Source organism: Bacillus xiamenensis (genome assembly GCF_001857925.1).
GTDB lineage: Bacteria > Bacillota > Bacilli > Bacillales > Bacillaceae > Bacillus > Bacillus xiamenensis.
The window spans coordinates 2,825,903-2,883,573 of sequence record NZ_CP017786.1 but is presented as its reverse complement, the minus strand read 5'-3'; the positions used below and the strand labels follow the sequence as shown (position 1 = coordinate 2,883,573).

Here is a 57,671-nt window from a genome sequence, read left to right as displayed (position 1 = left end):
AAAGCAGTTTTGATGAAAAATATCTGCGAATGATGGCGCAATGACAATTTTGAAGCCATAATCATCTAGTGCCCAAGGTGCATGTTCCCTTGATGAGCCGCAGCCGAAGTTTTCTCCTGCGATCAAAATGGATGCTCCTTCATAAATCGGCTGATTCAGCTCAAAATCTGGATTCAGGCTGCCATCATCTAAATAACGCCAGTCAAAAAAGGCAAATCGGCCATAGCCTGTTCGTTCGATTCTTTTCAAAAATTGCTTCGGAATAATTTGATCTGTATCTACATTAATACGGTTAAGCACAGCGGCTTTTCCTTTATGAGTGACTAAAGGCTCCATCTATGACAACTCCTTACACGACTGTTTTCTCTTGATTAAACTTCCTGACATCGACAAATCGGCCATGTATTGCAGCCATTGCAGCCATTGCCGGGCTGACAAGGTGTGTTCTTGCGCCTTTCCCTTGACGCCCTTCAAAGTTACGGTTTGACGTGGACGCACAGCGTTCGCCTTCTGGCACCACATCGTTATTCATGCTCAGGCACATACTGCAGCCAGATTCTCTCCATTCAAAACCTGCTTCAAGGAAAATTTCATGAAGACCTTCTTTTTCTGCTTGCAGTTTGACACTTTGAGAGCCAGGCACCACAATCGCTCTAACATGATCAGCTACTTTTTGTCCTTCAATCATAGAAGCTGCTTGGCGTAAATCAGTCATTCTTGAGTTCGTACATGAGCCAATAAATACATGCTCAATCTTAATATCTTCAATACGCTGATGCGGGTGAACTCCCATGTATTCATAAGCACGCATGGCTTCTTTTTGATCATCTTCTTGTGCAAAATCCTCTGGTCCTGGAATCGCTGCATCCACAGGGAGCACCATTCCTGGGTTAATCCCCCACGTCACCATTGGTGAAATCTCATTTCCATCTAAAACAATGGTTTTATCGTAGGTTGCACCCGGATCTGTTCTTAGTTCTTTCCATTCTTTAATGGCTGCTTCGAAATCTTCACCCTGCGGTGCATATTTGCGTCCGCGGCAATATTCAAAGGTCACTTCGTCAGGTGCGATCAATCCTGCTCTTGCACCTGCTTCAATCGACATATTACAAACGGTCATCCGCTCATCCATTGACATGTTTCTGAATACTTCCCCAGTGTATTCAATGACATAGCCTGAACCGAACTTCACGCCATGTGCGCCAATGACTGCTAAAATGACATCTTTGGCTGTTACCCCTTTTTGAAGCTTTCCGTCTACTCTAATTTCTAGTGTTTTCGGACGCTGCTGCCAAAGTGTTTGTGTGGAAAGTACATGTTCAACCTCACTTGTACCGATCCCGAAGGCAAGTGCGCCAAATGCGCCGTGTGTGGATGTATGACTATCTCCACAAACGATTGTTTTCCCCGGAAGTGTCAAACCAAGCTCTGGTCCAACGACATGAACAATTCCTTGGTCTACACTGTGAAGGTCAGCTAGACGGACTCCAAATTCAGCACAGTTGCGCTCCAAAGCACTAACTTGCTTCTTTGCAATCTCATCTTTGATCACAAATCGATTCACAGTCGGAATGTTGTGATCCATCGTTGCAAATGTGTTTTGAGGCCTTCTCACCTTGCGTCCTTTTTGTCTTAATCCTTCAAATGCTTGAGGTGACGTCACCTCATGCACCAAGTGCAGATCAATATATAAAAGGTCTGGTTTTCCCTCGCCGTTTTTCACAACATGCTGATCCCATATTTTTTCGATGATTGTTCGAGGCATAACCCTTTTTCCTCCCTCTACCTAATTCAACAAGATTTCTATTTATACAGTTGCTTTCGTGCGCTGTTTAAGTGCGTCTACAACGGCTGTCGTAATTTCGTCAGTCGTTTGGTACGTTCCCTCTTTTGCTGCTAAGTCCTTTGTTCGTTTGCCAGAGGCAAGAACGGCTTCGACGGCTTCTTCGATTGCAGCCGCTTCCTTTTCTAATGCAAAAGATGTTCTTAGCAAGCTGGCTGCTGATAAAATGGTAGCCAGAGGGTTTGCAACGTTTTGCCCCGCAATATCGGGTGCTGAACCATGAATCGGCTCATATAAATGGAGTCCGGTGCTTGATAAACTAGCAGATGGCAACATACCGAGTGAGCCAGTAATCATAGAAGCTTCGTCACTTAAAATGTCCCCAAACATATTCTCTGTCACGATGACATCAAATTGAGCGGGCTTATAAATAAGCTGCATGGCAGCATTATCGACGAGCATGTGCTCATATGCGACTTCTGGATATTGGGAAGCAACTTCTTCAACCGCATCCCGCCATAGTTTACTAGAAGCAAGAACATTCGCTTTATCCACAGACGTTACTTTTTTCCGTCTCGTTAACGCCATGTCGAACGCTTCTTTTAATACACGGACAATCTCTTCCTTTGTATAAAGAAGCGTATCAACAGCAGCTTCTTTGCCTTCATCATCCGTATAGCGCTCGCTAGGTTCACCAAAATAAAGGCCTCCTGTTAATTCACGAACGATGACAAAATCTACTCCGCTAATATGATCCTGTTTTAACGGTGAAGCCTCGCTCAAGCTATCAAATACTTTGACAGGACGGATGTTTGCAAATAAGTCCAGCTGTTTACGAATAGCGAGCAAGCCTTTTTCCGGGCGAAGTTCTGACGGATTTTGATCCCACTTAGGTCCGCCAACTGCTCCTAATAAAATCGCATCTGCGCTTTTACACACATCTACTGTTTCTTTAGGAAGCGGATGGTTTTTTTCATCTATCGCTATACCGCCAATGAGGGCTGTTTCGAATTCAAATTCGTGTTGAAATTGAGCCGCTGTTTCTTGCAAAACAGCGACTGCTGATGTCACGACTTCCGGTCCGATTCCATCGCCGGGCAAAAGTGCAATTTTCTTTTTCATGAGTCCCTTCCTCCTTTCCTATGAGATTGCGTGATGTTTCTCAATTTCAATGAGATTTGATTTAAAGATTAAATGCCTGTTCACCGCATTGACGTAAGCTTTAGCCGATGCTTCCAGCACATCTTGCGCTACACCGCGTCCTGCTGTTTCTTTTCCTTCTATTGAAACAGTGACATATACCTCCGCTAGCGCGTCTCTACCTTTTCCATTTGATTGAATACGGTAGTCTAGCAAATGAATTCTTTCCTCCATACAGCGCTCGAGTGTGTTGTATACAGCTTCTACACTGCCAGCACCTGTAGCTGCTTCTTGAATGAGTTCCTGCGTTTCTTGGTTTTTAAGAGAAACCGTCGCAGTTGGCATTTGTTCTGTCCCATAGTGGACTTGAAGGCTTTCAAATTCATAGCCGATTTTACGGTCTGCTACTTTTTCTTCTAATATAATAGAGATCAAATCATCATCTGTGATTTCTTTCTTCTTCTCTGTTAAGTTCTTAAATGTTTGGAAGAACTTATTGATTTCTTCTTCAGTTAGTTTAAAGCCTAGTGTTTTCAAGCGGTCTTTAAACGCATGTCTTCCGGAGTGTTTACCAAGGACAAGCACATCTGTTGTAACGCCTACAAGCTCTGGAGAAATAATTTCATAGGTTGTTTTTTCTTTGAGGAAACCATCTTGGTGAATGCCTGATTCATGTGCAAACGCGTTGTTTCCAACGACTGCTTTATTACGCGGCACAATCATACCTGAGTATTTGCTCACTACATCACTTGTGCGCTTAATTTCATTCAATTGAATCGTTGATTCGACCTGATAAAAATCTTTTCGAATGTGAAGAGCCACTGCAATTTCTTCTAAAGCGGCATTCCCTGCTCGCTCTCCAATCCCGTTGACAGCCGTTTCAATTTGATCCGCTCCATTTTCAATCGCGGCAAGTGAGTTTGCCACCGCCATCCCTAAATCATCATGACAATGTGCTGACAAATTCACGCGGTCAATATTTGGAACGTGTTCCTTCATATATTTAAAGATATTTCCGTACTCTTTTGGCGCCAAGTATCCAACTGTATCAGGTAAGTTAATGACACTGGCTCCTGCATCAATGACCTTTTCTACAATTTCTGCTAAGAAAGCTAGATCGGTACGGCATGCATCTTCTGCTGACCACTGAACAACTGGAAAACGTTCTTTTGCGTATTTCACCATTGAAACAGCCTGTTCCACAACTTCTTCACGTGTTTTCTTTAGTTTATGCTTAAGGTGAATATCAGAAGTTGCAATAAAAACGTGGATTCTTGGTTGCGCCCCATCTTTTAGCGCCTCCCATGCAGCATCAATATCACCCTTCACACATCGTGCAAGCCCTGCTACAGAACAGTTTTTGATGGTTCTTGCAATTTCTTGTACACCTAAGAAATCCCCTCGGGATGAAGCGGGAAAACCCGCTTCAATGATATTTACCCCAAGGCGCTCAAGCTGCTTTGCAATGATTAGCTTTTCTTGTGCATTTAAGTTCACTCCTGGTGATTGCTCACCATCTCGAAGTGTTGTGTCAAAAAAATTAATTTTTCGCACCGACGCTCACCGCTTCCTTTTTCTTTCCTTGTTTAACGAAAGGCATCATTTCACGAAGCTTTCTTCCTACGATTTCAATTTGGTGCTCACTTTCACTTGCATTGATCGCATTGAAACGTGGACGATTCACTTGGTTTTCAACGATCCATTCTTTTGCAAATGTTCCGTTTTGGATGTCAGTCAAGACTGCTTTCATTGATTCTTTTACTTTTGCATCAACAACGCGTGGTCCTGATACGAAGTCACCCCATTGTGCCGTATCAGAGATTGAATATCTCATGCCTTCTAATCCTTCTTCATACATTAGGTCAACGATCAGCTTCAGCTCATGTAAACACTCGAAGTATGCAAGCTCTGGCTGATATCCAGCTTCTGTTAACGTTTCGAATCCTGCTTTTACTAATGAAGTAAGACCTCCACAAAGTACTGCTTGCTCACCGAATAGATCTGTTTCCGTTTCTTCTTTAAATGTTGTTTCAAGTACACCCGCTCTTGCTCCGCCGATTGCCTTTGCATAAGCAAGTGCTTTGTCTTTCGCTTGACCTGATACATCTTGGTAGATGGCAAATAGTGCAGGTACACCAGCGCCTTGCTCATAAGTTCTTCTTACAAGATGTCCTGGACCTTTTGGAGCCACAAGATACACATCTACGTCACTAGGAGGAACAATTTGATGGAAATGAACGTTGAATCCGTGTGCGAATACAAGTGAGTTACCTGCTTCTAATTGATCTTTGATTTCTTCGTCATATACTTTCTTTTGCTGTTCGTCTGGAAGTAAAACCATCACAACATCTGCTTGTGCTGCTGCTTCTTTTACTGTGAACACTTGATGGCCGTCTTCTTGAGCTTTATTATAAGAACCACCTTTTCTCACGCCGACGATCACATCTACGCCGCTTTCTTTTAAGTTTAGTGCATGTGCATGACCTTGTGATCCGTAACCAATGATGGCAACCTTTTGACCGTTTAATACGTTTTCTTGAATATCACCGTTATAATATACTTTTACCATTTGACTCTCTCCTTTTGTTTAGACAATTGAAATTGTTTTATTGGTTTGCGTCTTTTGCTGATTATCTCTCGCAAAGGCCGTTGTGCCAGTTCTGGCGACTTCTTTAATGCCATATGGCTTAAGTAATTCAATGAGTGCTTCAATTTTTGAAGACTCACCTGTCACCTGAATGACGACACTCTCTCTGCTCACATCGACAATAGAAGCTCTAAAAGGCTCAATGACCCCTGTGATTTCCATTCTAGATGCTGGTGCAGATACGACTTTTATCAAAGCCAGCTCTCGCTGAACGATTGATTGGTTTGTAATATCAATTACTTTGAGGACATCGATTTGTTTGTTGAGCTGTTTTGTCAGCTGTTCGATGTCTTTCTCTTGGTCTACATGGACGACGAACGTGATGCGTGATACATCTTGAATCTCAGAATGGCCGACCGTAATGCTTTCAATGTTATAATGTCTTTTTGTAAAAAGGCCTGTGATTCTGTTCAGTACGCCTGATCGATTTAATACAGTCAACACAATAATTCTTTTCAAGGTTTCACCCCCACCATCTCATGAAGTCCTTTCCCCGGCGCGACCATCGGGAATACTTTCTCATCTCTCGCTACATTGACATCGATGAAAACAGGCTCTCTAGACGTTAACGCTTCTTCAAGCTTTTCTTTCGCTTCTTCGTCTGATGAAATTCTGATTCCTTTAATGCCATAAGCTTCAGATAATTTTACGAAGTCTGGCTGCTCTGAAAATTTAGAATGTGAGTAGCGTTCTTCGTAGAAAATTTCTTGCCATTGTCTTACCATTCCAAGACTGTGATTATTGAGAACAATCACTTTCACTGGAAGGTTCAGCTCACGGATAACGGCAAGTTCTTGCAGGGTCATTTGGAAACCTCCGTCTCCTAAAATCGCCACAACGGTTGCCTCTTGATCAGCTAGCTGTGCGCCAATGGCTGCCGGCAAACCAAATCCCATTGTGCCAAGCCCTCCAGATGTTACCCACTTATCTGCATTTTCAAATGGGTAGAATTGTGCAGCCCACATTTGGTGCTGTCCAACATCTGTTGCGACAATGGCTTCACCTTTTGTAAATTGATGAATGTATTCGATCAGCTTTTGAGGCTTAAAGCCCTCAGCATCGTTTTCAACGTACCAAAGTGGATATTCTTCCTTCCACTGATCTAGCTGGCTTCTCCACTCATCTGATTCACCTTGTTTCCCGTCCTGCTTGATCAGCTCTTGAAGCACTAGCTTACTGTCGCCAACAACCGGGATATGCGTGTGAATGTTTTTGCCAATTTCCGCTGGATCGATGTCAATATGAGCAACCTTCGCATGCTTTGCAAAATGATTGAGGTTGCCTGTTACCCTATCATCAAATCTAGCTCCGATTGAAATGAGCAGGTCACATTGATGAAGCGCCATGTTTGATGCGTATGTGCCGTGCATCCCTGCCATCCCAAGGAAAAGGGGATGCTTAGCCGGAAATCCGCCAAGTCCAAGGAGCGTATGAGCAACCGGAATTTGCTGCTGCTCCGCATACTTTCTTAATTCTTCTGACGCTTTACCATGAAGAACGCCAGCTCCTGCTAAAATGACTGGTTTCTTTGCTCTGCTTACAGCTTCTACTAATTTGCGAATTTGCAAATAGTTCGGCTCGATTTTGGGCTGATACCCAGGTAAATCAATCGGCTGATCGTATTCAAATGTTCCTTCAATGCTTGCGACATCTTTTGGAATATCAATTAAGACTGGACCAGGTCTGCCTGTTGTTGCGATGTGGAACGCCTCTTTAATGACACCTGGTAAATCTTCTGGACGTCTGACCTGATAGCTGTGCTTTGTAATCGGCATTGTGATACCGAGTACATCTGCTTCTTGGAAAGCATCTGATCCAATGACTGAGGTCGCCACCTGTCCTGTGAATACAACAAGAGGCAGTGAATCAATCATTGCATCTGCAATACCTGTAACAAGGTTTGTCGCCCCCGGTCCTGATGTTGCAATCACAACGCCTGGTTTACCAGATACTCTTGCGTACCCTTCTGCTGCGTGAATCGCTCCTTGCTCATGCCTTGGCAGAACATGAAATAAACCAGAATCGTAAATTTTATCGTAGATTGGTAAAACGGCTCCGCCTGGATATCCGAAAATGACTTCTACTTTTTCTCTTTTGAGTGCTTCAATTAACATGAGTGCACCGTTCATCGTTTGTGGTGCAGTTGATTTTTCCGTCTCCACTTGTACATTTGTCCCCATTTGATTTCCTCCTCTTTGTCTTGCTTCAGTCAAGTTTTTTCACCCTTTTCCATTCAAGATCGAGATATGAGACCATATAAAAAAGCCTTCTCACCCCACAATGACACTACTTTTCACTAGGTCAAAGGGGCGAAAAAGCTTTGTTTTTCGCGGTACCACCCTTGTTCACGGCAAATCATGCTGCCGTCTCATGGACATCTTTCGTCCATTTTGGTAACGAGTGAAGCAATGTCACTCGGCCTGCCCTACTATCATTTCAAGCAGACACTCAGAGGTGAGTTCACTTTAGAAAGTAACACCGGTTTTCAGCTAGCACCGGCTCTCTGTAGATACTGACTCTAAAGCTACTATTCCTCTTCAACGTTTATCGATATCTATTTAGCTTGCGTGAATGTTTTCATCTGCAAAGACTACTTTTTCTCCTTCTTCAACGACTCGCTTACGGAATTGTTCAAGAAGTTTGTTTGTGTGGAATCCTGGCTTTCCTTCACCAATTGTACGACCGTCAACTTTGACAACGGCTATGACTTCAGCTGCGGTTCCTGTCAGGAAGACTTCTTCAGCTGTATACACATCATGTCTTGTGAATGGTTCTTCTTTCACTTCGTAGCCTAGGTCTTCTGCAATCTCCATGATGGCATTTCTTGTAATGCCTTCAAGTGCGCCGATATAACCTGGCGGTGTATAAAGCTTGCCTTTTTTATAAATAAACACGTTGTCCGCAGAACCTTCTGCCACGTACCCTTGATCGTTCAGCATCAGCGCTTCACTTACACCAGCCATTTGGGCTTCGATTCGGACAAGAATGTTATTCAAATAATTTAATGATTTCACTTTTGGACTGAGTACATCCGGACGATTTCGTCTCGTTGGTACTGTCACAATATCAATACCTGTTTCATATAGGTGCTTTGGAAAGATGGCCAGCGGCTCTACAATGATCACTGTGTTGGCTCTCCCGCAGTTGTTAGGATCTAAACCAAGATCACCCGCTCCTCTTGAGACGACAAGACGGATGTAGGCATCCTTTAGGCCGTTCCTTTCAACTGTATGAATCATTTTTTCAGTGAGTTCCTCAAGTGAATATGGAATGTTCAGCATAATGGATCTGGCGGAATCATACAGGCGGTCTAAATGCTCTTTCATTCGAAAGATATTTCCGTTATACACGCGTATTCCTTCGAACACACCGTCACCATATAAGAAGCCATGATCATAAACTGAAATTTTCGCATCCTCTTTTTTCACGAGTTCATCGTTTAAAAAGATCCACTGTTCCTTTTGGTCTTCCATTTTCAGTGAGCACCCTCTCTTTCAATCAAGAAGTAGTTGAATTTTCTGACACTTAATTTTGAAGTTTCTCTCGCATGCTCTGCGTGTTTGTTTGCTTTTGTTGAACCCATCTTACGTCGCTTTCCATGCAGTGTCAACAGCATTTTTAAAATTATTAGACAATTTAGACTAATCAAAATAAAATGTATACGCTTACACCTTTGCTAGACAAGGAATGAAAAAACTTTAATTTTTTTGTATTTTCTCTTCAATTTATTTACTTTACATGAACGGTTTTCTTTTGAACAAACTTTTGTGATATTTTTTCACATGGTTTTTGATGAATGTTGTCAGATTTCATCTTTTTTGTTTTTTCATTCGGAATGCCTTTATAAAGCGTTTTCCTATCAAATTATGATAGAATGAGAGCATCTTATAGAAGGAGGGCAACACATGGCTAACATCAGAGGTTATATCGGAACGTATACTAAGGGAGATAGCAAAGGAATCTATTCTTTTACATTAAATACGGACAAGCAGCAGATTGAACAAGTAGAAGTGGCTGCTGAACTTGAAAATCCTACATATTTAACAGTCTCAGATTCTCAAAAATTTGTGTATGCTGTTGTCAAAAAAGGATCGCAGGGCGGTCTTGCTGCATATCAAATTGATCCAGAAACCGGCGCACTGATTTTCATCAACCAAGAGCTTGCCGATGGCGCTTCTCCTTGTCACGTCAGTGTGGACAGTCAAACGAAAACAGCTTTTACAGCGAACTATCATAAAGGAACAGCAGAGATGTATGAAATCGATGCTGAAACCGGCTCAGTCATCCGCACGCTGTCACAGGCGCAGCATGAAGGAACTGGCCCTAACGAAGACCGTCAAGAAAAACCGCACACGCACTTTATGGGTCTGACACCAGATGAACAATTTGCAGTGGCTGTTGACCTTGGAACAGACGGGATTTATACGTACAAGAAAGAAGACGGCAAGCTCGAGCTCGTTCATACATTTGAAACAAAACCAGGTAGCGGTCCGCGCCATATCACATTCCATCCAACGAAACAGGTGGCATATGTCATGACAGAGCTCAGCTCAGAGGTTATTGTGCTTCGTTACTTTGAAGACGGTCATTTTGAAGAGATTCAAACGATTGCAACCATTCCAAGTGACTTTACAGAGAACAATCAAGGCAGCGCAATTCATGTCTCTTCAGACGGCAAATTTGTATATGCAGGAAATCGCGGACATGACAGCATCGCAATTTTCAAAGCAGATGCGAACGGCAAACTAAGCCTTGTCGAGATCGCTTCATCTGAAGGAAATTGGCCTAGAGACTTTGTTCTTGACCCAACAGAAGAATTCCTTGTCGGTTCAAACCAAGAATCTAGCAATCTTGTATTATACAAACGCGACAAAGAAACAGGACGACTCACTGTCTTACAATCAGACATCACCGTTCCTCATCCAGTTTGCGTGAAATTTTTAGGGTAATGAAAAAAAGCCTCCGTTTTGGAGGCTTCAGATTGTTGACAAAGGGCTAAAATGATCTTTATTTTAGCCCTTTATCTTCTTTTCAGCGTCAACTGAAAACCTTTGCAGTCTAGGAAGGACGAGTACCGGTGCGGAGCGAGTTTAACATTCGTGAGCACCGGCACGCAGGACTGACAAAGAATGCAAGGGTTTGTCTACACGCTGGAGCCTCCGTTTTGGAGGCTTTTCTTTATGCAGACGGCATACCGCCATCCTCAAGCTTTTGATCAATAATAGACGTATCGGTTTTCTCACCAAACCACTTTGCCAGCCTGTCTTTCGCTTTTCCTTTGACATCATCATCAATATACATCGCCACTTGAAGCAGGGCAAATGTGATCGCTCCTAAATCATCTGTGTAGCCGACACCAATCAACGTATCGGGGATGAGATCAATCGGAAGGATAAAGTAGCCTAACGCGCCAATGATGAGGGTCTTCGCTTTAACAGGCACTTCTGGTTTTTGCAATGTATAGTAAAGTAATAGCACAGCATAGACAAGAGAGACCCCAGCTTTTTGTGCCGTCTTTTTTAACTTTTCCCAAAAGGCATGATCATTAAAATGCTTCTTCGAACGCTTTAATAGTTCTTTTTTCTCAGAACGATTCATTGTATCGCCTCCATATTCAGCATAGCCCTTTCACCCTATTTATACAGGAAATTCACTCATTCGACAAACAAAAAGCAGCAGAAATCTGCTGCATTCTACTGCTCTTTGTAAAACTTTTCGATCGCCTTATCGATGTACACCCACCCTTTATAAGACACATGAATCGTATCCTTAAAGAAATATGGATCATACTCATGTGAAGTCAAATCTGCGACTTCATACCCGTTTTCTCGAATTTGACGATTGACCTTTTCATAATACTCTGTACGTCCCTCTTTCGGAAACCCAGTGTAGTCATACCATTTTCCGTTGACAGGAATCGTCACAAACAAAGGCTTCGCCCCTGCCTGTTTTAAAATATCCAGCATGATCTGAAAATCTTTGTATTCTGGTGATTCGGCATAAGAATGACCTTGGCGGGAATCCTTCATCTTACTCATAATCGGCTTTAGTTTACGGTCATACAGTCTCTGATCCATATAGAACGGGTTATCCCCTGCTTTTTCCGCAGCTAATACACTCGCTTCTTTTTCAAGTTCAGTCCAAGATTTCCCTTTGACTGAAGGAGACGGACGAAGCTCGCGCTCATGCCCCGATCCAATCGTATAGTACATGTCTTTCTTTTGAAGCATCCCATAATACATTTTCGCAATAGGAGAAATCGCGCGAAATGCGAATTTGTTCCCAGAAAGCTCTGCTTTAAAAAGCTCTGTAATCACCATGTCGTCCTTCACTGCTTTAAACGTCATGATTCTTTTCATCAGCTCTTTTTTTACAGACGGATTAATTTCTTTATTATAGGCAAGATTCAACGCTTGAAGCGCTGAATAGTTAGGTGCAAAGTGATTCTCGTCAGATCCCCATTTCACAAACCACTGTGGGGACACGATAAACACAAGCTTTTTCCCTTTTAATTCATCCATATGCGCTGCGAAGTTCATGGCATGGATTAATGATTGTGATCCACCTTTTCCAATAAGATAAGGTGTAAACCCTTGATTGTTCTCATGAAAGAAATTCGAAGGGTGATATGGATCAAAACGTGATAGTTCAGAAGATCCATAGATCGGCAAATAAGTTGGATCTTTTAGCATTTCATCTTGTAAATAAAGCCCTTGGAACATCTCTGGATCTAACTCTGTGGCTGACTTTTGTAATTTGTCTTTTGGGATCAGATGTAAGAGCCATGCATTTGGTACAAGAAGAACACCAATGAATAGAACAGCCGCCAAAATAAGCGGCCCAAAAAAACGCTTTTTCATTACTTCATCTCTGCCAGCTGCTCAGCAATGTGATTCGGCGTATCCCACACATCACGATCGAACTCTGTAATCGGAACAGTAATTCCTAGATGACTTTCAATCGCCATGAGCAATTCAACTGTACCAAATGAATCAAGAAGACCTTCCTCAAAAATCGCAATCTCTGGATTTTCTTTCACAACATCGTCCTGACAGACCTCTGCAATAATACCATATACTTGATTTTTAAATTCCATAATTTTCTACTCCCTTAATCATTAATGATGAAATGGTTTTCCTGAAAAAATATAAAAGCCGAAACAAATCACATGGAATGTAATTATGATCGAAACAACAGCTGTGACCTTATTATCCGGCCACCATTTGTGCTTTTTATTCCATTTCTCAAATAAATTGTAACCGGACATGACAACCGCATGGTACAGTCCGTAAATAATATATTGAAGGGCGAGTCCATGCCAAGCACCCATCAATAGAAAGAGAACAAAGTACCCGATATTCGATACGGCCATCCGGTTCTTCAACCACTTCTTTTTTGTCATAAAGAACACAAATCTCATAAACACATAGTCTCTGAACCAGAAGGATAGCGACATATGCCAGCGATTCCAGAAGTCTTTAATATTTCGGCTGAGAAACGGCTTATTAAAGTTTTCTGGTGATTTGATGCCCATGATATAACTCACACCCACAGCAAACGCTGTATATCCAGCAAAGTCAAAGAACAAATACATACTGTAGGCATACATATACGTTAACTGCTGAACAAAGTGGCTGCTGCCAATATAATGAATATTCATCAAAATATATGTGTGAATCAGATAGCCAATAATGAATTTATATAGGAAACCAATAAAGATTTTATGAATCCCAGCATATAGAAGGTCACTGTACACTTCCTTTTCAGGCGGTGTATCCATATCCTTTTCAAACCGGCGGTATCGATCGATTGGACCTGATGAAATCGTCGGGAAAAAGACGATGAAATAGACCAAACGGTGAATCGAGATTTTCTTTTTAATCAAGCCGTCTCTCGTCTCAATAATTAACTGGACACCTTTAAATGTTAAGTACGAGATTCCTAAAAAGCTGAGCCAGTTCATTGGCGGCGGATGATGCGGATGATGAGTTAAAAAGAACGGCAAGATTTTTGATAACACAAGCGGCAAAATAGATGCCACAACCGCCATATAGAAAACAGAAGCTTGATTTGCCTTTAACCGGTACGCAATGTACAGGCGGATGATCAACACTTGCCACACCGTAAACAAGAAGAGCAGCAGAGCCCCATGTGCATCTTTTGAGAAAATAAGCGCCAGCGCTACAACTGTTGCAAACATGTTGTAGCCTTGCATTCTTTTGCCACGAAGACCGAGAATCATTGTCGGCAAAAGGAGAATACCAATCAGAATGAAGAAAAAGAATGAACTAAACGGAATCATAGAAGAACCTCTTTCGCGATTCTTTTACGGTCAACCTTCCCGTTAGGTGTCATGTACAGCTGCTCAAGATAGACAAATTTTCTCGGAATCATGTACGCAGGGAGTGAATCCGCCATTTCTTTTTTTATCGCACTTGTCAGCTGATATTCTTTTTCAAATGAATGCTCTGATGGGACAATCGCTGCAATTAAGTACTCCACATGTCCGTTTGGTTGGAACGGAACAATCACACAAGCATTGACATAGGTTGTCTCGCTCACATGGTATTCAATTTCTTCAAGCTCCATCCGGTATCCATGCAACTTGATTTGATAATCAAGACGGCCGTGGCATGTAATTAAACCATCCTGCTTCACACCTGCATCACCTGTGCGGTAAGCAGGGCGGCCTTCGTATTCAAAGAACACTTGATCCGTTAAAGCTTGTTCACCTAAGTAGCCTTTACTGACGCTTGGCCCCACGATGACAATTTCCCCTTTTTCTCCATCTAGGAGCGTCTGACCTTCTTCATCTAAAATGACGATATCTGTATCAGGTTTGGCATAGCCCACTGGTAAAGAATCGTGCTGATCGACAACCTCCTTCGTCACTTCAATCGATGTGATGGCAACAGTTGCTTCAGTTGGACCGTACGTATTAAAGACCTGCGCCTTCGGAAAACGCTCAAGGAGTGCACTTGCTACAGATACAGGAAGCGCCTCACCGCAGAAAAGGAAAACGTTCAGCTCTGGTAAAAGCTCCCCTGTAAAGGAAGGGTCCATTAAGCACATTTGGACAAAGGACGGTGTGGATGTCCACACTTCAACGTCAGATTGACCAAGTGCTGCAAACATATCCTTCGGCTTATTGACAAGATCTTTCACTAAACAATAAAGCGTGCCGCCTGATTGAAGCGCTGGGTAGAGATCCATCACTGATAGGTCAAAAGAAAACGGTGCTTGATTTAAGAACGTGCGTCCCTCTCCGATTGGAAAATCGCTGCACATCCACTCTGTAAAGCTTTCTAAATTGTTGGCTGTTACCTGAACGCCTTTCGGTTTACCGGTACTGCCTGACGTATAAATGATATAGAAGACATCATCACCTTGCACCCACTGCGAGGATGGTGGTGCTTCTTTTTCAAGCGCTAAAAGCGATGATGCACTCTTCACATGAATGTGTTCTTCTACATCCAGTACAGCCTGCTCATTTGCACAAATCAATAGACTCGCTTTTGAGCTTTCAATAATTGAGACAATACGCTCAGCAGGTATTGAGATATCAACTGGAATGTAAGGTCTGCCTGATTTCACACTTCCTAAGAAAGAAATCAGCATCTCTGGCTCCATATGACCGTATACAATGACAGGTGCACTGTCAACTGCAACCGCATCAATCGCCCCCGCCATTTGGTCTGATAGACGCCAAAGCTCATCATATGTGATCGAAGCGTGTTGAGAAACAAATGCTGGCTGTGTCGGTTTCGTTTGTTGGTATTCAAGAATCGTGTGTAATAGTTTCATCGTTTACTCTCCAATTAAAAATCGTTGTAAATGAATGATCCCGTATTCGCTGTATGGAATCCGTAAATAAAGAACAATAATAGCAAAATAAGTAAGTAAAAACTTGTATATCCTATCCATTTTACAGACTTATTTTCTGATAGCTTTTTGAATAGCATATTGATAACCTCTTTTCTTTTGACACTTATAAAGACGCATGGATCATCCAAAGGTTTCATATCAAACCATAAAAATCTTAAGAAATAACGAAGAAAAGATGTCCAAAGTATGAAGGTGTGATTAGGCAAAGCTGTATTATTGTAACAAAAAATTAATGTATTTGAAATGAAATGGAAGCTTAAATTTGCCTTAAAATTGGTGAAAACTGTCGAACAAACGCAAAAACCACCTAGTTTGACTAGATGGCTTTGATTTCAATTACTTCTTATATTTATTGACTTCGAACATGAGAATGTTGTTGAATACCACATAATCCTTTTTGCTTTCAAAAGGACCTTTGTTGTTGTCATGCTCGTCAATTTCATAAAACCCGGGACCTTCGCCGGCATCACGCTTTTTGTACCAGGATGGAAAGGTCAGATTACTTCAGCAGTGCGTTGACCAATCTAGTATTTAGAGCTTTAGCACTCAATACTTTTTTCCTATTCATTACATTTTTTTATATTGTTAAAATAAACATACTTATTTGAGAAGGGAGTGAACCTTTCTGGGCAAAATACTTGATGCAAAAGCACTAACCAGTGCCATGGATATAAGATCAAAACACTATCAGGCACTCCGCGAACACATGGTAGATTTAAAAAAGGCGCTACAAGGCGTGGCAAACCTCGGTGATGATTTCACTGGGAAAGGTGCCGATAACATTAAAAGTTTCTATAAAGAGCTGGCTGGAAATGTGGACATGTTTATCAGCTTCATTGATAAGCAAAAAGCCTTTCATGAAGGGGTTTCAGGTACACTGGATGATACAAACTTTGGCGGCGACACTTTTGTAGAAGAACACTTTTTAGACAATGCTGTACATATGGGTATCAAAAACGCTAAAAGCATTGTAAAAGATCAAAAAAAGGCACTGAAAACCATTTTTCAAGACATTGATGACCTCATTTCTTTGGAGGTATTTGATAGCCAAACCTTTGATGAAAAAATCGCAGATGCGGAAGATGAAAGAAAAAAGACATTAAAAGATCTACGAGAGCTTGATCAACATTTAAAAGATGAATATGCTTTGTCAGAGACCGAACAGCAGGCTACAATGGCATTGTACGCAGAAATGATGAATGCGACAAATGACGGAAAATCCATTTCACCTATGAATTTTGACAAGAAAGCGTATCAAAATAGCGAAATCTACAAGGCAAAAAGCGATATTCAAAAGCAAACGTCTGAATATCTGAAAATCAAAAAAGATCAAGAAGAAGCTCGCAAGATCGCAAAGGAACAAGAAGCCCTTGCCAACCGTCCTTGGTATGAAAAAGCACTAGATTATGGCGGAAATATCGTCAACGAGCTGACCGGCGTAAACGATGCAAAACGTGCCGCAACAGGCGTTGACCCGATCACAGGTGAAGAACTCACCGCAGGCCAGCGAGTCGCTGCAGGAGGCATGGCAGCAGCGGGCTATATCCCAATCGTCGGCTGGGCAGGCCGTATTTTCAAAGGCGGCAAAGCTGTCTATAAAACGACTCAAGCCACGTCCGCCGCAGTGAGAGCGGTTGACGTTTACAAAACATCACAAAAATCCTTTGACGCCTTAAAAACATCCCAAAAAGGTTTATACGGCCTCACCGCGACCAACGGCTTCAGCGAAGCGATTACAGGCCGAGACATGTTTGGAAATAAGATCTCGAAAGAACAACAGGAAGCGAGTATGAATGCGGCGTTGGGGATGCTTTTGCCGTTTGGGGCAAAAGGGTTTCATGGGAAGATAGGAATTAAAAATACTGGTAAATCTACAAAGAATACCACAACATTATGGGATATTAAAACTACAGCAGATAAAACAATAAAATACAAATTTAACGGCGATACAGTTACTGCTTACCGAGATCCAAAAACAGGTTTGTGGTGGGCTAAAGATACAACTGGTCATGGAAATTCCGCTTTTAAAGTATTCAAGGAAGCAAAAGGTGGAAAAGAACTTCATTGGGTTGCTGATAGTGATAAATATGGAAATTACATGATCAATAAACATAAAAGTTCAACCGGAACTGTCATCAAAATAAAATAACAAAAGGTGATTATACATGTCTTTAACAAAAACTGAGGCTGAAAAACTATTTAAGTTAGGATTTAAAAGGCCTGAGTATGCTGATGAAGTGTACCCACAAGATATTTACGAATACAAAGATGCCACTTGGGCGATTGGCGGAAGAATTGTTCCATCAACAACTCTATTATGTAAGGAAGATGTATTTAAAGAAGGAATATGGATTCCGTCAATGACGGATTTATTTACTTGGTTAGAAGAGATGGATTGTGAATTTCACCTATCATATGATGGGTTAAGCTATAAGGTTGAGGTTTCTACTAGCGATGAGCAGAGATTCAAAGGAAAAGGCACCTCCGTTGAAATGAGTTTATTTAAAGTTATTTGCAAAATACTTCAAACATTTGGAGGTGCACCGGTACAAAAAAATTATGAAATTATTGAAGTAGATGTTATAGAGAAAGATGAACTTTAGCCTCTCATTAAGAAATATAAAAAACTTTTACAAAATCAGTGTGAGGAAATGTAGACCCATATAGATAATATAGAAATAAAAGGATAAGATGAGCTTTCAGTAAATATTAGCTCATCTTTTTCTATACAAATTTATTTTAAATATAAGATTTTACGAATTGTGAAAGTAAAAATAACGTATACATTTAAAATTTGACTAAAAACAATACCCGTATTGGTAAAGTTGAAGGTGTAGAAGACCATTATTATTTTGAAAGAAGAAACAATAAATAACCCAAACGAGGAGTATCCAAATGATTAGAGAAGAAAAATTTATGAACCCACAAGCGATGTCTCAAATTTTTGGGGAGATTCCACAATTTAAAAATGCAGAGATCATGAATGTTGATTTAAACAGAGATGGTCCTACCCTATTTATAAGACTAATGACAAAAGACTCCGTGAAAAATAAACCTAAACGTTGGAGAGATTTTGATGTTGTCTACGTTGAATTATCATTCATTGGTGTAACGGATTTAAAAATTAATCACTTAGGAAATAATAATATAATTGATCATTTTGAGATTAGCACAACAGGGGATGAAGGGTTACTAAAAATAAATTGTAAGAATCAAATGCAAATCGAAACCATATTTGATTGGGCAAGAGTTGAACAAATTTCACCAGGGCTAATTGGTTCTTAAAATCGTTTCGCAGTACGAAAGTGGCTGAAGCCACTTTCGTATAAAACCTCATTATACGTTTCATGATATCTATGAATACACTGAATTTATCATCAAAGAACACAAAGAACCCATGATTTCATGGGTTTCTCATCAGTCCATGATTAGAAAATCCGTCACAAGGCAAGCCGGTTCCCCGTTTTCATCCAGCCCCAAAAGCTTGGATACATTCCGTTGCCGAAGCCTGTTGTAAACATGGCAATGTCCACTTGTCATGAAAACTTGTGATGAGCCAGTCCCATGTGTACTTGTAGTTTTGCTCAAGTGCTTCTGCAAATTCCTCATAAAAATAAAAATCATTGTCTTCTTTATATCGCTTATCCTCATAAACTTGTAAATATAGTGCTGCTTCAGCATCCATGAAACAGCCCATACCCGTATTTACACCATAGCCGTAGAACTCGTCTTCTTTCAAATGTTTGAGTTCCTGTCCTGCTCTTGTGGCAAGCTCCCATTCTATTGCTTGCTCATTTTGTAAACTTGATCATTGCATAGGCTACGCGTTCGTCACCGCTTTCTAACCGCTTAACTACAAGTAGAATAGGATATTTCCCTAGAGCCACCTTCCTCGTAAAAGATTGGTCCCCTTCTGAGTAGTTTGTCTCTTCATCTTTATATAATAGGTGTGCGGGATTTATGTTGTACATGGGTATGATGAATTTAGTTATTTCTCTATTTTATCTTTATTCCTGTTGAATCTATCAATAAGTGTATTGTTACTTTTTAGGAAGGCAGTAAACACTTAAATCATCATTATTCATTAAATACAAAATTTGATTATTATTTACTAATTTATTAGATTGAATTGAATGTGATGGTGTGTTTAATTTGAGAAAAGGCATGCTAAAAATTATGTCTGCATTTGGAATAAGTTCTATTATCGTTTTATTGGTTCCTCTTCTCTTTCATCATTTTTTATTGTTTGTCTCTCTACAATTAATTTGATATCATTAATCGCAGTTATACTATGAAAACAAATTAATTAAATCTAAAATAAAATATGAGAAGGTCATTAAGTGACAAAGCAAATCAAGCCATCCAACATGTTATTAATTGCTTTATCCATTGCTATTATTTCCCTTGTGATGATCTTAGGGAAAATTGATACACCTGTAACCAATGTTTTATTTTATATTGTAGCTCTCGGTATTATGGGGTTCGTTGTTTCAAGCTTAGTAAAAGACTACAAAAAAAGACAGGGAGCTGTCGTTTATGCAGCTCCCTGTCTTTTTTTGACCTCTCACTCGGATTAGTGTTGTAAGATAAATAACCGTTAAAAAATCCGCTCTCCCCCCCCCCCGCTCCCAAAAGACTAATTTGAAGCAAAAAAAAACGAATGTAAGTTCCAATAAACAAAAGAGCCTGAAACCCTTAATAAGAAAGGATTTCAGGCTCTTTTATTAGTACGTCCCAGGAGAGATTCGAACTCCCGACCGACGGCTTAGAAGGCCGTTGCTCTATCCTGCTGAGCTACTGGGACATGTTGTTATGTAGCGTGCTGAGCTGTATTACCTCAACGACAAGATTTATTATATTACTATTGTTCTTTAAAGTCAACGGTTTTTCGAAAGTTTTTTCATAAGGGGCAAATGCTGCACCCTTATGAAATACCTTCCAATGTGACAGTGTTTTCGAGGTCTTGTATGACGTGACCTTCGTCCGTGTAAAATTGCACGTTTGCTTCGCTTCCATCTAGTGTCAGTATAGCATAGCTGCGCTCTTTGCGCACTCTTGGTAGGTGCACGCTGCCAGGGTTAATGAGCAGCTTTCCTCTTAGCAGTTCACTGCCTGGGATGTGCGAATGGCCAAAGCAGATAATGTCTGCGCCTAGCTCTTCTGCACGGTAGTAGACTTGAAGCAAGGATTGTTTGATGCCATGCAGATGTCCGTGAGTGAGAAATAGTTTTCCGCCTCCATCCAGTGGGAGCAGGAGTTCTTCTTCAAAATCGCCCATAAAGTCACAATTTCCTTTGACGACTTTGTATCCTTCGAGTGCTGGATGGTTCGTTTCGAGTTCTGAGTCTCCGCAGTGAATCATCATGTCTACTTCAGCTTTATGCCGTTTGGCAATGGTTTGAAGCTCGTCTGTGAGTCCATGACTGTCACTAATGATGAGTATCTTCATGGCTTCATTCCCCCTTATTCATTTGCGTCTAGCAGTGATGAAAGCTTTTGAAGCGCGACCGCTCGATGGCTGATCTTGTTTTTCTCCTCTGGTGATAGCTCGGCCATCGTCTGGTCTTTGTCTTTGACGATGAAAATTGGGTCGTATCCGAAGCCGTTGTCTCCACTTGGTTCTTCTGCGATGAAGCCTTCTACTGATCCTTCTACCGTCTTTGTTTCTTTGCCCGGTATGCTGACAGCCAGAGCACATCTGAATCTGGCTGTGCGGTCTTCTTTGTCAATGCCTGTAAGCTCGCTCAGTACTTTTTTGACATTCTCAGCATCGTTTTTATGCTCGCCCGCATATCTCGCTGAATAGACGCCCGGTTTCCCGCCAAGATAATCAATTGATAGACCGGAATCGTCTGCAATCACCATTTCACCTGCTTTGGCCTGAATCGCCTCGGCTTTGATGACCGCATTTTCTTCAAAGGTATGTCCTGTTTCTTCAATCTCTTCTGTAAAGCCAATGTCTGCTAGTGTTTTGACCGTGAACCCCTTTGGCTCAAGAATGGCTTTGAATTCTTTCGCTTTGCCCTGATTGTGCGTTGCGATGATGGCTGTTTTCATCTTGATCAAACCCTTCTCTTTATTCGAGGACGTTTCCTGTCACTGCTTTTTGCTTTTCGATTAGTTCTTTGATGCCTTTTTCCGCTAAGTCAAGCAGTCCGTTTAGCTGTTCTCTTGAAAATGTCGCTTCTTCGCCTGTGCCTTGAAGCTCAACAAAGCGTCCAGCGCCTGTCATAATGACATTCATATCCACTTCAGCTGAAGAATCTTCTTCATAATTTAAATCTAACAGAAGTCCCTGTTCAGAATCAATTCCGACGGATATCGCGGCTAAATAATCAGTGATCGGATTTTCTTTCAAAACGCCTTCTGATTGAAGCTTTTGAATCGCAAGTGTCATGGCGACAAATGCACCTGTGATAGACGCCGTGCGTGTACCGCCGTCTGCTTGAATGACATCACAATCAATCCAAATGGTGCGTTCACCAAGCTTTTCTAAGTCAACGACTGCGCGGAGTGCTCGTCCAATTAAGCGCTGAATTTCCATTGTCCGTCCTGTGACTTTGCCTTTAGAAGATTCTCTCATTGTTCTTTGTGCGGTTGCTCTAGGAAGCATGCTATATTCTGCTGTAATCCAGCCTTTTCCTTCTCCTCTTAAAAAAGGAGGTACGCGGTCTTCGATGGATGCGTTACAAATCACCTTCGTATTTCCCGCTGAGATTAAGACAGAGCCTTCTGGATGCGTAATGTAGCCTGCCTCTATTTCAATTTTTCTTAATTCGTCGTATTGTCTTTCATCTAATCTCATGTTTTACCTCCGTTACAATATACATTCCGCGCGGGTGTCAGCGGGGTTCTCCTACTAACTTTGACAACCTGGATCGGTTCTAATCGCTTGGAATAAAAAAGAGGCAGCGAATGTGCATGCCTCTTTTTCTCCATTATATCAATGTGTGACGTTAAAAACTACCTGTATTCACTTGTTCTGGTCTTGAAACTGGCTTTGTGAGTTCTGTTCCTTTTTCGTTCACAAGCTCTGCCTTTCCGTTTACCTTCACAGACACGCTTTTCACATCTGGCAGCTCTGTTAATGTCAGCACAATGCTATCAAGAACTTTTTGTGAAATGACCTTTTTCTTTTCATCTGCACTGCCAAAAATAGATTCATTGAAATCAAGGGTCACATGGCCGTCTTTTACTTTTGGTTCGTCATTCAGCTTCACATCTCGATCAAAGTCTGTGAGCAAATGGCTTGTTTTGCTTGGCCCAGAGACGAGCTCGTCAATGGCTGCTGTAATTGGATCATCTTCATCTTTCGGGGCTCTTGTTGTGACAGGAACATAGTACGTCTGTTCATCAGATTCAGCTAAATAGTAGACGGTGACTGGCTTTGTCGCCGTCATATCAGCGGCTGCCTCGTTCTGAATATTAATACCGTCCTCCCTGCTTAAATCATCTGAGATCGGTGTCCCATTTACAGGCATTTCTTTTAATTCATGTCCATTCATCTTCAATTTGACTTTGGCTACTGAATCAAACTGTGTTAACGTCCAAGTGACAGATTGCAAAATGCGCTGTTCGTCTTCTTTTTTATAGTTTTTGAACTCATTTGAAAAATCAACCACCGCTGTGCCATCTTTAATATCGACAGATACGCTCGTGTCCGCCGGCAGCACGGCTCTAAATCCATTTGGCATCAGGTTGGAGATCGGCCCACCGTCTACGAGATATTCAAGTGTTTGTTTGGCACTTCCTTCGTTTTTCGGCAGCGGAATGGATTGAGAGACGACATAACCGTTTTTATCAATTAAATATAATTCTCTCATGACTGTATCTGCTTGCTTCTCTTCTTTTCCTTCTTTGGCTGTTTGTTTCTCTTCTTTATTCTCTTTCACAAAAGTGACGTTTTGTGGTGGATCAATCTCTGTTTTCGCTTGGTCTGTTTGAAACAATCCGCATCCTGACAAAAGCATGGCTGACGCAATACACGTAACAGCTGCTGTAGATCCCTTTTTCAGCATACTTCACCCTCCTCTAGTAGTTTGTACTACTATGTATACGAGCTCCTCTAGAGGATTAGACCCTTTTCATAAAAAAATAACCCACTCCAATGAGAAGCGGGTTATTGCTGATATACTTTTTCGAGCGACACGGTTTCGACCTTCCCTGGCAGGTAGCCAAACCAGTCGCGCGCGATATTTTGAAAATTTTGCTGCTGCCCGGTTGTGTAAAATGTATGAACAGGCGCTTCCTGAGAAGCATTTAAAAGCCCTTTATATGAAAGAATTGTACTCGCTTCTCTAGCTGTCTCATCCCCTGATGAAATGATGTTCACACCACTGCCCATGAAGCGCTGAATCGGCTCTTTTAAAATCGGGTAGTGCGTACAGCCAAGAATGAGCGTATCAATTCCTGTTTCTTTCATCGGTTCAAGAGAAGCTTTCACCACTTCATCTGCTGTATGATCTAAAAACGTACCGCTCTCCACAAATGGAACAAGCATCGGACACGCCAGACTTTGAACGGTTAGTCCTGCTTTTAGAGATAACAGCGCTTCTTTATAGGCCTCGCTTTTGATCGTATTGGCTGTGCCGATGACGCCAATATGCTGGTTGTTTGTCACCTTGATCGCAGTGCGGGCTCCAGGCTGGATCACGCCAATGACCGGGATATCAAGCGTTGCTTTAATTTCATCAAGCGCAATCGCCGTCGCTGTATTGCATGCAATAACAAGCATTTTAATATGGTGATGTCTTAATAGGTAGTGCGCCATTTCCCATGTATATTGAAGAACCTCTTCTTCTTCACGCGGGCCGTATGGACACCGTTTTGTATCGCCTACATAGATGATTTTTTCTTTTGGCAGTTGTCTCATGATTTCCTTCGCAACGGTTAAACCGCCTACGCCGGAATCAATAACGCCGATTGGTTGATCCAACAAAATCGCCTCATTTTCTTTTCATTTGCTGCTGTAGTTTCGTTAAAGATTGATTGAAAACGATGGCTTCTTCTTCTGAGAAAGCCCCTAGAAGTTCACTGACGTATTCTTGGCGTTTGACAATCACTTCTTGAATGATCCGCTCGCCTTCAGGCAATAAATGAATGCGAACCACACGACGGTCAGACGGATCTTTGACCCGTTCGACAAGTTCACTTTTTTCCATTCGATCAATTAAATCGGTTGTCGTGCTGCAAGCCAAATACATCTTTTGTGATAGCTCACCTATTGTCATATCTCCGAATTCATAAAGCCACTGGAGCCCTACAAATTGAGGAGGTGTAATCGTATATTGATTTAGAATTTCTCTACCTTTTTGCTTAATAATTGCAGCAATATGGCGCAATGATTTTTCAATTTCTGCAACATGGCCTGACTCATTCGTTTCCATTTTCATTGATACCTCACTATAGCATCTCACTTTGTTTAAAACGTACATTCCTATTTTCCTCGTTTTTCAAAGAAAATGCAAGAAGAGACTCATGGAAACCATATAGAAATAACCGGCTCCTCCCTGGTGCGGAAGGAAAACCGGCTGACGTTAGAGCTCTAGCTCACCCATACGCAGAAGCTCGACTACGGCCTGTGAACGACCTTTGACTCCTAGCTTTTGCATGGCATTCGAAATATGATTTCGAACAGTCTTTTCGCTAATAAAAAGCTCGCTTGCAATTTCTTTTGTTGTTTTATCTTGGACGAGCAATTCAAATACTTCTCTTTCTCTTTTGGTTAATAGCGGCTTGGATTGAAACTCTTTCTCCTTCAAGTATTGTAACCCTCCTTGCTAAGGTGAGAGCTCTAGTCTCTATAGAATGGGATTCTGTATAGTCGAGATATCATATGCCGGGTGCCTGAGGTAGGTGACGTTAAAATCGAGAAATCCCGCAGATCAGCGTCCAATTTCTTACGCTTCAAGCAGTACAAAAAAGAACGAGTCTTATGTAAAGACATCGTCCTTTTTCAAACGGGTCATTAAGTACGATATGTAGCACAAGTGTGACCATGACAGCAATCGTCAGAAAGAAGTTGATCCACATTCAATTGGGTTTCTTCATAGTCTTGACGATATAAGACTAGATGGTTCAGCCTTGTATGAAGCAAGAAGCAGACTATGTTTCGTCTGCTTTTGTCCATTTTAGCGTGGTGCGTCAATATCTCCAGCAGAATGGGCTTTCATATGTCCTTGATCATCTTTTAGCTGCAAATGACCGTCTTGGTTGACCCCGCAGCAAATGCCTTCTTGCCATGTTTGTTTTTCACGATCTAATGAGATACGAAGCGGTTGATTCAAACGGAATAACCGTTTGTTGTAGAGGGAAGTGAGGGTTCCAAATCCTTCATGCTGCCAGCGTGTATAGTATTTTTCAAAAGCCGCTGTCAGTTCTGTCACAAGCTTTTCGGCTTTCACCTCTGCAAGCTCTGACAAGCAAATGGTTTTGTACGGGACATGCTCCGGCTTTGTTTCTACATTGATGCCAACACCGATATAGATGGCGCTGCGGTCTGCTTCAATTAATGTGCCAGATACTTTTGCTTCATTAATCAGAATATCATTTGGCCATTTGATTGCCAGCCGGTCCTCTGCTCTCATGAGTGGTTTGAGTACATCATAAATCGCTAGTGCCGTCATTGGGGCAATCGTTGATTGGGTAGAGAGATCTTTTGGCGGCTTTACCGTCATGGTAACAGCCACATTCCCTGTAGGTGTTTCCCACGGTCTGCCCAGCCTGCCTCTTCCTGCTGTCTGCTGACGGGCATAAACAGCAAATAAAGGCGTTTCTCCTTGCTGTATGAGCCTTTTCGCTTCATTATTTGTACTATCAATGGTGTCATATTGAAAAATCTTCATGTGATCTCCTTTTGTTTCTTCTTGATATAATCCTTTTATTATAACAAAACGACGCATACGCCCATGATTCTTTAATTTCGTTGAGCCTGAAATGTCTCTTTTTCTTCTTTCGTAAATGGAACAGATGCACCTGTTTCTTTGCTAATTTGCACCATTGTCACAGAGCCCGTAAAGCACGGTTCCTGCAGTTCATTTTCTCCTAAGTAATGCAGGATGAGTGAGCTAGATCCAACCTTTTCAGGCTTTACATACACACGCAGCCTCTCTCCGATCTCCACCTGCTTGATGTAATCGCATTGCAGGTTTGCCACGACTGTGATGGTCTCTTTGACCCGCTTCATTCGTTTGTCCACAAGTCCCGTTTTTTGAAAAAAGGCAATCCGTGCCTCTTCGAAATACACGAAAGGGGTGACATTGTTCATGTGACCAAACATATCCGTTTCTGAAAAACGGACGGTTGTTTCCACATAAAATCGAAACGATGCCCTCCACTCTTCAAACGGTTCTTCAATATATGACGGCATTCTCATTTGACCCACTCCTTATTCGCAAACAAACGCCTCTCCCGTATTGGAAGAGGCGTTTGTTATGTTTTTTGCATCCAGCCTCTTGTAAACACTCATCATGATTGGCAAGGAGGACTGAATGTGATGTTATTCTGCATGATCGCTTCCGAAGAAGTTACGGAAAGCTTGTAATGTTGTATCTCGGTTAAGTGCTGCAATTGATGTTGTGAGCGGGATTCCTTTTGGACAAGCCTGCACACAGTTTTGGGAGTTCCCGCAGTTGGCAAGACCGCCATCACCCATAATCTCTTCTAGACGTTCAGACTTATTCATCGCACCTGTCGGATGTGCGTTAAATAGACGAACTTGCGAAAGCGGTGCAGGGCCCATAAAGGAAGACTTATCATTTACGTTTGGACAAGCTTCAAGGCAGACACCACATGTCATACACTTCGAAAGCTCATACGCCCATTGACGCTTTTTCTCGGGCATTCTTGGTCCAGGTCCAAGATCATATGTGCCATCGATTGGCACCCATGCTTTGACTTTTTTCAAGGAATTGAACATACGGCTTCGATCAACTTGCAAGTCTCTGACAACCGGGAAAGTTTTCATCGGCTGAAGACGAATCGGCTGCTCTAACTGATCGATCAGTGCTGTACATGACTGACGAGGCTTTCCATTAATGACCATGGAACAAGCGCCGCATACCTCTTCAAGACAATTCATATCCCAGTTAATAGCCGTTGTTTTTTCACCTTTTTTATTGACCGGGTTCCGTCTAATTTCCATGAGTGCGGAAATGACGTTCATATTCGGACGATATGGGATTTCGAATTCCTCATCATAAGGCTTGCCATCTGCTGTATCTTGACGTGTGATAATAAATTGAATCGTGTTTTGTTCACTCATCTTATTTCTCCACCTTTTTCTTCGAGTAATCTCGTTTACGAGGTGCAATTAACGATACATCGACGTCCTCATAGTGGAATGCAGGCTTTTGGTTTTTCCCTTTGAACGTAGCCATCGTTGTTTTTAGGAATTCTTCATCGTTTCTTTCTGGGAATTCCGGTTTATAGTGTGCGCCTCGGCTTTCATTCCGGTTGTATGCCCCGATCGTAATGACTCGTGCCAGCTGAAGCATGTTGTCAAGCTGACGTGTGAAGGCAGCGCCTTGGTTGCTCCATGATGCCGTATCGTTGATGTTGATATGCTTATATCGCTCCATCAGTTCTTCAATCTTCTGATCTGTTTTTAAGAGTTTGTCATTGTAACGAACCACTGTAACGTTATCCGTCATCCATTCTCCAAGCTCTTTATGAAGCACATAAGCATTTTCTGTGCCATCCATGCTAAGGATGTTGTCCCATTTCTCCTGCTCTTTCTTCACGGCGCTGTCAAATGTTGTAGAAGATAGGTCTTCTGCAGACTTTTCAAGACCGCTAATGTATTTCACAGCATTTGGTCCAGCGACCATTCCGCCATAAATCGCAGAAAGCAATGAGTTTGCACCAAGTCTGTTTCCCCCGTGCATAGAATAATCACATTCTCCGGCAGCGAACAAGCCTTTGATATTCGTCATTTGATCATAATCGACCCATAATCCGCCCATTGAGTAGTGAACAGCAGGGAAAATTTTCATCGGAAGCTTGCGCGGGTCATCACCCATGAATTTTTCATAGATTTCAATGATTCCGCCAAGCTTAATATCAAGCTCTTTTGGATCTTTGTGAGAAAGGTCAAGGTATACCATGTTTTCTCCATTGATTCCTAGCTTTTGCTCAACACATACGTCGAAAATTTCACGCGTTGCAATGTCACGCGGTACAAGGTTCCCGTACGCTGGGTATTTTTCTTCAAGGAAGTACCAAGGCTTCCCGTCCTTATATGTCCAAACACGTCCACCTTCACCACGAGCTGATTCACTCATGAGACGAAGTTTATCATCTCCTGGGATCGCTGTTGGGTGAATTTGAATGAATTCTCCATTTGCATAATGTGCACCTTGCTGATAAACGATAGATGCAGCTGATCCGGTATTAATCATAGAGTTCGTTGATTTACCGAAGACGATTCCAGGGCCACCTGTTGCCATGATAACAGCATCTGAACGGAAGGATTCGATTTCCATTGTCGTCAAGTTCTGCGCGACAATGCCTCGGCAGACTTCCTCGTCATCTAAGACAGCGCCAAGGAATTCCCATCCTTCATATTTCGTGACAAGCCCTGCTACTTCATAGCGGCGAACCTGCTCATCCAGTGCGTATAACAGCTGCTGACCTGTTGTGGCACCAGCATATGCTGTACGGTGGTGCTGTGTTCCCCCGAAGCGGCGGAAGTCCAGTAATCCCTCTGGTGTTCTGTTAAACATCACACCCATACGATCGAGTAAGTGGATAATGGACGGTGCTGCTTCACACATTGCCTTTACTGGCGGCTGGTTAGCTAAGAAATCTCCGCCGTAAACCGTATCATCAAAATGCTCATATGGTGAATCCCCTTCACCTTTTGTATTCACCGCTCCGTTAATTCCGCCCTGTGCACACACAGAATGTGAACGTTTCACAGGTACGATTGAAAATAGTTTAACAGCTGTTCCCGCTTCTGCTGCTTTGATAGTTGCCATGAGACCAGCTAAGCCGCCTCCGACAACGATGATGCTAGAATTACTCATTGTAGCCCCTCTCCCTCTTCTACTAATCTATTTCCTCTTAAACAAAAGCGAAAATTGCTCTTAGCCCTACATATGAAAGCGCTATAAATATACCTAATGTCACATATGTGGAGATTCTTTGTGAGCGTGGTGAAACCGTAATTCCCCAGCTGACAGCAAATGACCACAAGCCATTAGCAAAGTGGAAAATAGTAGATAAAACGCCGACAATATAGAAACCTAGCATAAATGGAGAGCTTAAAATATTCGCCATCATGTCATAGTTTACTTCTGCTCCAAGCTGCGCTTGAATACGTGTTTCCCATACGTGCCAGGTGACAAAAATCAATGTAATGATACCTGTAATCCGCTGCAGTCTGAATAACCAGTTTCTTAAGTAATTGAAGCGAGACGTGTTGTTTTGTGCCGTAAAGGCTATGTACACCCCATAAACAGCATGATAGATCAGTGGTAAGAAAATCACGAACAGCTCAAGTGCATATCTGAACGGAAGCTGTTCCATAAAGTGTGCAGCTTTGTTAAACGCCTCTGGTCCATTCGTCGCAAAGTGGTTAATCACTAAGTGCTGCACTAAAAATAGACCGACCGGAATGACGCCAAGCAAAGAATGCAATCTCCGATAAAAAAATTCTTTGTTCCCCGACATTACTTTACCCCCTAGTAAAAAAAGTGCAATTGCTTGAAAATTGTCTTACCCCCGCTTCTTTCAAATGTAAGCACTTTATTCAAATTTATTGACAATTTCATTTTACTCCTATGTCAAAAAAGCGTCAAGAAACCGCGTACATAAATTAAAATTTTCCGAAATTTAAAAGTTTTAAATCAAAATTCGTTTTATTACAATAAGAATTTCTTAGACTTCTAGGGAAAACTCTGTCATCATATGCCCACATAAGCTATAATAAATTGTTGAAAGAGGGGAGCCGTACAATGAATAAATTTGAATCTAACTTAGAACAGCTAAAAGAAATTGAAGTCAATGGATTTGCCTACGAGCTGATACGCGAAGTTCTGCTGCCTGACATTCTTGGTCAGGATCATTCCTCTATGATGTATTTTGCGGGTAAGCTGCTTGCTCGTAAATTTCCTCAAGAGTCATGGGAGAAGATCCCCGAATTTTTCCATGATGCCGGATGGGGAACTCTCACGATGGTCCATTCTAAAAAACAGGAAATTGAGTTTGAGCTCGAAGGTCCACTTATAACGAATCGACTCACCTATCAAAAGGAGCCATGCTTTCAAATGGAAGCAGGTTTTATTGCTGAACAGATTCAGCTTCTCAATGAGTACGTGGCTGAATCCTATGAACAAGTAAAAAAGCGTGCTGATAAAGTCATTTTAACCGTTAAATGGGATTTAAGAGACCCTAGCTAACACTCTTTATGAAAGGCGAGGACTTCGTGTCACGCCTTTTTTATATGTCCTTCTATCATAGCACACACAGAACCTGGATTTCCCTTCATCAGAAAAACATCTACCCCTATTCGAAGTAGATGCTCCTTGCTCATTTTTTACTTTTTTGATATGCCGTTAAGTATTCCTTCACCTTTTCCGCATCCGGCTTTAACTCGTTCTTTGTTTCAACAAGCGGACTGACTGTGGATGAGGCCTTGTTTTTATGACCTTGATAGAAGTTAACGAATTCCTCTTGATTGATTGAGTAAAGGATGGCTTTTCGTAAATCCTCGCTTTTTGCCACTTCACGTTTAGACGTGTTAAATAATAGATAAGCAACCGCATTGCTCTGATTTTTTTGCAAGGCGAGCTTGCTATCTTTCTCAACCACATCATATTTTGTTTCAGGTATACCATTAAAAATATGAATTTCACCATTTCGAAGTGCAGATAGTGCACTATCAGGATTTTCAATAAATCGAACGGTGACTTGAGAAATGTTTGGCTCGTTCCCTGTGCCTTTCATATATGCAGGGTTTTTATAAAAAACGGCTTCATAATCGTTTTTATACGATAAAATGTATGGTCCGCTCGCAAACAATTGATTGTTATACATTTTCCCTTCTGTGATTGTACGCTGATCACCATATGGGATATCCTTTGCTGGATCAAAGGCATCTATATCATACGTGTTTACACGCTCTATTTGTTTCTTAGAAACAATTCCTGCTGATTGATGGGCTAAATAATTTAATACTTGCGGGAATGGCTCTGTTGTCGTGATCTTTACCACTTGATACGCACCTGCTTGATTGTCTGCATCTTTTTTATCTTTTACGAGCTTTTTCACCTTCTGTTGCACATCTTTTTCTAAATCTTCTTTGATCGTACCACCATTACCTGATATTGCTTTCAGTTCAGATAGATCGGTTACGACCTCTGCGCTTTTAATATGCTCATGTAATGAGTATGTTCGATGATCTGGTACTGCATTTTTATCCTTGGCTCGATTGAGCGAAAAGACCACATCATCAGCACCTACACGTTCGCCCGAATCCACTGCTTTTTTATTCTCCACCCTTGCAAAATGGATATCGTCTCTTAATAAGAAGTAATAATGTGTCTTATCTTTTGCTGCGGCATGATTCCAAGAAAGTGAACCTTTTGATGTGACTGTATCATCATCTGTCAAATTCACAAGTCTTACATACATATTGGTATTCAGTGTATTAATTGATCCATCATTGCCTTTAATCGGGTCAAGCGATGTAAGGGAAGCCAGCGCCTGCTGCGTGATGAGCGGATCTTTATTTCTTTTGGATGAATCGTTAAAATCAATTGATTCCCATGCAACTGCCCGAGATTTAGCCAGACGAACGGTCTTCTCATTGATCACTTCTTTATTCACACCTTGAGCTTTCAATGAATTATAAAGCGGCGCAATATAGGCCTTATCAAAGACTAGACGCTTTTCTAATTCTTGATACGTTTGAATGTATTCGTCAGACGTTTCTGTTGCTGCTGTGTCAATCAATTGATCGATTTGTTTATCTGACAAGATGCTGTTATCAGCACCCGTTTTAAATATACCTCGAACTGCATAATCAGGGTTGCCCGTCACAGTCGTCCAGCTCGAAAGAACGATGTCATAATTCCCCGCATCTTTTTGAGCTGTATAGCTACCGTAATCAGGCTGAATATTCAATTTGACTTTAAGTCCACTCTTAACCAATTGATCTCGTACGATATTCAGGTCATCTTCACTGCTACTCATTCCAAGTAATTCAATCGTTTCTTTCGACGCTTGACTCCCTTCCTCATTTCCTACACTTGACTTTGTATTGACACAGCCTGCTAATACGACAAGCAATATGATGAGCAATGATAATCCACTTTTTTTCATCGTATTTCCCCCTTGTTTTTTACATTTCATCTAATTTTGGATCTAACGCATCCCGTAATGCGTCACCTAAAAAGTTAAATGATAAGACAAGCATGATAATGGCGAGCCCTGGAAAAATTGCTAGATAGGCATGAGATTCTAGATAGGTACTCCCCGCTTTTAATATATTTCCCCATTCCGGAATATGAGGTTCAACGCCAAGTCCCAAGTAACTCAAACTACTTGTTGCAATCACTGCCGACCCAATTGTCAAAGTGGCTTTCACAATCATTGGCGCCAGTGAATTAGGGACAATTTCTTTAAAAATAATAGACCAGTCACTAGCACCTAATGCACGGGCTGAGTGAACATATTCTAAATTAGAAATCATCATGACATTGGCACGCATTGTTCTGGCATAGGTCGGAATCGCTCCTACACTAAGAGCAATGATCAAGTTCACAATATTAGCCCCGAATGCTGCAATGATAGCGATCGCCAGCAATATGCCCGGGATGGCATAAAGAACATCCAGAAGCCGCATAATGACATGATCTGTTTTTGGCGTGTAGTATCCAGCAATCGCCCCCAAAAAACCTCCGATGACGGCTGGAATAAGGGTTGAAATGCAGCCAACGAGTAAAGAAATTCTTGCACCAAAGACAATTTGCGAAAATACATCACGGCCAAATTGATCAGTTCCAAGTGGATAAGCAAGACTTGGTGTTTGCAAAATAGCGCCATATTGATTCTTGACAGCCAAGTCATAATCGAAGGTAAATACACTCCACATTGACAGAGAGAACACAAAACCAATGAACAACAGTCCTAGCATCGCTGCTTGGTTTCTCGTTATTTTCTCCCAGATGGAATGCCATTTTTCAAAACGATATTTTTTGATATGTTCTGTTTGCACCATAAGCTGCATCGCAAGAAGAAGGGCAAATACATTGCCCATCACAGATGAAAGCACAAGGGCAATAGCAAAATATGTTCCCGCTGCCGGTGATACCTTTCTATCCTCCTGCTTGATGACAAACACAAATACTGCCGTATAAAAGAGACCGATAACAAGCAGGGTTAGCATAGCAAGCGGAAAGGAATCCGTTACATAGGGTTTGAATAAGTTGAGAGCCGACAAAGCCACGATCACGATATGATTGATCAGCATGTAATAAGCAAATACATATGCCAGAGATCTTCTTTCTTTTATGAGACTAAAGGCAAAAACGGTGATGATGAGATGACCAGCGAAAAGACTCAACAGCTGCACATAACCTAGACGCCTCGTGAAGGTTTGAATTACACCTGTCTTTTCTAGATCATTCTTCATTTTCCATGTAATACCGACTTGAATAAGTGAAAAGAAAATGTAAATTAAAGATACACTGAACATCATTGGCTTCACTGTTTGATTCGCAATATCAACACTGTTTATAAAGAAAAGAATGGCCATTACAATTGATACAACAGATGTGAATTTTGCGCCAATATACTCGATAGACCTCTTTTTCACGTGATGCTGCTCATGAGAGTGAATTGACTTCATCGTTACTGACATGCCTACACCTACTTCAATATTGTTTCATCTTTGATCTAATACGAGGATCAAAAAATGCATATAAAATATCAATGATGACATTTACGACGGAGATTGTAATCGCCACATATACAACCCCTCCCAAAATACTCGGAATATCAGGGATAAACTGCTTATCAACGATATAACTTCCAATACCACTAATGTTGAATACCTTTTCTGTAACAGCCGCTCCTCCAAGCATGCCGCCGAAAAGCAGTCCAATGACGGTAATAATCGGAATCATAGCATTGCCAATTCCATGTCGCCATAGAATATGCTGCTGACTTAGCCCCTTTGCTTTTGCTGTAATCATGTAATCTTCATGGATAACTTCAAGCATTGATGACCTAGTCATCCGAGCAATCGAGGCAGTTAACCCCGTACCAAGGACGATGACTGGCATGAGTAAAGATAACCAATTTTCTGGGGAATACGTGGCGGGAAGCCAGTTCCATTTAATCGAAAAGTTCAAAATGAAAATGAGTCCTTGCCAAAAGTTTGGAATGGACAACCCAAGTAATGCGATAAACATGAACGAATAATCAAAAAATGAATATGGTCTTGTCGCAGAAATAACCCCTATTGGAATGGCAATCACAACCGCCATGACGAGTGACCAAACAGCTAATGTGAGCGTGATAGGAAATTTATTCGCTATGCTCGTTGCCACTTCTTCATTTCCGGTAAACGATTTTCCTAGATCAAATGTGAAAAGTCCTTTTAAAGCATTCCAAAGCTGTTGAATATATGGCTGATCTAGACCATATAGGTGATTAAAAGCGGCGATTTGCTCCTTTGTTGCGGATTCTCCAAGAATATTTACTGCTGGATCAAATGGAGAGAAATAGAGAATGGTAAAGACAAGAATGACTACACCGATAATCACCAATACACTCATAAGCAGCCGTTCAATGACATATTTCAAGAATGCATGTCGGTATAAAAAAAGCAGAATGTACATTGGTAAGCCTGGAACCAATGTCACCATAAGAAAAAGTCGGTTAGATAATAGTGAAGCAAAAACCGTATGAAACGAGACTTTCGCCCGGCCTTGTTTTTTTAGCTCTTCCTCAACTTTCAATTTGACTATTTTTTGAAAGGTTTCTTCTGTCCACTGAAGAGTGAATCTGTCGATCTCATGTGGATCTATTTTTTCATGAAAGAATTCTTTTTTTCTCAACACTTGCTGCTGAATATCCGCTCTCATTTCCTCTTTAGCGCCGGAAGCCTCTAAACGAGCCTTCACTTCTTCTAATACGTGAAGATATGAATCTTGTTTACTCTTATGTAAATAATAAAAAAACACACACAAATGCACGGGTAAACCAACAATCCATAGCAATAATTGATATGAGCGGCGTGATTGAATGTCTTGAAATATTCGACTTACCCAAGATGAATGAGAAATGCCGCTAATCTCATCAAGTTTTACAGTTACCATTCTCGACACCCCATCGTTCCCCCTTTCACATGAATGTTCGTTCCAAAAAGTTAATTGCATTATTCCGACCGGTATAGTAAAGTTTATGCTAGCTTTATTTGAAAGTCAATATCCATATCATACAGGTGGTGGGAAAAATTGAAGGATTTAGTACCTCTTTTAAAAGTGAAGGATTTGCATATATCTTTTCACACACGGGATGGCGAATTAGAAGCTGTCCGTGGTATTAGCTTTGAAGTAAACAAAGGAGAAACACTTGGTATTGTTGGGGAATCAGGAAGCGGGAAAAGTGTAACTGCCCGGAGCATTTTACAACTCCTCCCATCACCTCCTTCTTTTTTAAAATCAGGAAGTATCACCTTTCAGGAGGAAGAACTCACAACAAAAACGGAAAAAGAAATGCAGGCTGTAAGAGGTCATGATATTGGCATGATTTTTCAAGACCCTATGACTTCTCTCAACCCAACGATGCGGATCGGCCCCCAAATCGCCGAAAGCTTGATCAAACGCAAGAAGCTTTCAAAAGAAGAAGCTAAACGACAGGCCATTGACCTTATGAAACTTGTAGGGATTCAGCATAGTGAGGAGCGCTATCAGCAATATCCGCATGAATTCTCTGGCGGTATGCGTCAACGAATCGTCATTGCCATCGCTTTAGCCTCTCAGCCAGCCTTGCTTATCGCAGATGAACCAACGACCGCACTCGATGTAACAATGCAATCCCAAATTTTACATGTGATGAAGGATATTCAAGAACGATTTGGGACATCGATTATTTTCATCACACACGACTTGGGTGTTGTTGCCGGAATGTGTGATCGGGTGGTTGTGATGAAAGAAGGAAAAATTGTCGAGTCAAATACAACAGAAGAATTGTTTGAGAACCCTCAGCATGCATATACACAACAGCTTCTCAATGCTTTGCCTCGTTTACATGAAAAGAAAAAAAACAAGAAAGATTTTGATGCCATGCATTTCAGACATCACCCGGCTTTACTGGAAGTTAAATCATTATCTCAGCACTTTCAAATCGGTAAAGGGCATGTACTAAAAGCGGTTGATCAGATTGATTTTTTGATTAAACGTGGAGAGACACTGGGACTTGTTGGCGAATCAGGTTCTGGGAAATCAACCACTGGCCGAGCGATCCTTCGCTTAAACGAACCAACAGATGGCGATATCTTATTTCAAGGCATTCCAATCCACCGTCTGTCGAAAAAAGAAATGAAAACGATGCGACGGCATATGCAGATGATTTTTCAAGACCCTTATTCTTCTCTAAACCCTCGCTTTAAAGTGCTGGATATTATCGGACAGGCGCTTGATCTCCACAAGTTAAGCACAACCAACACTGAAAGGAGAAAAAGGGTGGAAGAACTGCTTGAGATGGTTGGCCTAAAGCCTTCACATGCCGATCGGTATCCTCATGAATTCTCCGGAGGACAGCGCCAGAGAATTGGGATCGCAAGGGCGCTTGCCGTCAAACCACAATTGATAGTATGTGATGAACCTCTGTCTGCACTTGATGTTTCTATCCAAGCGCAAATTGTACGCTTGTTAGAGGATCTTCAGAAAAAGCTTGGGTTGACTTATTTATTCATTGCACACGATTTGTCGATGGTGAAACATATTAGTGACCGAGTAGCAGTGATGTATGCTGGGAAAATTGTGGAATTAGCCGAAAGTGAGGAGCTTTACAACAATCCACAGCACCCCTACACAAAATCGCTACTTTCAGCTATCCCTATACCTGATCCTAAAGTAGAAGCAAAGAAGGAAAGATTCGTTTCGGCAGAACAGATGGACGAAGATATTTATGATTTACAGAATGCAGAGCTAGTAGAAATATCAAAAGATCACTGGGTTGCCATTCCAAAAGCACAATAAAAAAGGTGTCCCCGTTGTACCGGGGCCACCTCTCAGATTGTTGACAAAGAGCTAAAATGAACTTTATTTTAGCCCTTTGTCTTCTTTTTAGTGTGATAGAAAACCTTTGCAGTCTAGGAAGGACGCGTACCGGAGCGAATTTGACATTCGTGAACACCGGCACGCAGGACTGATACAGAATGCATGGGTTTGTCTACATGCTAAGAGTGAGCTGCTGCGCTCACCTTTGATAATTCAAACGCATCATGAAGGGCTTCTACCGCTTTCACCATATCTTCACGATCCACGACGGTTGAGACTTTGATCTCAGACGTACTGACCATTTTGACTTGGATGTCTTTTTGAGCTAACACGGCGAACATTTCAGCCGCAACGCCTGGGTTTGAAACCATACCAGAACCAACGATAGATACTTTGGCTAATTTGCTTTCTGTCTCAATCTGCTCATAGCCAAGTGCGCCTTTGTATTCTTCTAATACTTCCACTGTTTTGGACAAATCATCCGTTTTAACAGAGAAAGAAATTGACGTCTGATTCGTGCTTGTGACGGACTGGATGATGATATCGACATTGATATTTTGCTTAGCAAGCGTCGTAAAAATGGTCGACAATGTTGTTAAACCGCTTGAAAGCCCGCACACCGTCACGCGTGTCATCTGATCTTCAAATGCAATTCCTCTTACCACTAAATTTTGTTCCATGGATGATTCCTCCTCGATTAACGTCCCCGATTCATTTTCAATACTAGAACGGACTTCTAAAGGGACTTGGTAATTTTTCGCAAACTCGACCGCTCTCGGGTGCAGCACGCCAGCTCCTAAATTGGCTAACTCAAGCATTTCATCGTATGAAATACCTGCGAGTTTTCGCGCAGACGGCACATAACGCGGATCTGTTGTAAACACGCCTGGTACGTCCGTATAAATATCACATTTGTCCGCTTTGAGTGCCGCAGCTAGTGCCACAGCCGTCGTATCTGATCCACCTCGTCCGAGTGTTGTAATATGTAGATCATCCGCAATCCCTTGGAAGCCTGCTACAACGACGATTTTTCCCGCACTTAGCTCCTCTTTGATTCTTGATTCATCAATGTCCACGATTCTTGCATTTCCGTGCACCTTCTCTGTTTTCATCCCAGCCTGCCAGCCTGTAAAGGAAATGGCGTCATAGCCTTTTGCCTGCAGTGCCATCGCCAATAACGAAATGGTCACTTGCTCTCCAGTCGTGAGCAGCATATCCATTTCTCTTTTGCTTGGATCATCTGTGAGTTCTTTCGCTAGGTCTACTAGAACATCCGTTGATTTGCCCATCGCAGACACAACCACGACCACATCATTTCCTGCCTCGCGTTCAGCGATGACTCTCTCTGCGGCTTTGCGAATTTTTTCTGTTGATCCAACGGATGTTCCGCCAAATTTTTGTACAATTAGTCCCATGTCTACCACCCTTTTTCAAAAGATCACGTGTGAGAGAAGAGGCTGCGGAGACTGCTCTGTTCACTGCAAATAAAAAAGCAATGAGAGAACAAATCTCCCATTGCTTTAAAATCATCATCAAACGATGCAAACAATGAGATAGCCCTCCAAGAAATGAATTCTTGACAGCCCTACATTTCTTCAATGTACAGCCAGCGAATAAAATGAGTGGATTTTATTCACTTCGGCGACGCTCCCCTTTCAGCCCTCTTCTTAGATCCCATCGATCTCTGAAGGCCTACTCTTGAAGTTCGCACCTCTATCTTCAACAAACAACACGTTCATTTATTAAATTAGTCACATTTTAACAGACTTTTGGAGAAAGTACAATCTATTTTTTTAATGCCTCCATTAAAAGTTCAGCCGTTTGTTTCGGAATACCTGCGTCCTGAAAATCTTGGATAGAGGCTTCTTTCATCTTTTTCACAGAGCCAAACTGTTTAAGCAGCTGCTTTTTACGTTTTTCTCCGATACCTGGCACATCATCTAAAATAGATTGAAATGCATTTTTTCCGCGTAGTTGCCTGTGAAAGCTGATGGCAAACCGGTGCACTTCATCTTGAATACGCTGCAATAAATAAAAGGCCTGGCTGTTACGCTCTAGTGCCACAATTTCAAGCGTATCACCCATCATAAGATTCGATGTCCGGTGTTTTTCATCTTTCACAAGACCTGCCACAGGAACAGACAGATTTAATTCATTTTCGAGCACATCTATGGCTGCGTTGATCTGTCCTTTTCCTCCGTCAATTAAAATCAAATCTGGCAGCGGCAGCTCATCCTTTAACACACGTGTATACCGCCTTCTAATGACTTCACGCATGGAGGCATAATCATCTGGCCCTGCAACAGTTTTAATTTTGTATTTTCGATATTCCTTTTTATATGGCTTCCCGTCCTGAAAGACAACCATAGCGGAAACTGGGTCTGCTCCTTGAATATTGGAGTTATCAAATGCCTCGATCCGGTAGGGCATATAAATATTAAGTGCATCGCCGAGCTGCTTAACCGCCCCAATTGTCCGTTCTTCATCACGCTCGATAAGCGAGAATTTTTCTTTGAGAGCGATTTTGGCATTTTGATGTGCAAGTAAAAGCAAATCCTTTTTCTTTCCTTTTTTGGGCTGATGAACATTCGTTTCAAGCAATTGCTCAATCATCTCTTGATCGACGCTGTCTGGCACCAAAATTTCCTTCGGCAGAAAATGGTTGTTCTTTTCATAAAACTGCCCCACAAACGTTAGGAATTCTTCCTCAGGGTCTTGATACATAGGGAACAAACTGACATCGCGCTCAATTAATTTCCCTTGTCTGATAAAGAAAACTTGGACACACATCCAGCCTTTATCATAAGCATAGGCAAATACATCACGATCGGATAGGTCACTCATCGTCATCTTCTGCTTTTCCATCGTTGAGTCAATGTATGCGATTTGATCTCTCAGTTCTTTTGCCCGCTCAAACTCTAGTTGTTCAGCCGCTTCTTGCATCTTCTCAGTTAATTCTTTCTTAATTTGCTGATGCCCTCCGTTTAGAAACCTTGTGATTTCATCCACGAGCTGCTTATTCGTTTCCTCAGAAATGTCATACACACACGGGGCGAGACATTGGCCAAGATGATAATAAAGACAGACGCGGTCAGGGAGTGTTGCACATTTCCTAAGCGGATATAAGCGGTCGAGCAGCTTTTTCGTTTCTCGAGCTGCTTGCACGTTCGGATATGGACCGAAGTATTTTCCTTTATCCTTTTTCACATTGCGGGTGACGATCAGCTTCGGATGCCGTTCATTCGTAATTTTAATAAAAGGATACGTTTTGTCGTCCTTGAGCATGACGTTATATTTCGGGTCATACTTTTTAATTAAATTCAGCTCTAAAATGAGCGCCTCAATATTGGAAGTTGTGACAATGTATTCAAAGTCTTCAATTTCACCGACAAGCCGCTGCGTCTTGGCATCATGAGATCCAGTGAAATAAGACCGCACCCTGTTTTTTAATACCTTTGCCTTCCCTACATAAATGACCGTATTTTGTTTATCTTTCATTAAGTAGCAGCCTGGTTGATCAGGTAAGACTGACAGCTTTTCTTTGATCAATTTGTTCATATTTTCATCCGTCCTTGTTTTCCTCTTTCACTCCTTCTAGTGTATCACGAACATTTGTTTTATACCATGTTGAAAGAAAAGCGGCTCTCGACTATACGAGAACCGCTTTAGGGATTATGCCGCATGGGCAAAATCGGTTTATAGATGTTTGTTGACAAGCTCAGCTAGTGCTTCTTTTGGTTTGAAACCAACAGACGTTTCGACGACTTCTCCGTCTTTTAAAACAAGAAGTGTTGGGATACTCATAACGCCGTATTTACCAGCAGTTTCTTGGTTATCATCCACATCAATTTTAACAATTTTCATTTTATCGCCCATTTCTTGATCAAGTTCTTCAAGAACTGGAGCGATCATTTTACAAGGTCCGCACCACGGTGCCCAAAAGTCTGCAAGAACAACACCTTCTGCAGTTTCTTGTGAAAATGTTGCGTCAGTCGCTTTTACGATTGCCATTATTCATTCCTCCAATGTAAATTATGCTTTTTAGTATAGCATCTACCCATGTGACTTGCGAATGAAATGCTTACGAATCATTTTTTATGAAATGAATTAAAAAATAAACCGTATAATCGCACCAATGACAACAATCGCACCGATGATCATCAGAATGGTTCTAAGCATATGACATAACTCCCTTTCCGCTTCATTTACCATGTATGTTGCCCCAACATTCTTCTCATCAAACATAGAAATATGCGAACAAGCTAGGTCGCCAGTCATCTTGATGACTGGGTTAGATGGGAGTTCGAGCCGTAGGACGCTGACCATTAGCAGATTGGGCGAACTTGAGGCTCAATTGACTGATGGCTTTTTCTCTATGCAAATCCCTTCAGCGGGCCTTTGCTTCAGGATGACATACAAAAAACCCAGAATACCTAGGCATTCTGGGTGGATGAGCGTTACGAGTGGATATTCATCTTTTTTAACTCTTCATTTAAAAGCGGAACGACTTCGAACAAGTCACCAACAATTCCGTAATCAGCTATTTTGAAGATTTCGGCTTCAGGGTCTTTGTTAATCGCCACAATGACTTTGCTGTTAGACATGCCCGCTAAATGCTGAATCGCTCCTGAAATCCCGCACGCAATGTAAAGGTCAGGTGTAACAACTTTTCCAGTTTGACCAATTTGCAGAGCATAATCGCAGTAGTCAGCGTCACATGCACCACGCGAAGCACCAACTGCTGCACCTAACGTTTGGGCAAGTTCTTTCAGCGGCTCAAAGCCTTCCTTGCTCTTGACCCCCCGCCCTCCTGCGACAATGATCTTTGCTTCAGATAAATCGACGCCCTCTGACGTCTTTTTAATGACTTCCTTCACAATTGTTCGCAGGTTCTGAATATCGACAGAAACTGGCATGACTTCTCCGCTTCGTGACGCATCCCGCTCCAGCGGCGGCACGTTGTTTGGCCGAATGGTCGCCAACAGCAGACGATCTGTCGAAATGACTTTTTCAAAGGCTTTCCCTGAATAAATCGGTCTAGTGAAAACAAGATGCTCACCGGTAACGCTTACACCTATTGCATCTGAAATTAAACCTGTTTGCAGGCGTGCGGCTATTTTTGGTGACAAGTCTTTTCCGATAGACGTATGACCAAAGAGCACTGCATCTGGATTGACTTGATCTAATATCGCCTGAAGCGCCTGCGCGAAACCATCAGACGTATAATAAGAAAGATGCGGGTGCTCCACAATCATCACATGATCCGCACCATAATACAGCAGTTCCTCCGCTTGCTCTTTGACGTTATCCCCTATTAAAACGCCAATTACTTCACCGCCATCCGCCACCTTGTGAGCGGCAGCAATCGCTTCAAATGTCACGTTTCTTAATTTACCGTCACGACTTTCTCCAAGTACAACAACTTTTTTACTCATCTTTCATGCTCCCCCTTGTTCTCGTGATTGATAAAGTGGATGTTTAGATGACTTTTGCTTCATTTCTTAGCAGATCGGTCAGTTCCTTGACTTGATCCTGAAGCTCGCCGCTCAGCACCTTGCCCCCCTCTTTTTTCTCCGGTAAGAAACGTTCGATTGTTTTGATTTTATATGGCACATCGTCTTCATCGAGATCTAAATCATCTAGTTCCAATTCCTCTAAAGGCTTTTTCTTCGCCTTCATGATTCCTGGTAACGATGGATAACGAGGCTCATTGAGACCTTGCTGCGCTGTGACCACAAGCGGAAGCTCGGCAGAAATCACTTCTACATCACCCTCTGCATCTCGTTCAATGGAAGCGGAGCCGCCATCAATTTGAATACTTGTAATCGTTGTGACATATGAAAAACCGAGTAATTCAGCAAGACGCGGGGCCACCTGTCCAGACCCGCCATCAATCGCTACATTCCCTGCTAAAATCAAGGAAGGTTCTTTATCCTTGAAATAGTGATAGAGAATAGTAGAAGCGGAATATTGATCCCACTCCTCCAAATCGTCTTCAACATTGATTAGAACGGCTTGATCGCAGCCCATTGCAAGGGCTGTTCTTAGCTGCTTCTCCGCATCCTCACTGCCAACTGTTACAACAGTGACTTCTCCCCCGTGCTCATCCCGGAGCTGAATCGCTTCTTCAATTGCATACTCGTCATAAGGATTAATAATGAACTCTGCTCCATCTTCTTGAATGGCACCAGACTGAATCGAAATTTTCTCTTCCGTGTCAAACGTACGCTTCATCAAAACAAATATATTCATTCATTTCTCCCCCTTGTGTCGTACTGATCCCTTACTCCCCTTTAAAATTCGGTTTGCGCTTTTCGATAAAGGCTTGGATGCCTTCTTTGGCATCATTCGACTGGAACACCTCACCAAACTTTTTCGCTTCCAGCTTCATTCCGCCATCATATGAATACACTTTTGCTGCATTCAATAACTCAAGTACATACTCAAGCGTTTTAGGGCTTTTTGCTGCAAATTTTGCCGCCAGTGTTTTGGCTGCTTCCAGCGCTTCTTCCTCTGTTTCCGCAAGTTTTGAAACAAGTCCGCAGGCAAATGCTTCTTCTCCTGTAATCGGCTCAGCGGTTCCCATCATTTCAAGTGCTTTAGCAGAACCAACGTAGCGAGGCAGGCGCTGCGTTCCGCCGAATCCTGGAATGATACCGAGGTTTAGCTCCGGCAGTCCAAGTTTCGCATCTTTTGTTGCAATTCGAATATCACACGACATCGCCAGTTCAAGGCCACCGCCTAACGCTGCCCCGTGAATGGAGGCAATGACAGGCTTTGAACATTGTTCAATTCGTTCAAACACTTGCTGTCCTCGGTCTGCAAGGCTTGCATAATCAGACTCTTTCTGTAAGGTCGTAAATTCTTTAATATCAGCACCTGCTGAGAAAAACCTTCCTTCTCCATGGATGACAATGGCTCTCACTTCACTGTTTTGTTCGAGCTCGTCAAACATGTCATTGAGTTCAGTGAGGAGCTGAGAAGATAAGGCGTTTGCAGGCGGATGTTGAATCGTAATGAGCGCTGTCTGTCCTTCTTGATGTAAGCTGAGTATCTTTTCCATGTCAATCATCCTTTTTCAATTGTCTTTAAGATTGATGTATTCCGTTTAAGAGAAGATCATGTACGTTTTCTGCGAGTGCAGGAAGGTCATACTTTTGATCATTCATCACCCATGTTGTAGCGGTTTCATCAATCGTCCCAAATACCATTTGTCTCGCTAAGCGGACATCTAAATCTTGTCTGAATTCTCCTGATTTCTTTCCTTCTGTTAAAATCGAGTCGAGCATATTTAAATACCCTTTCAGCACCTCATTGATTTTTTGCCGCAGCTCAAGGTTTGACTGTCTGAGTTCCAGCTGTGTCACAAGGGCCAAATGATGATCTTGCGAAAGCAGGCGAAAGTGTTCCTGAATCAATAGATGAAGCTTTTCTTTGGCAGACGGTTTCTTTTGAATATCTGTTTCCATCCGTTCGATGAATTGCCCCATTTTTTCTTTAAATAATGAGATCAGAATATCCTCTTTGTTTTTGAAATAAAGATAAATCGTTCCGTCTGCTACCCCTGCTTGTTTGGCAATCTTTGAAACTTGTGATTGATGATAGCCGTTCTCTGCAATCACCACAACTGCTGCATCAATAATTTGCATGTACTTCGGTCTTTTCTGATTCAATGTGCTTCGTCCCTTTCTAAATTGAATGATTATTCATTCATAACTTTATGTTAAAAAGAAACGATTGATTTGTCAAGAGATGTTCTTCTTTCTTTTCAACCTTTAGCATACCAAAGCTAACACGTACAATTCAAATCATCCGGCCCATGGACCGGATGACGCTCGTTCGTTCTCTCATTGATCGACTGGCGCTTCAGATGAAGCTGATTGCTTTCTTTTTTCTTCTTCAATTAACACTCTGCGCAAGATTTTTCCTACAGCCGTTTTAGGCAAGGATTCCTTAAATTCATACACACGCGGCACTTTAAATGAGGCAATTCTCGTTCTGACAAAACGATCAAGTTCTTCTTCTGTTAAATAGGCATCCTTTTTCGGAACAACAAAGGCTTTCACTGTTTCTCCCCTGTATGGGTCTGGAATACCTGCCACGACGACTTCTTGTACAAGCTCATGCTCATAAAGGGCTTCTTCGACCTCTCTTGGGTAAATATTATAGCCGCTCGCGATGATGACATCTTTTTTCCGGTCTACGATATAGAAAAAACCATCCTCATCCATATATCCGATATCTCCAGTGAAAAACCAGCCGTCTCTTAACACTGCCGCTGTCTCCTCTGGCTGATTCCAGTACCCTTTCATGATTTGAGGACCTTTGACGATGATCTCTCCGTGCTCATATGGCTCTTTGAGTCCACCCGTTTCCTCGCAATAAATACCGGCATCTGTATTCGGCCAAGGGCACCCAATACTTCCTATTTTGTTCTCCCCCCATAAGAAATTGGCATGAGTGACGGGTGATGTTTCTGAAAGGCCATACCCCTCTACCAGCCTTCCTCCTGTTAATTTTTCAAAGCTCTGTTTGACTTCAACAGGAAGAGCTGCCGATCCGCTTAGACAAGCCGTGATCGAGGATAGGTCATATTTTTCAATGTTTGGGTGATGAAGCAGGGCGATATACATCGTTGGTGCTCCTGGAAACAGCGTCGGTTTTTGTTTTTCAATGGTTTTGAGGGCATCAGCCACATCAAAACGCGGAAGAAGAATCATTTGATGCCCTTCTTTGACTGCAAGGTTCAATACAGTGGTCATTCCGTACACATGAAAAAAAGGAATGATGCCAAGAATCCGTTCTTTTCCTCGGTTCGTTTTATACATCCAGGATGCACACATTTCTGTATTGGCTAAAATATTTTCGTGTGTGAGCATGACCCCTTTCGGTAAACCGGTCGTTCCGCCTGTATATTGCAAAACGGCAATATCCTCTTTCGGTTCAAAGGATAGCTGCGGAATTCGTTCCCCTGACGATTCTTTCATGATCTGTGAGAAGTGATGAATGGAATCACTCTTCTCGACTTGAATGACCATGTTGTTTTTTCTTCGCTGCACGATTGGGAACAGTATGTTTTTTGGGAATGGCAAATAATCTTGTAATTTAGTGATGATCAAGTGCTCCATACTTGTCAGCGCTTTCATTTTATAGGCCTTTGGATACAATAAATCGAGAGTGATCAGCACCTTTGAGCCGCTGTCCTCCATTTGATATTCTAGTTCTTTCTCTGTATAAAGCGGGTTTGTTTGAACCACAATACCGCCTGCTATTAAAACCGCATAATAAGAAATGACCGATTGCGGGCAGTTTGGCAGCATAATCGCTACTCTGTCGCCTTTTTTCACACCGATTTCAATCAGGTGATTGGCCAATTTGAGCGCGTCTTCTTGTAACTGCTGGTAGGTGATGTTTTTTCCTAAAAAATGAATGGCTATATGCTCTGGTGCTGCCTCTGCGGAGCTGAATAAGTAAGATTGTAAGGTTTCATTTGGAATGGTGAGTTCGTGGGGAATTTGATTCGGATAATACAGAAGCCATCGTTTATCTGACTGCATAAAAACCCTCCTTCCTGAACTTTCGTACTATTTTATTATAGCAAACTTTTCCTTAGGGCAGTTTGCTTTTTTCAAATAGGGCTTGGTTCCATTGCGCACCTTTATTTTTTCGACTGTGTTTCTATAGATGCTCTTTTCCCTTCATGATGCCACTTCTCATATAATCCCCCGATCGCACGGAATGCCTCATTGACTCTTTCCACGATCTGTTGATGAATACTGGGGTCATTAGGTAAATGTGTTTGGATGTTATCAACTTGGTACTGTCTCATCATGTCTAGGTAGACAGTGAGAAAGATGGTATCTTCTAAAATCCAGTAAATGACTTCATCCGCCTCTTTTGTTCTTTTATTAAGCACTTTGACTCCTCGTTCATATTGAATGAGGATATAGCCATGTGATTCAATCTCGATGTATGGACTCAAATCATCAAAAAACCCCGTCGTTTGAAAGGGGCGTGCAATATAAGGTTCATATATGTCTTGGGGAAGGGCTGTCTTTTTGAGACATGTTTTAATGTGCTTGATTAATTCGTCTTTTTGCAGGATGTGATTCATTCTGATTCGCCGCCTTTGAATGAGTGAAAAGCTGTCAAGGCTTTCCCTGACAGCTTTCTAGAAAGTATGCTTCATTTCACAGGAACATGTAAACAGCACCAATGACCGCAAAAGTGCAGGCAACGATGATTAATACTTTGGCTAACTTTTCCATGTCGTCTCCTTAAATGCCGGCTGCTACTACGTAAGACAGCCCAACTGAAATCATGAGTGAAATAAACCCGACCGCTCTATTATCATTTTCAATCTCTTTATCTACTTTAAATCTTGGTGTTAAAAATTCAAAAATGAAGTAGCTGACAAGCAGCATCACAAAGCCGTACACGCCCCATCCAACCATTTGAAGAAGAGAGTTATGCTGTGCGATGGAATGTTGAAACACATTTGCAATCCCAAAAATTTTCCCGCCTGTTGCCATGGCAACCGCTAAATTCCCCCGCTGAATCTCTTCCCAGTTTTTATAGGAGGTCACGAGTTCAAAAATGGTTAGAAATAAGACTAAACATAGGACGGCCACACTGTAATAGGCGGCAATTTCCACAAGTTCATTTTCCCAAAAGGCTTTCATGCGTTTTCTCCTTTTTACTTTAATTCGACGATGGTGACGCCTGATCCTCCCTCGCCTTGTTCTCCAAAACGAGCATTTTTCACACTGCGGTGCTGTTTTAATAATTCCTGGACCCCTTTCCTTAGGGCGCCAGTTCCTTTTCCGTGAATAATCGACACACGCGGATAGCCAGCTAATACAGCATCATCTAAATATTTCTCGACTCTGCTTAAAGCATTCTCATAACGCTCTCCTCTTAAATCAAGCTCAAGCGATACATGATAGTCTTTCCCTTTCACTGCCGTAATGGCCTTCTCTTGCTTAAATTCCGGTGCTGATTTGATAAATTCCATGTCTTTTTCTTTGACTTTCATTTTCAGAATGCCCATTTGGACACTCCATTCTTTGTTACCCGTTTGTTCGATCAGCGTTCCTTTTTGGCCAAACGTCAGCACTTTGACTTCATCGCCTGGCTTTAGCTGTCTCGATGTTTTTTTCACTGGCTCTGGTTTTTTCTTCCGGTCAAACTCAGGGACAGCTTCTTCAAGACGTTTCCTCGCATCAATGAGTTCATGTTCTTTAAACGAACGATGCTCACTTTTAATGGATCGCAGCTCTTGAATAATGTCTTCTGCTTCTTTTGCTGCTTGTTCAATTTTCTCTGCCGCTTTTTGTTCGGCTTCTTCAAGCAGCTTGTCCTTTTGTTCATTCCATTCAAGGATTTGTCTTTGCAGTTCCTTATGAAGCTTCTCAGCTTCTCTTCTATAGACTTCCGTCTCATGCAGTTCTTCTTCTGCCTTCTTCTTGCTGGCTTCTAATGAAGCAATCATTTGGTCTACTTCATTATGCTCTGCATGCATATCCGCTTTTGCTCTGTCAATCAGATGATGAGGTAAACCAAGACGTTTGGAAATTTCAAATGCATTACTTCGTCCAGGCACACCAATGAGCAAGCGATATGTTGGGGATAAGGTTTCAATGTCAAATTCGACACTCGCATTTGTGACCCCTTCTCGGTTATACCCGTATGCCTTCAGCTCAGGATAGTGAGTCGTTGCAATGACGCGCGCATTTGTTTGATGAACTTCATCTAAGATGCTCATTGCAAGTGCCGCACCTTCAGCAGGATCTGTTCCTGCCCCTAATTCATCAAATAACACGAGTGAACGAGGTGTCAAATTCTTTAAGATATCCACAATATTGACCATATGAGATGAGAACGTACTCAAGCTCTGTTCAATGGACTGTTCGTCTCCAATATCGGCAAATACTTGGTCGAATACAGCCACTTCTGATCCTTCCTCGACTGGAATATGAAGACCAGCCTGCGTCATCAGAGTCAGGAGCCCGAGTGTTTTTAACGTGACTGTTTTACCACCTGTATTTGGTCCAGTAATGACGATTGTTGAAAAATCCTTACCAAGCTCAATGTCATTTGCCACGACCTGATCGCGGGGCAATAGGGGATGCCTTGCTCGTTTTAAATAAATCTCCCCTTGCTCATTGACGGAAGGCTTTGTGGCTTTCTCTGCTTTTGCATATTTCGCTTTGGCAAAGATAAAATCTAATGTCTGAAGTTCATTCACATTGTGCAGCAGTTCATCAATGTGCTCTGATACACTTGCTGTCAGCATTTGCAGAATCTTTTCGACCTCTTGCTTTTCTTTTAAGCGAGTTTGCTGCAAGGTATTATTCAAGTCCACGACCACCTGCGGCTCAATAAAAAGAGTGGCTCCTGAAGAAGACTGATCATGAACAATCCCGCCGTAATTCGAGCGGTACTCTTGTTTCACCGGAATGACAAAACGATCATTCCGTATGGTCACAATGGTGTCTGAGAGCATCTTTGAAGCAGATTGTGATCGAATCATGGATTCTAATTTATCTCGTACTTTTGATTCTAGTGTTCGTAATTGCGTTCGTATTGTGCGAAGTGCCGGTGTTGCGTGATCAAGCACTTCTCCATTATCACCGATACAGCTCTCGATTTCTTTTCTGACTTCGGGCAGTAAAATAAGTGATTCTGCATATGTATGAAGACGTGGTATGTCGACACCATCTTCATACATAGACGTGAGAAAGTGCTTCATATTTTTGGTTGTATATAATAGCCCTGCGATTTCCATCAGCTCAAGAGGACTTAATGTACTGCCGATTTGTGCTCGTTTGACGCCTCGTCTAATATCCGTTAAGCCGCCAAACGGCGCTGATCCTTTTAGGCGGATCACATCTTGCGCTTCTGCTACCTCTTCCAGCAAATGCTGAATGGTTTCGATATCCGTGAGCGGTGTTAAATCCTGCGCTTTTTCTTTTCCTAAAGTGGATGCAGTATAGGACATGACTTTTTCTTTTACTTTATGAAATTCTAATGATGCCAACACTTTTTGTTGCAGCATGGTCCAGCCTCCTAACGACTACCTGTCACGCGTTAAAAACTTTTTCATCTCATGGAGAGAAAATGTATTCACGACATTTGCTTTTGGTGTCCAGCCCTTTCTTGCAGCTGTTACACCAACTTCCATATGATCCAGCATAGCGATGTTGTGCGCATCTGTGTTGATCATGATGTTCACACCCGCTTCGTTTGCTTTCATTAAATGCTCTGCTTTCAAATCAAGTCTCGACGGGTTGCTGTTGAGCTCCAATGCAGTGCCCGTTTTTTTCGCAAGCTCTATGAGCTGATCAATATTTAAGGCATAACCATCCCGTCTGCCGATTAAACGGCCTGTTGGATGGGCAATTAAATCCACATGCTGATTGTTTAAGGCATTTTCAAGACGCTCCATGATGACTTCCTCTGGCTGAGAGAAGCTAGAATGGATCGAGGCGATCACAAAATCCATGTCTGCTAAAAAGTCATCATCATAATCTAATGAGCCATCCGGCAGAATGTCCATTTCGACCCCTTTGAAAATGTGAAAATGCTCCAATTCCTGATTGAGTTGATCAATTTCTTTTGCTTGCAGACGCAAACGTTCTTTCGTTAAACCGTTTGCCACTTTTAAATATTGAGAGTGATCTGTGATGGCCATGTATTCATAACCTTTTTCAATACATGCCTCTGCCATTTCACGAATAGAGAATGCGCCGTCACTCCATGTTGAGTGCATGTGAAGGTCGCCTTTCATATCTTTCAGTTCTACAAATTGCATACTTTCTTTATACGAATCAATCTCCGCTCCGGTTTCACGAATTTCTGGGGGAATGAGCGGAAGCTGGAAATGTGCATAAAAAGCGCTTTCGTCTTCAAATGTTTTCACTTCGCCCGTTTCAATCGTTTCAACCCCATATTCGCTAATACGTTCTCCGCGCTCCTTGGCAAGCTGGCGCATGCGAATGTTATGATCTTTTGAGCCAGTGAAATGATGCAGCGTTGTCGCAAACTGATCTGTTGTGACAAGACGGAAGTCTACACTGATCTCAAAATCAAGCGCAAGAATGACAGATACTTTCGTATTACCGCTTGCAATGATATCTTTTACATCATCAAGTGCAACGAGCTGCTCTCTGACCTGTTCAGGATCATTTGTTGCAATGATATAATCTAAATCTTTGACCGTTTCACGCGCACGTCTTAAACTGCCCGCTCTTGAAAAACGAATGATTCCCTCCATACGTTTCAGCGCATCATCAATCCGCTCTGCAACATCTAATGCAAAGCCAATTGGCAGTCGTTCAGGTTGCTTTCCCGCTTCCTCAAGGGCTGCAAGAATTTTTTCTTCTGTTTTTTTACCGAAGCCAGCGAGTGATTGAACTTTCTCAGCCTCACATGCTTCTTTTAAAGACTGTGCATCGTGTACACCAAGTTCTTGGTACAGCTTAGCGATCTTCTTCCCGCCTAGTCCTGGCAATTTTAAAAGCGGAACAAGCCCTTCAGGCACTTCCTTTTTTAATTGTTCGAGAGTTTCTGATTGTCCTTTTTCCATATACTCTGTGATCACAGCAAAGGTGCCTTTGCCAATGCCAGGTAATGCTAATAGATCATCTATTTGAGAAAGACTGCGGTCATCTTGTTCAAGTGCCGCTGCCGCTTTACGAAAGGCAGATATTTTAAAAGGATTATCTCCTTTTAGTTCCATATAGATTGCAATGGTTTCAAGAAGTTTTATAATATCTTTTTTATTCATGTCTCATCCTCCAGCCGCTTTGGCATCTTCCTTTATAAATATACAAACTTTTCCTTCATCCCACAACTTTCCGTCATGGAATGAGAAAAAACTTCTCCAAGAAAGGAGAAGTTTTTAAACGCCATACGTCGTCCATAAGTCTTTGACAAGACCGGACAAATAAGGGGTGTGGCCTACGATCACATCTGCTAACATTGATTTGCTCATCATTGTTTGCAGCGCATCGACTGGAAGTAATGCAGCGACAAACAATAGAATAAACACAAATAAATATGTTTCAACAAATCCTAAAACACCGCCAAGCAGTTTGTTCACCTGTTTAATCACAGGAATACTTGCAATGGTTGTGAGCAATCCGCCAATGATGGCGAGCAGGATTTTTGTCAAGATAAACAGAATGATAAACGCAATGGTATTATAATAAGCTGTTTCTATATTCCCACTAAAGAAAGCGAGCTGCGCTTGACCACCGCTAAAGTTAGGCGCTGGAATCCACGTAAGCTGTGGGGCAAGTGACTGATAAAACATCGAAGCCACTAAAATAGAAACAACAAAGCTAATCAATTTAATAAATTGAAGAATAAACCCGCGTTTTAGACCGACAAGCGTTCCCATAAGAAGCAAAAACAAAATGATGATATCGATCACGGTAATTTCATTCCTTTTCTTTAAGCTGAAGCTCTAGTTTTTCGTATTGCTCTTTTAATTTCAAGTAGTCGTGGACGACATTGACTGCTGTCAGTACAGCTAATTTGTTTATATCAAGATATGGATTTTTTTCATTCATTTCTCTCATTTTATCATCAACAATTGAAGCAACATGTCGCATATGCATCTTCGTTTCTTGACCGATGATCGTATAGGACTGTCCATAAATCTCAACTGTTGTTTTCGTTTTACCGCCGTCAGACAACGTTTCTCCTCCATTCCACGAGAATCCTAGTCTCTATCATAACATGTTTAGACATTGAATGGAAAGACGAGCCCTTCCCTGTTATGGTACACTTTAGAAATCAATGCTATCAAGGTAAAAAAGGAGTTATCCACTGTGCCACAATCCGTCTTAAAAGCAACATCAGAAGACATGAAGAAAATGAAGAACGTGTATGCTCAACAGTTAACTGACACGCTGCCGCCAGGCGCCCTCTTTCAAGCAAAGGTTCCTGGCTGTACGATTACAGCCTACAAATCTGGAAAAGTGCTGTTTCAAGGACAAAAGGCAGAAGCCGAAGCAAGTCAGTTCAATCATTTACAAGCAGCTGAAACAAAAAGTAAAAAAACACCTTCTGCCACACAATACAGTCCGCCGCCCGGCATTGCTTCCATGTCGGTTATCGGTTCAGATGAGGTCGGTACTGGTGATTATTTTGGACCGATTACGGTCTGTGCGGCCTATGTTGATTCCAGTCAGCTTGCTCTGATGAAAGAGCTTGGGGTGAAAGACTCTAAAGGGCTAAAGGACCCGCAGATTATCAACATTGCCAAAGACTTGATCAAGACCATTCCGTTCAGCCTTCTCGTTCTTCGGAATGAAAAGTACAATGCGATGCAGGAAAATGGCATGAGCCAAGGAAAAATGAAGGCGCTGCTTCATAACCAAGTGATCACCTCCGTACTAGAAAAACTGGATGGGAAAAAGCCAGAGGCTATTCTCATTGACCAATTTGCAGAACCCGGCATTTATTTCAAGCACCTAGCGGGGAAAAAGATCATCCGGGAGCGTACGTATTTTAGTACAAAAGCAGAAGGCATCCATTTATCAGTTGCTGCGGCTTCAATTATCGCAAGATACGCCTTTTTAATTGAGATGGATAAATTATCTAAAGCAGCAGGCTTTGACATTCCAAAAGGAGCCGGTCCTCATGTCGACAAGGCGGCCGCAAAGCTCATCAAACTGCACGGTGAAGATGCTTTACGCCAATTTACAAAGCTGCATTTTGCCAACACCCAGAAAGCGAAAAAATGGTTATAATTTAAAAAAGAGCTATAGCCCTTTTAAAAGGCCATAGCTCTTTTCTTTATCCGCGCAAAACGGCTTGATACGTATCTTCTAATGCTTTCAATACTTTTGTATGAACAGCCGTCACTTCTTCTTCTGTCAATGTTTGTTCTGGGTTTAAATATTGCAGAGAGAACGCCACAGATTTCTTGCCTTCCTCCATGTGTTCACCCTCATACACGTCAAAGACGGAGAGGTCCGTCAGTAAACGGCCGCCTGCTTCATAGATGACTTGCTCCAGCTGTCCGCTTGAAATATGCTGATCGACGACGAGCGCAATATCTCTTGTCACAGCCGGGAATCTTGGAATCGCCGTATATTTCATATCCTCTGTTTCAGATGTCATGACATCCGTTAAATCGAATTCGAATACATATGTTTCTTTTAAATCTAATTCCTTTTCAACGACTGGATGAAGCGCAGCAACAAAGCCAATCACTTTTCCATTTAAGTGAACATCTGCTGTACGCCCTGGGTGAAGACCCTCACGCTCTGCTTGAACATACGTGATCTGCTCTGATACACCAAGCTTTTCAAACAGCCCTTCAGCAATTCCTTTTGCTACATAAAAATCAACGGCTTTTTTCTCGCCCTGCCAAAGGTTTTTATGCCATAGGCCTGTGATTGCTCCAGCCACATGCTCTTTCTCGACTGGCTTTGCACCTTCAGCTTCTGCTAAGAAAACAGAACCCGTTTCATAAAAGGCAAAGGAATCAGCTTGTCTTGCTAGGTTATATGCGACAGAATCAAGTAAGTTTGGCAGAAGACTTTGTCTCAGCACACTGCGTTCCTCACTCATTGGCAGTGAAAGTCTTGTTTGATAAGCTGGGTTCAAGACAAAGGCCGTAGACTTATGCTGATTCGTTAAAGAATACGTGATTGCTTGAGAAAGCCCTGCTCCTTCCAAGAAACGTCTCACCTTTCTACGTTTCACTTGGTATGGCGTGAGACCGCCAACTGTACCAGCTGTCGCAGGCAGTGTAGACGGAATGTTATCGTAGCCGTATAATCGTGCCACTTCTTCGATAAGATCTTCTTCAATCGTAATATCCATTCTTCGAGAAGGAACCGTCACGATCAAAACGTCATTTGATTCACCCACGGTAAAGCCCAGTTTATTGAAAATATGAATCATATCTTCTTTTGAAATGCTCATTCCAAGCACTTTATTAACACGCTCCGTTGACACATGGATGACATTCATGCTTGCTTCCATGTGATTTTCCTCAACAGTGCCGCTTAGCACTTCACCGCCAGCATAGATGCTCATCAGTTGTGCCGCTCTTTCGGCTGCTGATTTCACACGCTGCGGATCGATTCCCTTTTCAAACCGTGTGCTTGATTCACTGCGAAGCCCTAGGTCTCTAGAAGCCTGACGGACGGTTTGACCATTAAAAAATGCCGCTTCTAAAAGAATCGTTGTCGTTTCATCACGCACCTCTGATTCAAGGCCGCCCATGACTCCTGCTACAGCGTGTGCTTTCGTCCCATTTGTAATGACAAGATGCTTTGATGACAATGTGCGCTCTTGTTCATCCAATGTGTGAATCATTTCGTTTTCAGCTGCTTGACGTACGACGACCTGTTTTGAACCAAAACGATCATAGTCAAATGCATGAAGCGGCTGACCGTATTCAAGCAAGACAAAATTCGTAATATCCACAACGTTGTTAATCGGGCGAATGCCTGCATTCATCAGTCTTGTTTGCATCCAAAGCGGTGCAGGTCCTATTTTTACATTTTTAATGATCTTCGCTGCATAAAGAGGGTTTGCTTCTTGATCCTCAATGTGGACAGAAATATAATCCGATGCTTTTTCCGAAGACGATTCATATGCTGTATCAGGCAGTTTGATTTCTCTCCCTAAAATCGCTGCTACCTCATAAGCCACACCTAGCATATTGAGGGCATCGGCACGGTTTGGCGTTAATCCAAGCTCCAGTACTGCATCATCTAATTGAAGCGCCTGAAGGGCATCTTCTCCTGGTTTCACATCATTTGGGAAAACAAAAATGCCTTCTGCATATTCCTTTGGTACAAGCTTACTTTCTACTCCTAATTCTTGAAGAGAACAAATCATGCCATGAGACTCTTCGCCGCGCAGTTTGGCTTTTTTAATTTTAAAGTTCCCTGGAAGGACTGCTCCCACAGTTGCGACTGCGACATATTGTCCTTTCTCCACATTCGGAGCCCCGCAAATAATTTGTACAGGCGCGTCTTCCCCAATATCAACAAGGCATTTATTTAATTTATCCGCATTCGGATGCTGTTCACGCTCAATGACGTGTCCAACGACAACACCTTTGATGCCTTCACCTTTATACTCAACGGCTTCCACTTCAATACCGCTTCTAGTGATTTTCTCTGCTAATTCATCCGGAAGAATGCCTTCTAAATCGACATAGTCTTCTAACCATTTATATGAAACAAACATGTTGATTTCCTCCTCTTAGTCCTGCTTGAATTGCTTTGTGAATCTAATATCATTTGTGTAGAAATGGCGAATATCGTCAATGCCGTATTTCAGCATCGCAATACGTTCAACACCCATTCCAAAAGCAAAGCCTTGGTAAGTATCTGGATCAAATCCGCTCATTTTCAGTACATTCGGGTGAACCATCCCCGCACCTAAAATTTCAATCCAGCCTGTTCCTTTACATACAGAACAGCCTTTCCCTCCGCATTTAAAGCAAGACACATCGACTTCAACAGATGGTTCTGTAAATGGGAAAAAGCTTGGACGCAGTCTAATTTCACGATCTTCACCAAACATTTTTCTTGCGACCGTCTCTAGCGTTCCTTTTAAATCACTCATGCTAATATTGTGATCTACCACAAGTCCTTCAATCTGCATGAATTGATGTGAATGAGTGGCATCATCGCTGTCACGTCTATATACCTTACCAGGGCAGATGATCTTCACAGGGCCTTGGCCTTTATATTTCTCAAGTGTACGGGCCTGAACTGGTGATGTTTGTGTTCTCATCAGGGTATCTTCAGTAATATAGAAGCTGTCCTGCATATCACGTGCCGGATGTTCTTTTGGAAGATTGAGCGCTTCAAAGTTATAGTAATCGGTTTCCACCTCTGGGCCCTCTTCAACGGTATAGCCCATTCCGATAAATAAATCTTCAATGTCTTCTACAACAATCGTTAAAGGATGTCTTGCCCCGATTTTGATAGGACTTGCCGGCAAT

54 protein-coding genes, 1 tRNA gene, 2 pseudogenes, 1 riboswitch and 1 other annotated feature (2 of these 59 running past the window's edge) are annotated in these 57,671 nt (G+C 42.0%); of the genes and pseudogenes, 8 read left to right on the top strand and 49 right to left on the bottom strand.

Translation table 11 applies throughout. The annotated features are described in order from the left end of the window. From leuD to ilvE, 8 genes are all read right to left on the bottom strand, one after another. Positions 1-336, bottom strand: partial view of a 3-isopropylmalate dehydratase small subunit gene (gene leuD / locus BK049_RS14660; RefSeq protein WP_071168836.1) — the 5' portion only. Its footprint begins 264 nt before the window's first position; only the first 336 of its 600 coding nucleotides appear in the window; it begins with the start codon at positions 334-336; its stop codon lies off the left edge, out of view. A gap of 13 nt (positions 337-349) precedes the next feature. Continuing rightward, positions 350-1,765, bottom strand: coding sequence for a 3-isopropylmalate dehydratase large subunit (gene leuC, locus BK049_RS14655; RefSeq protein WP_008357974.1), 1,416 nt, complete (start codon positions 1,763-1,765; stop codon positions 350-352). A gap of 42 nt (positions 1,766-1,807) precedes the next feature. After that, entirely contained in the window at positions 1,808-2,905 is a 1,098-nt protein-coding gene (gene leuB / locus BK049_RS14650; RefSeq protein WP_071168835.1) for a 3-isopropylmalate dehydrogenase, read from the bottom strand. 18 nt (positions 2,906-2,923) lie between these two features. Next, the gene (locus BK049_RS14645; protein ID WP_008357978.1) at positions 2,924-4,477 is read right to left on the bottom strand and encodes a 2-isopropylmalate synthase; all 1,554 of its coding nucleotides are present in this window, start codon (positions 4,475-4,477) and stop codon (positions 2,924-2,926) included. Continuing rightward, on the bottom strand, positions 4,464-5,492 hold the full coding sequence (gene ilvC / locus BK049_RS14640) for a ketol-acid reductoisomerase (RefSeq protein WP_008357979.1): 1,029 nt from the start codon (positions 5,490-5,492) through the stop codon (positions 4,464-4,466). Before ilvC ends, BK049_RS14645 begins: the two co-directional genes overlap by 14 nt. Before the next feature lie 18 nt (positions 5,493-5,510). Beyond that, positions 5,511-6,029 carry an acetolactate synthase small subunit gene (gene ilvN / locus BK049_RS14635; RefSeq protein ID WP_071168834.1) on the bottom strand — a complete coding sequence of 173 codons (519 nt, stop codon included), beginning with the start codon at positions 6,027-6,029 and terminating at the stop codon, positions 5,511-5,513. Further along, positions 6,026-7,750, bottom strand: coding sequence for an acetolactate synthase large subunit (gene ilvB, locus BK049_RS14630; RefSeq protein WP_008357985.1), 1,725 nt, complete (start codon positions 7,748-7,750; stop codon positions 6,026-6,028). The genes ilvN and ilvB overlap by 4 nt, the downstream gene beginning before the upstream one ends. 122 nt (positions 7,751-7,872) lie before the next feature. Next, positions 7,873-8,120: a binding site (T-box leader), on the bottom strand. Between the two features lie 8 nt (positions 8,121-8,128). After that, on the bottom strand, positions 8,129-9,043 hold the full coding sequence (gene ilvE, locus BK049_RS14625) for a branched-chain-amino-acid transaminase (RefSeq protein WP_008357987.1): 915 nt from the start codon (positions 9,041-9,043) through the stop codon (positions 8,129-8,131). 432 nt (positions 9,044-9,475) lie between these two features. Here ilvE and BK049_RS14620 point away from each other — a divergent pair, with 432 nt between their 5' ends. Further along, a complete protein-coding gene (locus tag BK049_RS14620) occupies positions 9,476-10,519 on the top strand; it encodes a lactonase family protein (RefSeq protein WP_071168833.1) in 1,044 nt (347 codons plus the stop codon). A gap of 229 nt (positions 10,520-10,748) precedes the next feature. Here BK049_RS14620 and BK049_RS14615 read toward each other — a convergent pair whose 3' ends face one another. The 7 genes and pseudogenes from BK049_RS14615 to BK049_RS20040 all read right to left on the bottom strand — a co-directional run. Beyond that, on the bottom strand, positions 10,749-11,168 hold the full coding sequence (locus tag BK049_RS14615) for a YkvA family protein (protein ID WP_008362032.1): 420 nt from the start codon (positions 11,166-11,168) through the stop codon (positions 10,749-10,751). Positions 11,169-11,263: 95 nt separating this feature from the next. Further along, positions 11,264-12,430: a D-alanyl-lipoteichoic acid biosynthesis protein DltD gene (dltD, locus tag BK049_RS14610; protein ID WP_071168832.1), complete on the bottom strand. Its 1,167-nt coding sequence runs from the start codon at positions 12,428-12,430 to the stop codon at positions 11,264-11,266. Continuing rightward, positions 12,430-12,666: a D-alanine--poly(phosphoribitol) ligase subunit 2 gene (gene dltC / locus BK049_RS14605; protein WP_008362036.1), complete on the bottom strand. Its 237-nt coding sequence runs from the start codon at positions 12,664-12,666 to the stop codon at positions 12,430-12,432. Before dltC ends, dltD begins: the two co-directional genes overlap by 1 nt. Positions 12,667-12,687: 21 nt before the next feature. Beyond that, positions 12,688-13,872 (bottom strand): D-alanyl-lipoteichoic acid biosynthesis protein DltB, encoded by a 1,185-nt coding sequence (dltB, locus tag BK049_RS14600; protein WP_071168831.1) that lies wholly within the window; start codon positions 13,870-13,872, stop codon positions 12,688-12,690. Continuing rightward, positions 13,869-15,374 carry a D-alanine--poly(phosphoribitol) ligase subunit DltA gene (gene dltA / locus BK049_RS14595; protein WP_071168830.1) on the bottom strand — a complete coding sequence of 502 codons (1,506 nt, stop codon included), beginning with the start codon at positions 15,372-15,374 and terminating at the stop codon, positions 13,869-13,871. Before dltA ends, dltB begins: the two co-directional genes overlap by 4 nt. Positions 15,375-15,388: 14 nt before the next feature. Next, positions 15,389-15,538, bottom strand: a complete 150-nt coding sequence (locus BK049_RS14590) for a teichoic acid D-Ala incorporation-associated protein DltX (protein ID WP_024427820.1) — start codon at positions 15,536-15,538, stop codon at positions 15,389-15,391. A 253-nt stretch (positions 15,539-15,791) separates the two neighbouring features. Then, a pseudogene (locus tag BK049_RS20040) lies at positions 15,792-15,947 on the bottom strand (Kelch repeat-containing protein); the annotation flags it as partial. 172 nt (positions 15,948-16,119) lie between these two features. Between BK049_RS20040 and BK049_RS14585 the strand changes: the two are divergent. From BK049_RS14585 to BK049_RS14575, 3 genes are all read left to right on the top strand, one after another. Further along, positions 16,120-17,604: a ribonuclease YeeF family protein gene (locus BK049_RS14585; protein WP_244887353.1), complete on the top strand. Its 1,485-nt coding sequence runs from the start codon at positions 16,120-16,122 to the stop codon at positions 17,602-17,604. A 16-nt stretch (positions 17,605-17,620) separates the two neighbouring features. Next, positions 17,621-18,058, top strand: coding sequence for a hypothetical protein (locus BK049_RS14580; protein WP_071168829.1), 438 nt, complete (start codon positions 17,621-17,623; stop codon positions 18,056-18,058). A 292-nt stretch (positions 18,059-18,350) separates the two neighbouring features. Continuing rightward, positions 18,351-18,740, top strand: coding sequence for an immunity 50 family protein (locus BK049_RS14575; protein ID WP_071168828.1), 390 nt, complete (start codon positions 18,351-18,353; stop codon positions 18,738-18,740). A 155-nt stretch (positions 18,741-18,895) separates the two neighbouring features. Here the strand turns inward: BK049_RS14575 and BK049_RS20185 are convergent, their stop codons facing one another. Further along, complete coding sequence (locus BK049_RS20185) at positions 18,896-18,976, bottom strand: hypothetical protein (RefSeq protein WP_412096192.1); 81 nt, start codon at positions 18,974-18,976, stop codon at positions 18,896-18,898. A 44-nt stretch (positions 18,977-19,020) separates the two neighbouring features. Continuing rightward, positions 19,021-19,242 (bottom strand): annotated as a pseudogene (locus BK049_RS14570) (DUF4241 domain-containing protein); the annotation flags it as partial. 553 nt (positions 19,243-19,795) lie between these two features. Here BK049_RS14570 and BK049_RS14565 point away from each other — a divergent pair. Beyond that, positions 19,796-20,032 (top strand): hypothetical protein, encoded by a 237-nt coding sequence (locus BK049_RS14565; protein WP_071168826.1) that lies wholly within the window; start codon positions 19,796-19,798, stop codon positions 20,030-20,032. A 153-nt stretch (positions 20,033-20,185) separates the two neighbouring features. Here the strand turns inward: BK049_RS14565 and BK049_RS14560 are convergent. The 13 genes from BK049_RS14560 to BK049_RS14500 all read right to left on the bottom strand — a co-directional run bounded on the left by BK049_RS14560 (position 20,186) and on the right by BK049_RS14500 (position 30,125). Beyond that, positions 20,186-20,259: transfer RNA gene (locus BK049_RS14560), tRNA-Arg, on the bottom strand. A 120-nt stretch (positions 20,260-20,379) separates the two neighbouring features. Next, positions 20,380-20,904, bottom strand: coding sequence for a YfcE family phosphodiesterase (locus BK049_RS14555; protein WP_071168825.1), 525 nt, complete (start codon positions 20,902-20,904; stop codon positions 20,380-20,382). A gap of 14 nt (positions 20,905-20,918) precedes the next feature. Further along, complete coding sequence (locus BK049_RS14550; protein ID WP_174549235.1) at positions 20,919-21,521, bottom strand: XTP/dITP diphosphatase; 603 nt, start codon at positions 21,519-21,521, stop codon at positions 20,919-20,921. Positions 21,522-21,531: 10 nt separating this feature from the next. Beyond that, on the bottom strand, positions 21,532-22,260 hold the full coding sequence (rph, locus tag BK049_RS14545; protein ID WP_071168824.1) for a ribonuclease PH: 729 nt from the start codon (positions 22,258-22,260) through the stop codon (positions 21,532-21,534). Between the two features lie 151 nt (positions 22,261-22,411). Further along, the gene (locus BK049_RS14540) at positions 22,412-23,473 is read right to left on the bottom strand and encodes a GerMN domain-containing protein (RefSeq protein WP_071168823.1); all 1,062 of its coding nucleotides are present in this window, start codon (positions 23,471-23,473) and stop codon (positions 22,412-22,414) included. Positions 23,474-23,574: 101 nt separating this feature from the next. Further along, positions 23,575-24,393: a glutamate racemase gene (gene racE / locus BK049_RS14535; RefSeq protein ID WP_145939414.1), complete on the bottom strand. Its 819-nt coding sequence runs from the start codon at positions 24,391-24,393 to the stop codon at positions 23,575-23,577. A 7-nt stretch (positions 24,394-24,400) separates the two neighbouring features. After that, entirely contained in the window at positions 24,401-24,841 is a 441-nt protein-coding gene (locus BK049_RS14530) for a MarR family winged helix-turn-helix transcriptional regulator (RefSeq protein WP_007501606.1), read from the bottom strand. 150 nt (positions 24,842-24,991) lie between these two features. Beyond that, positions 24,992-25,216: a spore germination transcription factor GerE gene (gerE, locus tag BK049_RS14525; protein ID WP_003184172.1), complete on the bottom strand. Its 225-nt coding sequence runs from the start codon at positions 25,214-25,216 to the stop codon at positions 24,992-24,994. A gap of 369 nt (positions 25,217-25,585) precedes the next feature. Next, entirely contained in the window at positions 25,586-26,299 is a 714-nt protein-coding gene (locus tag BK049_RS14520; RefSeq protein ID WP_034738344.1) for a biotin--[acetyl-CoA-carboxylase] ligase, read from the bottom strand. A 71-nt stretch (positions 26,300-26,370) separates the two neighbouring features. Next, complete coding sequence (locus BK049_RS14515; RefSeq protein WP_071168821.1) at positions 26,371-26,829, bottom strand: acyl-CoA thioesterase; 459 nt, start codon at positions 26,827-26,829, stop codon at positions 26,371-26,373. A 123-nt stretch (positions 26,830-26,952) separates the two neighbouring features. Then, positions 26,953-27,717: a succinate dehydrogenase iron-sulfur subunit gene (gene sdhB / locus BK049_RS14510; protein WP_071168820.1), complete on the bottom strand. Its 765-nt coding sequence runs from the start codon at positions 27,715-27,717 to the stop codon at positions 26,953-26,955. Between the two features lies 1 nt (position 27,718). Next, a complete protein-coding gene (gene sdhA / locus BK049_RS14505; RefSeq protein ID WP_008355952.1) occupies positions 27,719-29,479 on the bottom strand; it encodes a succinate dehydrogenase flavoprotein subunit in 1,761 nt (586 codons plus the stop codon). A 37-nt stretch (positions 29,480-29,516) separates the two neighbouring features. Continuing rightward, positions 29,517-30,125 carry a succinate dehydrogenase cytochrome b558 subunit gene (locus BK049_RS14500; RefSeq protein ID WP_008355953.1) on the bottom strand — a complete coding sequence of 203 codons (609 nt, stop codon included), beginning with the start codon at positions 30,123-30,125 and terminating at the stop codon, positions 29,517-29,519. 284 nt (positions 30,126-30,409) lie between these two features. Between BK049_RS14500 and BK049_RS14495 the strand changes: the two genes are divergently transcribed. Further along, positions 30,410-30,853: a YslB family protein gene (locus BK049_RS14495; protein WP_008355955.1), complete on the top strand. Its 444-nt coding sequence runs from the start codon at positions 30,410-30,412 to the stop codon at positions 30,851-30,853. Positions 30,854-30,983: 130 nt separating this feature from the next. Here the strand turns inward: BK049_RS14495 and BK049_RS14490 are convergent, their stop codons facing one another. The 3 genes from BK049_RS14490 to BK049_RS14480 are packed head-to-tail and all read right to left on the bottom strand — an operon-like array spanning position 30,984 to position 35,788. Beyond that, positions 30,984-32,777 (bottom strand): ABC transporter substrate-binding protein, encoded by a 1,794-nt coding sequence (locus BK049_RS14490; protein ID WP_008355956.1) that lies wholly within the window; start codon positions 32,775-32,777, stop codon positions 30,984-30,986. Between the two features lie 19 nt (positions 32,778-32,796). Then, on the bottom strand, positions 32,797-34,317 hold the full coding sequence (locus tag BK049_RS14485; RefSeq protein ID WP_008355959.1) for an ABC transporter permease: 1,521 nt from the start codon (positions 34,315-34,317) through the stop codon (positions 32,797-32,799). A gap of 13 nt (positions 34,318-34,330) precedes the next feature. After that, positions 34,331-35,788 carry an ABC transporter permease gene (locus tag BK049_RS14480; RefSeq protein WP_008355961.1) on the bottom strand — a complete coding sequence of 486 codons (1,458 nt, stop codon included), beginning with the start codon at positions 35,786-35,788 and terminating at the stop codon, positions 34,331-34,333. A gap of 129 nt (positions 35,789-35,917) precedes the next feature. On the opposite strand from BK049_RS14480, the gene BK049_RS20010 reads away from it, so the two are divergent. Further along, complete coding sequence (locus tag BK049_RS20010; RefSeq protein WP_071168819.1) at positions 35,918-37,666, top strand: ABC transporter ATP-binding protein; 1,749 nt, start codon at positions 35,918-35,920, stop codon at positions 37,664-37,666. A 200-nt stretch (positions 37,667-37,866) separates the two neighbouring features. Here BK049_RS20010 and BK049_RS14470 read toward each other — a convergent pair whose 3' ends face one another. The 14 genes from BK049_RS14470 to zapA form a co-directional block, all read right to left on the bottom strand. After that, complete coding sequence (locus BK049_RS14470; protein WP_071168818.1) at positions 37,867-39,102, bottom strand: aspartate kinase; 1,236 nt, start codon at positions 39,100-39,102, stop codon at positions 37,867-37,869. 131 nt (positions 39,103-39,233) lie between these two features. Next, a riboswitch (Lysine riboswitch) is annotated at positions 39,234-39,411 on the bottom strand. A gap of 61 nt (positions 39,412-39,472) precedes the next feature. Then, positions 39,473-41,245 (bottom strand): excinuclease ABC subunit UvrC, encoded by a 1,773-nt coding sequence (gene uvrC / locus BK049_RS14465; protein ID WP_071168817.1) that lies wholly within the window; start codon positions 41,243-41,245, stop codon positions 39,473-39,475. 138 nt (positions 41,246-41,383) lie between these two features. After that, positions 41,384-41,698, bottom strand: a complete 315-nt coding sequence (gene trxA, locus BK049_RS14460; RefSeq protein ID WP_007501629.1) for a thioredoxin — start codon at positions 41,696-41,698, stop codon at positions 41,384-41,386. Positions 41,699-42,144: 446 nt separating this feature from the next. Next, entirely contained in the window at positions 42,145-43,122 is a 978-nt protein-coding gene (locus BK049_RS14455; protein ID WP_071168816.1) for an electron transfer flavoprotein subunit alpha/FixB family protein, read from the bottom strand. 43 nt (positions 43,123-43,165) lie between these two features. Continuing rightward, positions 43,166-43,939 carry an electron transfer flavoprotein subunit beta/FixA family protein gene (locus BK049_RS14450; RefSeq protein ID WP_008355971.1) on the bottom strand — a complete coding sequence of 258 codons (774 nt, stop codon included), beginning with the start codon at positions 43,937-43,939 and terminating at the stop codon, positions 43,166-43,168. Between the two features lie 31 nt (positions 43,940-43,970). Next, the gene (locus tag BK049_RS14445; protein WP_071168815.1) at positions 43,971-44,750 is read right to left on the bottom strand and encodes an enoyl-CoA hydratase; all 780 of its coding nucleotides are present in this window, start codon (positions 44,748-44,750) and stop codon (positions 43,971-43,973) included. Positions 44,751-44,775: 25 nt separating this feature from the next. Beyond that, a complete protein-coding gene (locus tag BK049_RS14440; protein ID WP_071168814.1) occupies positions 44,776-45,360 on the bottom strand; it encodes a fatty acid metabolism transcriptional regulator FadR in 585 nt (194 codons plus the stop codon). Between the two features lie 174 nt (positions 45,361-45,534). Next, positions 45,535-47,244 carry an AMP-binding protein gene (locus BK049_RS14435; RefSeq protein WP_071168813.1) on the bottom strand — a complete coding sequence of 570 codons (1,710 nt, stop codon included), beginning with the start codon at positions 47,242-47,244 and terminating at the stop codon, positions 45,535-45,537. Between the two features lie 101 nt (positions 47,245-47,345). Continuing rightward, on the bottom strand, positions 47,346-47,801 hold the full coding sequence (locus BK049_RS14430) for an Imm63 family immunity protein (protein ID WP_071168812.1): 456 nt from the start codon (positions 47,799-47,801) through the stop codon (positions 47,346-47,348). Positions 47,802-47,964: 163 nt separating this feature from the next. Continuing rightward, a complete protein-coding gene (locus BK049_RS14425) occupies positions 47,965-48,369 on the bottom strand; it encodes a DUF350 domain-containing protein (RefSeq protein WP_008355981.1) in 405 nt (134 codons plus the stop codon). A gap of 14 nt (positions 48,370-48,383) precedes the next feature. Continuing rightward, positions 48,384-50,741, bottom strand: a complete 2,358-nt coding sequence (locus tag BK049_RS14420) for an endonuclease MutS2 (RefSeq protein WP_071169238.1) — start codon at positions 50,739-50,741, stop codon at positions 48,384-48,386. A 21-nt stretch (positions 50,742-50,762) separates the two neighbouring features. After that, positions 50,763-52,475: a DNA polymerase/3'-5' exonuclease PolX gene (gene polX / locus BK049_RS14415; protein ID WP_008355985.1), complete on the bottom strand. Its 1,713-nt coding sequence runs from the start codon at positions 52,473-52,475 to the stop codon at positions 50,763-50,765. 114 nt (positions 52,476-52,589) lie between these two features. After that, positions 52,590-53,123 carry a CvpA family protein gene (locus BK049_RS14410; RefSeq protein WP_071168811.1) on the bottom strand — a complete coding sequence of 178 codons (534 nt, stop codon included), beginning with the start codon at positions 53,121-53,123 and terminating at the stop codon, positions 52,590-52,592. A gap of 7 nt (positions 53,124-53,130) precedes the next feature. Then, complete coding sequence (zapA, locus tag BK049_RS14405; RefSeq protein ID WP_008355989.1) at positions 53,131-53,388, bottom strand: cell division protein ZapA; 258 nt, start codon at positions 53,386-53,388, stop codon at positions 53,131-53,133. Between the two features lie 135 nt (positions 53,389-53,523). Here zapA and rnhC point away from each other — a divergent pair, with 135 nt between their 5' ends. Beyond that, complete coding sequence (gene rnhC / locus BK049_RS14400) at positions 53,524-54,447, top strand: ribonuclease HIII (RefSeq protein WP_008355990.1); 924 nt, start codon at positions 53,524-53,526, stop codon at positions 54,445-54,447. Between the two features lie 46 nt (positions 54,448-54,493). Here rnhC and pheT read toward each other — a convergent pair whose 3' ends face one another. Together pheT and pheS are read right to left on the bottom strand one after the other, a co-directional pair. Then, a complete protein-coding gene (gene pheT / locus BK049_RS14395; RefSeq protein ID WP_071168810.1) occupies positions 54,494-56,908 on the bottom strand; it encodes a phenylalanine--tRNA ligase subunit beta in 2,415 nt (804 codons plus the stop codon). A 15-nt stretch (positions 56,909-56,923) separates the two neighbouring features. Beyond that, positions 56,924-57,671: the 3' portion of a phenylalanine--tRNA ligase subunit alpha gene (gene pheS / locus BK049_RS14390; RefSeq protein WP_008355994.1), read on the bottom strand. It continues 287 nt past the right edge of the window; 748 of the gene's 1,035 nt are visible here — the last part of the coding sequence; its start codon lies beyond the right edge, outside the window; its stop codon occupies positions 56,924-56,926.

Coding starts and splice junctions, on each gene's coding strand:
- leuC (WP_008357974.1), bottom strand. CDS start 1,765: ATGCCTCGAACAATCATCGAAAAAATATGGGATCAGCATGTTGTGAAA.
- leuB (WP_071168835.1), bottom strand. CDS start 2,905: ATGAAAAAGAAAATTGCACTTTTGCCCGGCGATGGAATCGGACCGGAA.
- ilvC (WP_008357979.1), bottom strand. CDS start 5,492: ATGGTAAAAGTATATTATAACGGTGATATTCAAGAAAACGTATTAAAC.
- ilvB (WP_008357985.1), bottom strand. CDS start 7,750: ATGGGGACAAATGTACAAGTGGAGACGGAAAAATCAACTGCACCACAA.
- ilvE (WP_008357987.1), bottom strand. CDS start 9,043: ATGGAAGACCAAAAGGAACAGTGGATCTTTTTAAACGATGAACTCGTG.
- BK049_RS14620 (WP_071168833.1), top strand. CDS start 9,476: ATGGCTAACATCAGAGGTTATATCGGAACGTATACTAAGGGAGATAGC.
- BK049_RS14615 (WP_008362032.1), bottom strand. CDS start 11,168: ATGAATCGTTCTGAGAAAAAAGAACTATTAAAGCGTTCGAAGAAGCAT.
- dltD (WP_071168832.1), bottom strand. CDS start 12,430: ATGAAAAAGCGTTTTTTTGGGCCGCTTATTTTGGCGGCTGTTCTATTC.
- dltC (WP_008362036.1), bottom strand. CDS start 12,666: ATGGAATTTAAAAATCAAGTATATGGTATTATTGCAGAGGTCTGTCAG.
- dltB (WP_071168831.1), bottom strand. CDS start 13,872: ATGATTCCGTTTAGTTCATTCTTTTTCTTCATTCTGATTGGTATTCTC.
- dltA (WP_071168830.1), bottom strand. CDS start 15,374: ATGAAACTATTACACACGATTCTTGAATACCAACAAACGAAACCGACA.
- BK049_RS14585 (WP_244887353.1), top strand. CDS start 16,120: ATGGATATAAGATCAAAACACTATCAGGCACTCCGCGAACACATGGTA.
- BK049_RS14580 (WP_071168829.1), top strand. CDS start 17,621: ATGTCTTTAACAAAAACTGAGGCTGAAAAACTATTTAAGTTAGGATTT.
- BK049_RS14575 (WP_071168828.1), top strand. CDS start 18,351: ATGATTAGAGAAGAAAAATTTATGAACCCACAAGCGATGTCTCAAATT.
- BK049_RS20185 (WP_412096192.1), bottom strand. CDS start 18,976: ATGTTTACAACAGGCTTCGGCAACGGAATGTATCCAAGCTTTTGGGGC.
- BK049_RS14555 (WP_071168825.1), bottom strand. CDS start 20,904: ATGAAGATACTCATCATTAGTGACAGTCATGGACTCACAGACGAGCTT.
- rph (WP_071168824.1), bottom strand. CDS start 22,260: ATGAGATTAGATGAAAGACAATACGACGAATTAAGAAAAATTGAAATA.
- BK049_RS14540 (WP_071168823.1), bottom strand. CDS start 23,473: ATGCTGAAAAAGGGATCTACAGCAGCTGTTACGTGTATTGCGTCAGCC.
- BK049_RS14530 (WP_007501606.1), bottom strand. CDS start 24,841: ATGGAAACGAATGAGTCAGGCCATGTTGCAGAAATTGAAAAATCATTG.
- BK049_RS14520 (WP_034738344.1), bottom strand. CDS start 26,299: ATGAAGATTTTTCAATATGACACCATTGATAGTACAAATAATGAAGCG.
- BK049_RS14515 (WP_071168821.1), bottom strand. CDS start 26,829: ATGAGAATGCCGTCATATATTGAAGAACCGTTTGAAGAGTGGAGGGCA.
- sdhB (WP_071168820.1), bottom strand. CDS start 27,717: ATGAGTGAACAAAACACGATTCAATTTATTATCACACGTCAAGATACA.
- sdhA (WP_008355952.1), bottom strand. CDS start 29,479: ATGAGTAATTCTAGCATCATCGTTGTCGGAGGCGGCTTAGCTGGTCTC.
- BK049_RS14500 (WP_008355953.1), bottom strand. CDS start 30,125: ATGTCGGGGAACAAAGAATTTTTTTATCGGAGATTGCATTCTTTGCTT.
- BK049_RS14495 (WP_008355955.1), top strand. CDS start 30,410: ATGAATAAATTTGAATCTAACTTAGAACAGCTAAAAGAAATTGAAGTC.
- BK049_RS14490 (WP_008355956.1), bottom strand. CDS start 32,777: ATGAAAAAAAGTGGATTATCATTGCTCATCATATTGCTTGTCGTATTA.
- BK049_RS14485 (WP_008355959.1), bottom strand. CDS start 34,317: ATGTCAGTAACGATGAAGTCAATTCACTCTCATGAGCAGCATCACGTG.
- BK049_RS14470 (WP_071168818.1), bottom strand. CDS start 39,102: ATGGGACTAATTGTACAAAAATTTGGCGGAACATCCGTTGGATCAACA.
- uvrC (WP_071168817.1), bottom strand. CDS start 41,245: ATGAACAAATTGATCAAAGAAAAGCTGTCAGTCTTACCTGATCAACCA.
- trxA (WP_007501629.1), bottom strand. CDS start 41,698: ATGGCAATCGTAAAAGCGACTGACGCAACATTTTCACAAGAAACTGCA.
- BK049_RS14455 (WP_071168816.1), bottom strand. CDS start 43,122: ATGAGTAAAAAAGTTGTTGTACTTGGAGAAAGTCGTGACGGTAAATTA.
- BK049_RS14450 (WP_008355971.1), bottom strand. CDS start 43,939: ATGAATATATTTGTTTTGATGAAGCGTACGTTTGACACGGAAGAGAAA.
- BK049_RS14445 (WP_071168815.1), bottom strand. CDS start 44,750: ATGGAAAAGATACTCAGCTTACATCAAGAAGGACAGACAGCGCTCATT.
- BK049_RS14435 (WP_071168813.1), bottom strand. CDS start 47,244: ATGCAGTCAGATAAACGATGGCTTCTGTATTATCCGAATCAAATTCCC.
- BK049_RS14430 (WP_071168812.1), bottom strand. CDS start 47,801: ATGAATCACATCCTGCAAAAAGACGAATTAATCAAGCACATTAAAACA.
- BK049_RS14425 (WP_008355981.1), bottom strand. CDS start 48,369: ATGAAAGCCTTTTGGGAAAATGAACTTGTGGAAATTGCCGCCTATTAC.
- polX (WP_008355985.1), bottom strand. CDS start 52,475: ATGAATAAAAAAGATATTATAAAACTTCTTGAAACCATTGCAATCTAT.
- pheT (WP_071168810.1), bottom strand. CDS start 56,908: ATGTTTGTTTCATATAAATGGTTAGAAGACTATGTCGATTTAGAAGGC.